This is a genomic window from Brachybacterium ginsengisoli, assembly GCF_002407065.1.
Taxonomy (GTDB): Bacteria; Actinomycetota; Actinomycetes; order Actinomycetales; family Dermabacteraceae; genus Brachybacterium; species Brachybacterium ginsengisoli.
The window spans coordinates 109188-165768 of the sequence record NZ_CP023564.1; the positions used below are offsets into that span (position 1 = coordinate 109188).

The following is a 56581-nucleotide window of genomic DNA, read 5'->3' on the forward strand; positions in this document are numbered from 1 at the left end:
CCTCATCGGGGTCCCTTCCAAAAAACAGACTGTTCGGTCTGTTGGACAGTAGCGCCCCGGAGGGTCGAAGTAAACCAACCGGTCTGTTCGGTTACCATGAGCCCATGCCCCAGAAGCAGCTGACCCCGCGCGGAGCCGCCACCCGCGCACGGATCATCGAGGCGGCGACGGCCGAGTTCGCCGCGCACGGCCTCGCCGGCGCCCGCGTGGAGCGGATCGTCGACGCCGCACGGACGAACAAGGCTCAGCTCTACACGTACTTCGGGAGCAAGGAGAAGCTGTTCGACGCGATCTTCGGGGCCTCGCTCGACCGGATCGTCGAGGTGGTCCCCATCGACTCCTCGGACCTCGCGGACTGGGCGGTGCGCCTGTACGACGAGTACCTCGAGCGCCCCGATCTGATCCGCCTCGCCACCTGGACCCGCCTCGAGCGACGGCCCACGGGGCATCTCGTCGAGGATGCGGAGCGCCGTGACGACGCCAAGCTGCGCTTCATCGCGCAGGGGCAGGTCGAGGGGCGGATCCGCGACGGGGACCCCTTCGACCTCATGGCGCTGGTGATCGCCATGTCGATGGCCTGGTCGCCGGTCAGCAACGTCTACGCGGCCACCGGCGAGGAGACCGAGGATGTCCACCGGGCGCGCCGAGAGCTGCTGCGCGGGGCGGTCGCAGCGGCGGTGTCCCCCGCGTGAGCACCCCGGGGGCGCGGATGAGACGTGTCCCCCGATCTCGCGGCCGAGCACCCCGTCTGCCGACGGACTCCCCGTAGGGTGGAGCGTTCTGCGCCCGGGCCCCATCGCGCCCCGTCGGTCCGCCGACCGTCGCAGACCCCCTCCTCCGCTGCCCGCCACCGCGCTCTCCTGCCCGGATCGCACGTCAGCGCCCTACGGAACGGACCGCTCCATGCCCATGGACGACCCTGCCGACCACCCTCCTTCAGCGCCCCGCCCCGTGGCGCCCCGCTCCGCCCCGCGCAGCGCCCGGCGCGAGGCCGAGCGCTTCCCGGCGACGCCCCATCTGCCCGGCAGCTCCCGGAACGTGGTCCTGTGGATCTCGGTGGCGCTCATCCTCGCCCTCCTGCTCGTCGCCGGGCTCGCGCCCGAACGGATGAACACCGCGGCCGACGCGGCGATGCAGTGGGTGACCGCCACGAGCGGCTGGTCCCTCCTGGTCATCCCCCTCGGGCTGATCGCGCTGCTGCTCGTCCTGGCGCTCACCCGGGTGGGCGGCATCCGGCTCGGTCCGGACGACTCGCGCCCGGAGTACCCCACCTATGCGTGGATCGCGATGCTGCTCGGCGCCGTGATGGGGATCGGCATGATCACCTACGGCGTCGCCGAGCCCGTCTCGCACCTGGTCGCCCCGCCGCACGGCCTCGCCGAGCCCGGCAGCCCGGACGCGGTCGTGGACGCCCTGCGCTTCACCTTCCTGGACTGGGGCCTGCACGCCTGGGCGGTGTTCGCCGTCTTCGGCCTGGCGATCGGCTACTCCACCCACCGGCTGGGCAACAAGGGGCTGGTCTCGCCGATCCTGCGGCCGCTGATCGGGCGCCACGCCGACGGAGCGCTGGGTCGGGCGGTCGACGTGCTGGTGATCCTGTCCACGCTGTTCGGGACCACCACCTCGCTGGGGCTGGGGGCGGCCCAGATCAGCCAGGGCCTGGCCCAGATCACCGGGCTCGAGCTCACCACCACCGGCGTGCAGCTCGTGGTGATCGCGCTGGTGACGGTGCTGTTCACCGCCTCGGCCATGAGCGGCATCGGGCGCGGCATCCGCTACCTGAGCGAGGCCACGATGGTGATCGCCGCCGCCCTGCTGCTCTTCGTGCTGGTCACCGGCCCCACGAGCTGGCTGATCAACGTCCTCCTGCGCTCGCTGGGAGGGTATGTGGGCGACTTCGTCGAGATCAGCCTGCTGCTGCCCACCGACGGCGAGGACCTCGCCTGGATGCAGGGCTGGACCTACTTCATGATGGCCTGGTGGATCTCCTGGGGCGCCTTCGTGGGGATCTTCCTGGCGCGCATCTCCCGCGGCCGCACCATCCGGCAGTTCGTCCTGGTGGTCCTGGGGCTGCCCACGCTGGTCTTCTCCGTCTGGTTCTCCGTGTTCGGCGGCTCGGCGATGTTCATGGACCTCGAGCGCGGCACCTCGATCGGCGACGCCGCGGCGGAGGACGTCAACACCGCGTTCTTCGGCCTCCTGGACCAGCTGCCGCTGACCACGCTGACCTCGGTCGTCGCCGTGGGTCTGGTGGTCCTCTACTTCATCACCGGGGCGGACTCGAACACCTATGTCCTCGCCGTGCTCTCCTCGGACGGCCACCTCGAGCCGGGACGCTGGGTGACCTGCCTGTGGGGGCTGCTCACCGGTGCGACCGCCGCCGTGCTGCTGTACGCCGGGGGCCTGGAGGCGCTGCAGACCGCCGTGATGCTCTCGGCGGCGCCGTTCATCCTCGTCATCCTGGCGCTCGCGATCTCGCTGGTGATGATGCTGCGGCGCGATCCTCTGCTCGCCGGCACACCGGTCGAGCCGGCGCCCGTCCCGGAGACCGCCGACCGGAGCTGACGGGCCCGGACACGACGGAGGCCGGTCCGCGCCGCAGCGCGGACCGGCCTCCGTCGGTCCTGATCCCGGCCGTGGCGTCGCAGACGCGCCGCCGCACGGGATCGGTCAGGCGAGGATCAGTCCTCGGCGGCCTCGGTGGACTGGGTGGGGCGCGCGCCCAGCTCGGAGTCGAGCCGGAGCAGGCCGGAGCCGTCGTCGCCGATCAGCTTCAGGCGGCCGATGATCTCCGAGGCGGTGGCCTCCTCCTCGATCTGCTCGTCCACGAACCAGTTCAGCAGCGGGCGGGAGTCGTAGTCGCCCTCCTTGTCGGCGCTGCGGTACAGCTCGCGGATCGCCTCGGAGACCTTCTCCTCATGGGCGAGGGCGGCCTCGAAGATCTCCAGCACGGTCAGGCCGGGTGCCACGCCGGGCTCGGTGATGGTGCCGATCGCCGCGTGGTTGCCGCGGTCCGAGACGTGCTGGATGAACTTGTTGGCGTGGACGATCTCCTCATCGGCCTGGTGGCGCAGCCACGCGGCGATGCCGGGGAGGTCCTGCTCGTCCGCCTCGATGGCGAGCTGCCGGTAGGTGATCGACGCGGCGAACTCGAGGGTGATCTGGTCCTGGAACTTCTTCTCAAGGTCATGGCTCATCTTCATGATGCCGACGGTAGTCCTCTGCGGCGCACTTGTCACCCATGGAAAGGCTTGCCTGACCTGCGCTGATGAGGTTCGGCGAGGCTTACCTGCCCGCGCGGGACGGGGTGCGGACCGCCGTGGTCAGCTCCGTGGCCGTTCGGGTGCCGGCCCCAGCGTGCGCCCGGGCAGCAGGCGCCCGGGGATCGCGGTGTGGCGCACGGCCGGTCGGCGGTCCGCGGCGGCCGACGGGCCGGCGGAGTCCGGGGGAGCCGACGGATCCGCGGGCTCCTCCCGGGCGTCGGCCAGCAGCTCCTCCATCCGCGCCACGGCGCTGCGGGCCACCTCCTCCACGGGGAGGCGGATCGTGGCCAGGCCGATGAGGTCCAGCCCGTCGCCCATCCCGTCGAAGCCGACGGTGGAGACCTCCTCCGGGACGCGCACCCCGCGGGCGGCGGCGGCGCGCAGAAGATCCAGAGCCACGTAGTCCACCGGGCAGACGATGCAGGTCAGAGCCTGCTCGGCGGCGAGGTCGAGCGCCCGCACCACGCCCTGCTCGACCGGCAGCAGGTCGACGGGCACCGTGGCGAGGCCCAGCTCGTGGTAGCGGTCGACGAGGCTCCGCATGCGCAGGTCGAACACCCGCGAGTAGAGCAGCGGGGCGGTCAGCACCGCGATTCGGCGGTGGCCGGCCGCGGCGATCTCCTCGGCCATGAGGCGCCCGTGGGCGCGCTCGTCGTAGCTGACCGACTCGATCTGCGGGTGCTCGTTCGGGCGGCCCACGATCATCATCGGGGTGGCGGTGACGGTCTCGACGAGGTCCTCCGCCGCGGTGACGCCGGTGCCCACGAACACTCCCGCGACCCGCTGGCCGATGAGCCGGTTCAGGCCCTCCACCTCCGCGGTGCCGTAGTCGTGGCGGGAGGCCGTGACCGAGATGAGGGTGCGGCCGCCGGCCTCCACGGCCCTGTTCAGCTCGGTGTGGAGGTGGCCGTAGGCCGGGTTCGTGGCGTCGCGGATCAGCAGTCCCAGCTGCCGGCCCTGCCGCATCGCCAGCCCGCTGGCCACGAGGTTGTGCACGTAGCCCAGCCGCTTCGCGGCCTCGTGGATCCTGATCATCGCATCCGGGGAGACGCGCTCCCCGCCGTTCTGGAACACCCGCGAGACCGTGGAGCGGGAGACGCCCGCGGCGCGCGCGACATCCTCCATCGTCGGTGGTCGAGCCATGATCCGTCCCTCCTCCGGGGTCGGCGCGGACCAGCCGCGCGGCGGGAGCCCGTGCCGCCGCTCCGCGACCGGGTGTCGGCGCAGAATAGCCCGCCCGATGACGTCCACCAGGGCCGACGGGTGACCGTCGGGTGAAGTCCGCGTTCGTGGACTCCTGTCTCGAACCGGCCGACGGGGAACTCTTCCGGGCGATGGGGTGAACAGTGGGTGGACCGGGGCCCCGGAGAGCCGCCGTCAGGCAGGGGGAAGGGCCGACGGACTCGACGTGGGAGCGCTCCCACCAGCGGTGACAGGCCCCGTTCATATGCGGTTCACCTGCGCGGATGCTCCGTTGGCGAGTGCCCGGACGGTTCTCTACGGTGAGGGCGTCGACGAGGCCGGGAGGCGTCGCCGAGCCGCCCTCGTCCGCACCGTCGTCACGGCCTCGCCGTGGCACGGAGCGGCGGGCTCCGCCCCGACCGGCAGCCGCCCTCGGGCGTGCAGCCGCCACCGACAGCCCTCGATGACCCCGGTCATCGACCGACCAGGAATCCGGGAGCGCTCCCATGTCGATCTCCGTCCGCAGCCCCCGCACGGACCCCGCGGTCCCGTCTGGGGCCGCGCAGGCCGAGGCGCCCGTCGGCCCCTCCGGCGACAGCTCCCGCGGGGCGACCGCCACCGGGCCCCGGGGCCGCAGCGAGGAGCGCCGGCGCTCGCCGCAGCGCCGCCGCCGCGCCCGCCGCGACGCCCTCCTCTTCGGCCTGCTCATCGCGCCGAACCTGCTGGCGATCATCGTCTTCTCGTACTACCCGGCGCTCTACAACATCGGGCTGAGCTTCTTCGACTGGGACTTCGTGGCCCCGAGCCCGGACTTCGTGGGCCTGGAGAACTACACCGACCTGTTCACGAACCCCAACTTCGGCCAGGTCATGCTGAACACGCTGATCTTCACCGGCGTGAGCGTGGTGGGCTCGCTCGCGCTGGGCCTGGTGCTGGGGAGCCTGCTGGCCACCAAGGTGCCGCTGACCGGCTTCGCGCAGACCATGGCCTTCGCCCCGCACATGCTCCCCGGGGCCGCCGTGGGCATCCTGTGGCTGTTCATGTTCGACCCGAACTACGGTCTCTCCCGCTGGGCGTTCTCCCTGTTCGGGGCCGACTCGCCGGCCTGGACCACCACCTCGGACTGGTCGCTGTGGGCGATCACCATCGCCTACACCTGGCAGCGCCTCGGCTTCGTCACCGTCATCTGCTACACCGCGATCCTCGATCTGCCGAAGGACCTCTACGAGGCCGCCGCCCTCGACGGCGCGCACGGCTGGAAGCTGTTCCGCCACCTCACGCTGCCGCTGCTGAGCCCGATCACGTTCTTCCTCTCGATCACCGGCATCATCTCGGCCGCCCAGGCCTTCGACATCATCTCGATCATGACCAACGGCGGGCCCGGGATCTCCTCGAGCACGCTGAGCTGGATGGTCTACGAGGAGGCCTTCCAGAAGTTCGACATCGGCAAGGCATCGGCCGGCGCCACCGTGCTGCTGGTGCTGCTGCTGGCCATCACGTACGTGCAGGTCCGCTACGGCGAGAAGAAGGTGAACTACGACTCATGAGCGCTCTGACCCTCGACCCGGGCTCGCTCGAGACCCCCTCCGCGCCCGCCGCGCGCAACCGCGGCCGTGATCGCGGCCCCCGCCGCCCCCTCTGGAGGACCGGGCTGCTGATCGCCGGCGTCGTCGCCACCATCGTGGTGTTCACGCTCCCGCTGTACTGGCTGTTCTCCTCGGCCCTGAAGCCCCACCAGGACATCTACACCTGGCCGCTGCAGTGGATCCCCGGCGAGCTGACCCTCGCGAACTTCACGCAGGCCTGGAACAGCGCCCCGTTCGACCGCTTCTTCGTCAACTCGATCATCACCACGGGCGTGGGCACCTTCCTCGAGATCACCCTCGCGATCCTGTGCGCGTACGCCTTCGTGTTCGTGGAGTTCCGGTTCAAGAAGATCGCCTTCGCCCTGATCATCGCCTCGATGATGCTGCCGGGCCACGTGACGCTGATCGTCAACTACATCACCATCGCGAACCTGGGCTGGCTGAACTCCTACGCCGGCATCATCCTTCCCGGCATCGCCAGCGCCTTCGCGATGTTCCTGCTCTACCAGTACATGCGGACCATCGACAAGGACATCCTGCAGGCCGCGGAGATCGACGGCGCGGGCCACCTCCGCCGGATGCTCACCATCGTGGTGCCGCTGTCCAGCCCGATGATCCTCACCGCGACCCTGATCGTGATGGTCGGGAAGTGGAACGAGTACGTGTGGCCGCTCATCGTCACCTCCACCGCGGACATGCGCACCCTGCCCATCGGCCTGCTCTTCCTGCGCAGCCAGGAGGGCTACAGCAACTGGGGCGTGATCATGGCCGGCGCCGTGTTCGTCTCCCTGCCGATGCTGATCCTCTTCTTCCTCGCACAGAAGCGCATCATCGGCGGCCTGGCCGCCGGCGCGATGAAGTGATGGCCGCAGCGATCACGTGAGCCCCGGACCGAACAGGTCCTGACCGTTCGCGCCGCTCGCACCCCGGATCCGTCGGCCCGCCCACCGGATCCCCACCAGCCCCCGGGCCCTGCCCGGGCGGGCACCCGCGTGCCCCGCACGCCGCCCGCACCGCGTCCTGCAGGACGCCCCGCCCCAGACCGCATGCCCCGACCGACCCCTTCCAAGGAGCGATCCCCATGTCCCGCACCCCCTTCAACGTCTCCCGCCGCAGCATGCTCGCGGCCCTGGGCCTCGGCACCGGCGCGGCCGGCCTCGCCGCCTGCGGCGCTCCCGGAGGAGGTGGCGGCGGCGAGGACGGCACCGTGCGTGACGGCTTCTCCCAGGCCGACCTCACCGTCCCCAAGGAGTACGAGGGCCGCACCCCGATCCTGTTCTGGGCGCCCTTCACCGACACCAACTACGAGGTGCTCTCGAAGCAGTTCGCCGAGTTCAACGAGTCGCAGGACGAGATCGTCGCGATCGCGGAGTCCGTGGGCGGCTACGTCGACCTCAACCAGAAGTTCACCGCCGCGCTCCAGGCCCGCACCGTGCCGGACATCGTCTGCTTCCCCGAGATGCAGTGGCTCCAGTTCCACCAGTCCGGCGCCCTCGCGCCGCTGGACGGCTACTTCGACGACGAGTGGAACCTGGACAAGTACATCCAGAACTACGTCGCCGAGGGCAAGGCCGGCGGCGACACCTACGTGGTGCCCTTCGCCCGCTCGACCCCGCTCTTCTATTACAACAAGACCCGCTACATCGAGGCAGGTCTGCCCGAGGAGGGCCCCGAGACCTGGGAGGACCTCGCCGAGTTCGCTCCCGAGCTCGCCAAGATCCAGGTCGACGGCCGCCCGCTGTCCGCCATCACCCTCGCGGCCGACGCCTGGGGCGGCCAGGCCGACATCTGGGGCTTCGGCGGCGCGAACTCCGACCAGGACTTCGCGGTCTCGATCAACGACGAGCGCGGCGTCGAGTGGCTGGAGTGGATGCGGAAGTTCGTCCACGACGACGGCTACGGCTACCTCGCCCAGGACTCCGCCACCGACTTCGCCTCCGGCCTGGCCGCCGGCTGGCGCGGCTCGACCGCCTCGCTGACCGGTCAGACCCAGGCCACCGAGGGCGTCTTCGAGATCGGCACCGCCTTCATGCTGTCCAAGGAGGGCGAGGAGAAGCAGGTCCCCACCGGCGGCTCGGGACTCTCGATCGTCAAGACCGACTCCCAGGACCGCCAGGACGCGTGCGCGGAGCTGTTCCGCTTCCTCGGGCAGCCGGAGAAGTCCGCCGAGTGGCACGTGGGCACGGGCTACGTCCCGATCGTCGAGGCCGCGCGCGATACCCAGGTGGTCAAGGACCTCGTCGCGAAGAACCCCAACTACGGCGTCTCCCTGGCCCAGCTCGAGAACGCCCGCACCGCGGACTACACCAACTGGGACCAGGGCTCCATCACCGAGATCGGCGCCGCGATGGGCCAGGTCTTCGGTGACGGCGCCGATCCCCAGAAGGTGCTCGACACGCTCGCGGCCACCCTCCAGGAGACCCTGGACGACAACCGCGAGGATTATGAGGCAGTGGCCTTCGAGGGCTGGAACTGAGCCACCGCGCCCGACCGGCTCGCCCGGTCGTGCGCACCTGACGGGCTCGGCCTCACCGTCGAGACCGCGCGGCTCCGGGCGGCGGAACGCCCGGAGCCGCAGGCCCGCCGCCCGAGTCGGCGGGTCCCGCCCCGGATCCTTCGAGGAGATCGACCACATGACCTTCCAGCAGCCCGAGATCGTCGGGCACCGCGGCGCCGCCGCGCTCAGCCCCGAGAACACCGTCCAGTCCTTCCGTCGCGGTGTCGCCGAGGGCTCGACCTGGCTCGAGTGCGACGTGCACCTGAGCTCCGACGGCCAGGACGTGATCATCCACGACGCCACCCTGGACCGGACCGCACAGGCGGACTCCCCGCTGCGCACCGGCGCGGTCTCGGACCTCACCCGCACCCAGTTGGATCGCGTGCTGGTGGGGGAGGGACAGCACATCCCGACCCTCGCCCAGGTGCTCGAGGTGGCGGTGCGGGAGGACGGCAACCGGATCCCGGTGCTGGTGGAGATCAAGGCGGTCGACGCCGCGGAGCGGGTGGTGGCGATCCTCCAGGACTACTTCGTCCCCACCGCCTGGCAGGAGCCGGACGGTGCTCCGGCCTGGGTGATCTCCTTCCACGAGGAGCCGCTGCGGCGCACCCGCGAGCTCGCCCCGCAGATCCCGCTGATGCTCACCACCACGGCGACCTCGCCGCAGTGGTGGGAGGCCTGCCGGGATCTGGGGGTCGCGCAGGCGGGGGTGCGGATCGCCGATGCGCGTCAGGCCGACGTGGAGCGGGCCAAGGAGCTCGGCGTCGCGCTGAACCTGTGGACCGCGCGCTCCGAGGAGGAGCTCGAGCGGGCCCTCGAGCTCGGCTGCGACACGATCACCGTGGACGACCCCGCCTGGGCCGCCGTGGAGATCGAGCGCCGCACCGGCGTCTGAGCGACCTCGGCGCCGGTGTCCACCCCGTCGCCGCACTCGACCTCGAGGCGAAGCCGCATTCGTTGTGATGCAGGTCACGACGGCGGTCCAATGGATCGGAGTGCTCGTCGCCGGCATTCGTGGTGCGGTGGAGCAGTCTCGGTCGGCGCCGTCGACCGCAACACCCCTCTTCTCAGGAGAGTCATGACCAACCAGTCCAGCCCCGCACCCCAGCAGCGCCCCGCGATCGTCGGTCACCGCGGCGCCTCGGCCCACGCCCCCGAGAACACCCTCGCCGCGTTCCGACGGGCGCTCGAGGACGGCGCGCAGCTGCTCGAGTGCGATGTGCACCTGAGCGCCGACGGCGAGGTGGTCGTCATGCACGACGAGACGATCGACCGCACCGTCGCCTCCGACTCGCCCCTGCGCACCGGGGCGATCGGCGAGCTCACGCGGGCGCAGCTCGACACCGTGCTGCTCGAGGGCGGGGAGCGCGTGCCCTCCCTCGCCGAGCTGCTGGAGATGACCACCGCCCCGGTGTTCATCGAGGTCAAGGTCGCCGCCGCGGCCCAGGCCGTCGCCGAGATCCTCACCGCGCTGCCGAAGGGCTCCCCGGCCGCGGCCTCCACGGTCATCTCCTTCCATGTCGATGCGCTCGCCGAGATCCGCCGCACCACCGAGACGCCGGTCTCCTACCTGGTCGGCCAGGTCGACGAGCAGGCGATCGCGACTGCCCGCGAGCTCGGCGCGGCCGGGATCGGCCCCTCGATCAAGGGGCTCAGCCTGCAGGCGGCCGAGGCCGTGCATGAGGCCGGGCTCGCGGTGAACCCGTGGACGGTCAACACTGTTCCGCAGCTCGAGGTGGCGCTGGCCTGCGGCGTCGACACGATCACCACGGACGATCCGGCGTGGGTGCAGTGCGAGCTGGATGTGCGTCTGGGGTGAGCGTGCGGGCTGCGGTCGACGGGCGCCGCCCGCGCTCTGTCAGGTGTCCTTGACATTTTGTGTCAAGATCCCTTGACTTCGATGTCAAGCACGCCTTACTTTTGAGGGGAAGGCGATGCTGGTGCTCCGGCCGGGGCATCGCAACCGCATCGATCATCATCGAGTGAAGGAGTCGCCATGACCGCCGCCACCACCCCCCGCTCCCGCGTCAACCGGGTCTTCGCCGTCCGCTTCGTCGGCGGGGTCGTCCTCTACGTCGCGAGCCTCGCGCTGACCCAGGTCGCGCAGGCCGTCGGCGTCCCGGCCTGGCTGCCCGCGCTGCTCGTGCTCCCCGCCGTCGGCCTGATGGCCTGGGCGAACATCGACATGTACCGCAGCGGCGACGAGTTCGAGCGTCGCAAGATCGCCGAGGCGGTCATGGTCGCCTTCGTCGTCTCCGTGCCGCTGATCCTCGCCGTCGGCGTGCTGCAGTTCTCGCTGCTCCCGGCGATGAACTGGATCTTCGCCTTCTCGATCCTCATGCTCGCCTGGATCGCGGGGACCATCGTCTCCGCCGTCCGGTACCGCTGAGCGGGCCCGCGATGCGCAACGACCTCAAGGCCCGCCGCGCCGAGCGCCGCTGGTCCCAGGCCGAGCTCGGCACCGCCCTCGGCGTCTCCCGCCAGACCGTGATCGCCCTCGAGAACGACCGCTACGACCCCTCCCTCCCGCTGGCCTTCCGGATCGCCGCCCTGTTCGGGTGCTCCATCGAGGAGATCTTTCAGCCCGAGGCGGACGGCGCCGACGGCGCCGCCTGAATCGCCCGTCAGGGCGGGGCTCGCTTGGTAGGTTGGGGGCGGTCCTGTGGGGCCGATCACAGAAAGTGGTCGGGCCCGGTCCTGCCACCACCCCCACCCCCGCCCGCGCGCTGCGCGAGGCACCGGAAGGTGACTTCTGTGCATCGATCCACGTCCTCCTCCTCCGCTCCCTCAGCCCTCACCCGTCGGGCGGCCCTCGGGCTCGGCCTGGCCGCCGGCGGCGCCCTCGCCCTCCCGGGGACCTCCGCCCTCGCCGACGGCGGGACCCCGGGTCGTGTGCCGGAGATGCGTCCCGCCCCGCAGGCCGTCGGGACCGCGGCGGGCGAGGTGGTGCTCGGGGGATCGGTGACCGTGCACGTCGGGGAGGAGACGGACGCCGTCGCCCGGGCGGCGCTCACGGCCCTGCTCGAGAGCGTGGGCTGTACGGTGAGCGTGCAGGTGGGTGGGGAGGTCCGCCCTGGCGGGACCCGCGTGCACCTGGGCACCCCGGAGGACAACCCGACCCTCGCCGACGCGCTGGAGGTCGTGGGCGTCCAGGGCCCGGAGGATCTCGCCGCCGACGGCTACGTGCTCGCCGCCGCCCGCCATCGCGGCGCCACCCTCGTGCTCGCCGGGCACGACGCCCGCGGCACCTTCTATGCCGTCCAGACCCTGCGCCAGCTGCTCGCCGGCAGCACCCGGGTCCCCGCCGTGCAGGTGCGGGACGAGCCGCTCATGGAGATCCGCGGCGCGATCGAGGGCTTCTACGGGATCCCCTGGTCGCACCGCTCGCGCCTGGATCACTTCGTCTTCTACGGCGAGCACAAGCTGAACACCTACATCTACACCCCCAAGGACGACCTCCTGCTGCGCTCGAAGTGGCGCGAGCTCTACGAGGGCGACCAGCTCGCCGATCTCGCCGAGCTGGTCGAGACCGCGAACGCGAACCACGTGAGCTTCACCTTCGCCCTCTCGCCCGGCAACGACATCACCTACGGCAGCGACGAGGACTTCGAGGCCACGGTGACGAAGTTCGAGCAGCTCCGCGAACTGGGCGTGACCAGCTTCTACATCGCGCTGGACGACATCCCCACCGAGCTGGGCGAGGAGGATGCCGCCCAGTTCGGCTCCCTCGCCGAGGCGCAGGTGCACTATCTCAATCGTCTGCAGACGGACTACGTCGAGGCGCACGGCCTCGCCCCGCTCCAGACTGTCCCCACGCACTACTCGGGCTCCGAGCCCACCGCCTACAAGGCCGACTTCGGCAGCGGCGCGCACCCCGACATCCGCATCCAGTGGACCGGCGAAGGGGTCTTCTCGCCGACGATCACGGAGGAGTCCGTGCGCACGGCCGTGGCCTCCTACCGCACGGAGCACCTCTACATCTGGGACAACTTCCCGGTCAACGACGGACGACGCGACCGGCTGTTCCTCAACCCCCTCGAGGGTCGCGCGCCCACCCTGCACGAGCACCTCGCCGGCTTCACGGCGAACCCGATGATCCAGCCCTACGCCTCGCTGATCTCGCTCGCGAACTACGCCGACTACTGCTGGAACCCGCCGGTCTACGAGGCGGAGAGCTCCTGGGAGGCGGCGGTCGACGAGCTCGCCGGGACTGAGCCCGCGATCCGGGAGGCGCTGCGCGTCTTCACCGACCTGAACCAGCACTGGCCCTACCGCGCCGGCTCGCCGGCCGCGCCCGCGCTCTCCGCCGACGTCGAGGCCTTCTGGGCCGCGTACGCCGACGGCCGGGCCGAGGGCGGAGAGCTGGCCGCCCGGCTCGAGGCGATCGTCGGCCTCGAGGACTCCCTCGCGCCGATGGCGTCGGAGGGCTTCTACGCCGACACCCGGGCGTGGATGGTCGCGGCCGGCCACTGGTCGCGTGCCCTCCAGGCTCAGCTCGAGATGCTCCGGGCCATCGCCGAGGACCGCCTCGAGGACGCCTCCGCCGCGGCCGCCGAGGTGGCGCCGCATCTCGAGGCCGCCGGGGAGGCCACCGTGCCCGACCAGCGGGCCGACGGCGTGTACACGGAGAACCAGATCGTCCCGAGCGTGGGCGACGGCGTGTTCGACGCCTTCCTCGCCCGGGCCTGGGAAGAGCTGCGCGCGGTGCGGCCGACGGACCTCTCGCTGCCCTTCCGCGGTCTGCCCGCCGCGGCGACGACCACGTTGGGCACCTACCGGGACTACGAGATCGGGCGGATCGTCGACGGGGACCCCGCGAGCATGTTCTGGTCCAGCAGCGCCCCGACGGTGGGCGACGTGGTGCAGGTCGAGCTCGAGGAGAACCACCCGGTCCGCTACGTGCAGGTGCAGATGGCCAAGAGCGACGCGACCCCCGGTGACCAGATCTACCAGGGCGTCCTCGAGCTCTCGGCCGACGGCGAGACCTGGACCGAGATCGGCGCGACCGACGGCACCGCCGTGGCCCGGGCCCGCCTGGACGAGCCGGTCGACGCCCGCTTCTGCCGCCTCCGCGTGACCGCGAAGAACCCTGGCGGCCAGTGGGTGCAGATCCGCGAGTTCGGTGTGGGGGAGGTCCCGCCGGGGAGCTGAGGGCGCGGGGCGATCCGCCGCGATCCGAGGTGATCCGGGGTGATCCGGCCGAGGGCACGACCCGGCCCGTCGGCCGCGAGAGCACGGGATGCATGCATTCCGTGCGCCCTGCATGCCCACTCATCGAACACCCGGTGCCCGGATCTGAGGTCTCCGCGTACTCTGGGCCGCGCCCAGACCTTCGACCTCGGAGGCCCCGGATCCATCCTGGGTCCACCGGGCCCCTTGAAAGGACCGCGATGCTCGACTCGACGCTCCAGGCCACCTATGACCAGGTGCTCCGCCGCAATGCCGGCGAGCCGGAATTCCACCAGGCAGTCCGGGAGGTGTTCGAGTCCCTGGAGGTCATCCAGGACCGTCACCCGGAGTACCAGGACCACGGGATCCTCATGCGGCTCTGCGAGCCCGAGCGCCAGATCATCTTCCGGGTGCCCTGGGTCGACGACGACGGCATCGTCCAGGTCAACCGCGGCTTCCGCGTCGAGTACAACTCCGCGCTCGGCCCGTACAAGGGCGGCCTGCGGTTCCACCCCAGCGTGAACCTCGGCATCGTGAAGTTCCTCGGCTTCGAGCAGATCTTCAAGAACTCCCTCACCGGCCTGCCCATCGGCGGCGGCAAGGGCGGCTCGGACTTCGATCCGCACGGCCGCAGCGACGGCGAGGTCATGCGCTTCTGCCAGTCCTTCATGACCGAGCTGCACCGCCACATGGGCGAGTACACCGACGTCCCCGCCGGCGACATCGGCGTGGGCGCTCGGGAGATCGGCTACCTCTTCGGTCAGTACAAGCGCCTCACCAACCGCTACGAGGCCGGCGTGCTCACCGGCAAGGGCCTGGACTGGGGCGGCTCGCTCGTGCGCAAGGAGGCCACCGGCTACGGCGCGGCCATCTTCGCCGACGAGATGCTCAAGGCCCGTGGCTCCTCGGTGGACGGCCGCCGCGTCGCCGTCTCCGGCTCCGGCAACGTCGCCCTCTACGCGATCGAGAAGGTCCGTCAGCTCGGCGGCATCGCGGTCACCGCCTCGGACTCCTCCGGCTACGTGGTGGACGAGAACGGCATCGACCTCGAGCTGCTCCAGCAGATCAAGGAGGTCGAGCGCGGCCGCATCACCGAGTACGCCGAGCGCCGCGGCAACGGGGCGCGCTTCGTCAAGGGCGGCAGCGTCTGGGACGTCCCGGTGGACATCGCCGTGCCCAGCGCCACTCAGAACGAGCTCGACGCCGACGCCGCGCGCACCCTCGTCAAGAACGGCGTCAAGGCCGTCTCCGAGGGCGCGAACATGCCCTGCACCCCGGACGCGGTCGCCGTGCTCCGCGAGGCCGGCGTCGCCTTCGGTCCCGGCAAGGCCGCGAACGCCGGCGGCGTCGCGACCAGCGCGCTCGAGATGCAGCAGAACGCCAGCCGTGACGCGTGGAGCTTCGAGCACACCGAGAACCGCCTCACCGAGATCATGAAGAACATCCACACCACCTGCCTCGAGACCGCCGAGGAGGTGGGTCGCCCCGGCGACTACGCCGTGGGCGCGAACGTGGCTGGCTTCCGCAAGGTGGCCGACGCGATGATCGCCTTCGGCGTGATCTGAGCCGACCTCGATCTGATCAGGGAGGGCCCGGCCGGGAACGGTCGGGCCCTTCTTGTGTGTGGGCGGCCCGGGGGGTGGGTCTCGACGTTGTGCGCTGTGCTTCCAGCAGTGGAAGCACAGCGCACAACGTCGTTCGAGGCGCCGGTGCGTGCGTGTGCGCCGGCCCGGCTCCTGGGCCCGGCGGCCGCGGCACCCGTCGGCCCTGCTGCCGGGGTCCGCGTCGTCGCGGGCCATGCTCGGGAACCGCCGACGGCAGATGTGACCCGGAGCACCCCTCGTCGACATGAGAACGATTGTCGGCAACTGCTAGTCTCGCCTCATGAATCCCATGAGAACCATTATCGCTAAGCCGCGCCTCGCCGCCCTCCTCGGCGCGAGCCTGCTCGCGCTCTCCGCCTGCGGCGGCGCGTCCGACGGCGGCACCGGAGCCTCCGACAGGGGCGCGCAGGCCTCCGACGGCGGCGGCGCCGAGGCCGCACCCTCCTCCGACCGCACCGAGGTCGGCGCGCTGTCCCCGCGCATCGTGCTCGCCCACGACGGCGGAGTGACCACGATCGACTCGACCGACGGCGCCACGCTCGGCACCTCCGAGATCGAGGGGTACGTGCGCCTGAACCCCGCCGGCGACGGCCGGCACGTCGCCGTCAGCGCCTCCGATGCGATCACGATGTACGACACGGGACTGCTCGCCCAGGGCCACGGCGACCACTTCCACTACTACGTGCAGGAGCCCGCGCTCACCGACCTCTCCGTGAACGCCCCGCACCCCGGCCACGTGGTCCCGCACGGCGACCGCACCGCCCTGTTCTCCGACGGCACCGGCGCCATCACCATCATCGACCCCACCACGCTCGCCGACGGCGACCTCGGCGTGCTCGAGGAGACCGCCACCGACGATCCGCATCACGGCGTCGCCGTGCCGCTCGAGGACGGCGGGCTGCTCACCACCCAGGGCACCGAGGAATCCCGCAGCACCGTCCAGGTGCTCGACGCCGACGGCAAGGTCACGGCCGAGACCACCGACTGCCCGGGCGTGCACGGCGAGGCGTCCGCGCAGCCCACCGAGTCCGGTGACGTGATCAGCCTGGGCTGCGAGAACGGCTCCGTGATCTACCGCGACGGCGCGTTCCACAAGGTCGAGATCGAGGGCGACTTCCAGCGCTCCGGCAACCAGAAGGGTCATGAGGACTCGCCGATCGTGCTCGCCGACCTCAAGGTCGAGGCCGAGCCCGAGGACGGTATCGAGCGCCCCACCGAGATCGCGCTGATCGACACCCGCGACGAGACCCAGCAGGTCGTGGACCTGGGCTCGCCCTACTGGTTCCGCTCCCTGGACCGCGGTCCCGACGGCGAGGCGCTGGTGCTCACCTACGACGGCGAGCTGAACATCCTCGATCCCGAGACCGGGGAGATGCTGCACGAGGTGCCGGTCACGGGGGAGTGGACCGAGCCCGATCAGTGGCAGCAGGCCGCTCCGATGATGGCCGTCGCCGACGGCACCGCCTTCGTGGTGGACCCGCAGGCCAAGAAGCTCACCATGGTCGACGTGGCCAGCGGTGAGATCTACCGCGAGCTCGATCTGCCCGTCGTGCCGCATGAGATCCAGGTGACCACCGGCACCGCGTCCGGCGAGTACGAGATCACGCCCGGCGCCGGGGACTCGGAGGGTGGCGACGCCCACGACCACGGCGGCGAGGGGGATGACCACGAGGATCACGACCACGAGGGCCACGACCACGAGGGCACTGCGGACGAGGCGTCGGACGCCGGCGGCGACCACGAGGGCCACGACCACTGATCCGGAGCCGACGACGGAGGTCGTCGGTCCGGTCGGGGGTCAGAACCCCAGCTCGTCCGCCCGGGTGATGATCGCCCGGGCGGTGGCGATGGTCTGGTCCACGTAGGCCTCGCCGAACACCCGCACGTGGCCGAGCAGGCCGAAGAGCTGGTGGGCGGGAAGGTCCTGCTCCCAGCCCTCGGGCAGGGGGTGCTCGGCCTCGTAGCCCTCGAGGATCTCGTCGAGGAAGGGCGCTCCGAACAGGGAGAGCATCGCGAGGTCCTCGAGGCGGTGGCCACCGTGGGCGGCGGGATCGATCAGGGTCGCGCCGTCCGCGGTCCACAGCACGTTGCCGGACCACAGGTCGCCGTGCACGCGGGCCGGCTCCTCCTCGCCCTCACCGCTGACGCCGTCGAAGGCGCCGTCGGCGATGATGTCGATCGCCTCGTCCACGGTGTCGTGGCCGTCGGCGCCGAGGGTGCGGGTGACGGTATCGGCGAGCGGGCGCAGCCGATCGTCGGCCCAGTAGCCGGCGAAGTCCGTGCTCGGGGCGGCCGTGACGGCGAAGGGGCTCTCCAGCGGGCCGAAGAAGGCGTCATCAGCCGGGGTCCAGCCGAAGGAAGGTGCGCCGGCGTCGTGCAGACGCGCCAGGCCGCGGCCCAGCTCCCGGGCGGCCCCGGCCGTCGGCTCCACGGACTCCAGCCGCGCCAGGCGCAGCTCCTTCTTCTCCTCCGCGATCACCTCCACCACGGGCACGACCTGCGGTTCCGCGAGCCAGCGGAGTCCGGCGGCCTCTGCCGCGACGTACCCGCCCGGGGCGTTGTCGGCGTTCTTCACGAAGTCACTCATGGGCCCACCGTACGCAGAGCCGGTGGCGGCCGCGCCAGTCGCGGTGGTGCGAGGCACGTGCGGGGGAGGGGCCGACGGGTGCGGAGCCGTCGTGCTCAGACGTCGACGCCCAGCGTCACGGCGAGGGTGCCGCGCAGCGCCGGGAGGACCCGGCGGTGGGCGGCGCTGGTCGCGGCGCGGGAGGCGACGTGCACGAGCATCGCGCTGCGCTCGTAGGCGGTCCAGGCCCGCATCCGGTCGCGGAGCGAGGCGGTGTCGGCGACGGAGTCCGGCACCTCGCCCAGCTCGCCGCGGGCGCGCACGTAGGCGTCGACGAAGGCGCTCACCTGCTCGTCGGTCAGCGGCACGTACCAGGGGCCGCCGTGCACCGAGCCGCCCAGGATCGCCAGGTCACGGGCGGGATCATCGCCCTGGGCCCACTCGAAGTCGATGTACTGCACCGCGGGCGGGCCGCCGGCCGGATCGGCCCCGTCCCACAGGATGTTCGTGGCGCACAGGTCCCCGTGGCAGAGCACGAAGCCGTCCAGCTGCGCGAACTGCGCCTCGGTCGCGGCGACCACCTCGAGGGCCGCCTCGAGCAGAGGGGCCAGACGATGCTCGGCGATCGCCGCGCCGTGCGCCACCTGCGCGGCGCGCAGCTCGCCCTCCACCTCGGGCAGGAGGTGCTGCGGCCCGGGGGCGATCGCCGACCAGGGATCGGGCCCCGTCGAGACCGGGCCGCGGCCCGGGGCGGAGACCGCGTGGAGGCGGGCGAGATGCGCGGCATGGGCCCGCAGATGCGCGGCCGACCAGGCGGTCGGCGCGGCGACCTCGCCCGGGATCGCGGTGGTCACCACGAACGGGCGCCCGAGGGGACTGGTGGCGGGGTCGTCGTGCACGGCGACCGGGTCGGGACCCACTCCCGAGGGCAGCAGGGAGAGGGCCGCGATCTCGTGGGCGAGGTCCTGGTGCAGCTCGTCGGGGGCGACGTGCGGGATCCGCACGATCAGCGCGGCGCCTCCCGGCGGGATCACGCGCCAGGCGGCGAAGCGCTCGCCGACGCCCGCGAGCGCGACCTGCAGGCTCCCGGACTGCGCGGCGGTGGGGGCCGACGGGGTGCGGGGCGACGGAGCGGGGGCCGACGGGAGCATCAGCGTCCCGGCGCGCCAGGATCTGCGTAGCAGCTCGCCCATCGCGGGCGAGGCGGGGTCCAACGGCGCCGGTGCCTGCTCGGGCCGGTGCGGGGCCATCGTCGCTCCTGTCGTGGGGCCTTCGATCCTATCCAGCGCGAGGTTCGCCACGGCGCCCGGGGCGCCGGACGGAACCGACTCCCTCGGCAGAAAGTTCGGACATATGCTCACCCTGCTGCGCACCCATCGCCCCCGAGGGAGGACCCCGCTCCATGGAACTCGTCCTGCTCGCGATCGGGGTGGGCCTCTGCGTCGGCGTGGTGGTCGGCGCCCTGGGAGCCGGCGGCGGCATCCTCGCCGTGCCTGTGCTGGTGTTCGGGCTCGGCATGCCCGCGCACTCCGCGACCGCCTCGAGCCTGATCATCGTGCTGATCACGGCGCTGGCGAGCCTGCCGCACCACGCCCGCAACCGGAACGTGGACTGGCGCAACGGCCTGGTGTTCGCGGGGGTCTCGGTGGTCGGCGCGGTGCTCGGCTCGCGACTGTCAGCCCTGGTCCCCGAGCACCTGCTGCTCACCCTGTTCGGCGCGATGCTGGTGGCGGTCGCGATCGCGATGCTGCGCCGCGCCCTGCGCACCCGCCGCGAGGAGCGCGCGGAGGCCGCCGCCCACGGCCGCGCGGTCGACGCGGACTGCGCCGAGACCGTGGCCACGCACGATGATCCGGTGCTCGACCAGCCCGGCCCCGACACCGTCGAGGCGGCCGACGGCATGCTCCGCCACCACGGCGAGCCCGAGCTGCCGACCACCCCGGCACGTCCCTCCTCCCCGCGCCTGCCGCTGGTGATCGCCGCGGCCACCCTCACCGGCTTCCTCACCGGGTTCTTCGGCGTGGGCGGCGGGTTCATCGTGGTGCCGATGCTGGTGATCGCGCTGGGCCTCGCCATGCGCCGCGCCTCCGGCACCAGCCTGCTGGTCATGATCATCGCGACGATCACGAGCCTGCTGGCGCGCCTGGGCACCGACGTCCAGATCGACTGGGTGACCACCCTCGTCTTCGCCGCAGGCTCCGCGGTGGGCGGCATCCTCGGCGGGCCGCTGTCCTCGAAGGCCCGCCCCTCCACGCTCGCCCTGCTGTTCTCCGTGCTGCTGGGCGGTGTGGCCGCGGTGACCCTGGTCCAGACGCTGCTCTGACCCGTCGGGCTTGCCGGGCGGAGACCGGGGCCGCCGGTCGGTTTCCCGCCCGGAGCGCTGCCGCCCGCCCGCCCGCGCGCCCACGGCCGCGACCTCTTCCCTCTCGCGCGCCCTGAGCCCACGGCCGCGACCTCTTCCCTCTCGCGCGTCCGGAGCCCACGGCCACGCCCTCTTCCCTCTCGCCATGGTCGGGTACTGGCGCCATGGCGAGGACTATGCCGATATCGCCGCAGTCATCGCTCCTGCGCCAGTAGTCGACCGTCCCGGGGCGCGCGGCGAGGGTGCTGGCAGTTGCTCGGGCCGCCTGGCCTGTCTGTCGTGCTCCCAGTTCTGCCCGTCCCCCCGCCTGCCCGTCCCCCCGCCTGCCCGTCCCGTCGCCTGCACGCCCGCCTGCCCGCCGGCTCGCCCCTCTGCGTCCTCCCCCTCTGACCGCCCACCCCGTCGGCGCACCGGAATCCGCTCGCCGCCCGGGCCTCCGCGTGCCAGAGTGCTCCCATGACCTCCCCGGATCCCCGCTCCTCCGCCCGCCCCGACACCCGCGTCGAACCGTCGATGATGGCCGGTGAGCGGGAGTCGCTCGACGGCTGGCTCGAGTACTACCGGGAGACGGTGCTGCTCAAGATCGACGGGCTGGACGGCGAGCAGCTGGCCCGCCGCTCCGTGCCGCCCTCAGCGCTGAGCCCCGCGGGCATCCTCCGCCACCTCGCCGATGTCGAGGCCTACTGGCTCCTCGAGGTGCTGCACGGCGAGGAGCAGCCGGACCCGCACTGCAGCGACGACAACCCGGACGGGGACTTCCTCGACGCGACGGCCGAGACCGCCCTGGCCGACGTCGCCGCCTACCGCGAGCAGGTCGAGGCGTCCCGTGCCGCACAGGCGCGCTGGCCGGATCTGGACGCCCCGGTGCTCGGCTGGCGCCGGGGCCAGGAGCTGAACCTCCGGTGGATCCTCAGCCATCTGCTCGAGGAGTACGCCCGCCACCAGGGACATCTCGACCTGCTGTGCGAGGCCGTCGACGGTCGGACCGGCGAGTGAGCGCGGCGACGTCCCGGCCGGGGGAGGTGACGGTGCCCGTGCCGTCCGCCGGTGCGCCGGTGTCTCCCGAGCAGGTCACCCTGCGCCTGCTCACCGCCGCCGACGCCCCCGCGCTGCTCGACCTCGAGCTGCGCAATCGCGAGGCCCTGCTGGTCGGCGCGCCAGCGCGCGAAGAGGCATGGTTCACCGAGGAGGGCCAGCGCGCCGCCCTCGCCCACGGCATCGCCGAGCGCGAGGCCGGTCGCAGCCTGGGCCTCGGGATCTGGCTCGAGGAGGCTGCCGGCTCCAGCGCGGGCACCGAAGGCACCGCGCGCCTGGTGGGGCGCATGACCCTGGCCGGCATCACCCGCGGGGCCTTCCAGTCGGCGTCGCTGGGCTACTGGGTCGATGCCGAGGTGGCCGGTCGCGGCATCGCCACCCATGCGTCGCGCGCGGCGATCGCGGTCGCGTTCGGCGGGCTCGGGCTGCATCGTCTGCAGGCGGAGGTGCAGGTGGGCAACGATGCCTCCGCCCGGGTGCTCGAGAAGTGCGGCTTCGCGGAGTACGGGCTGGCCCCGGACTACCTCCGCCTCGGCGACGACTGGGCGGACTGCCGCCTGTTCCAGCTCGTGGACTCCCGCTGGCTGCCGACGGACCCCGCCCTCGCGCCGCCCGCGGGCGAGCTCGTGATCGCTGCAGAGGTCCCGTCGCTGGGCGAGATGCTCGAGCTGTACTCCGCGGTGGGATGGAGCGCGTACACCGAGGACCCGGCCACCCTCGAGCGCTCGGTCCTCGGCAGCGAGCACGTGGTCACCGCACGGCGCGACGGCGAGCTCCTGGGGATGGCACGGGTGGTGGGCGACGGCGCGACCCTCGCGTACCTGCAGGACGTGCTGGTGCGGCCGGACGCCCACCGGACCGGCATCGGCCGTTCGCTGGTGGAGGCGGCCTTCGCCCCCTTCGCGGCAGTGCGCCAAAAGGTGCTGCTCACCGATGCCGAACCGAGCCAGCGCGCCTTCTACGAATCGCTCGGCTTCGTCGAGGCCCATGACCACGACCCGGGCCTGCGCGCCTTCGTCCGCCTGCGCTGACGGGGGCGGGCGACGCGGCCTCGACCCGCGTGCCGCCGCTCCGTGCGGCCTGCGCCCCGTCCGGCCTGCGTCCCGTCCGGCCTGCGTCCCGTGCGGACAGCGCCCGGTGCGGCCTGCGTCCCGTGAGGACAGCGCCCGGTGCGTCTGGTGCCCACGCTGGCGTCGCCCCGCGCCATGGTCGGGTACTGGCGATATGGCGAGGGGTATGCCGATATCGCCGTAGTCCTCGCTCCTGCGCCAGTAGTCGACCATCGCGCAGCATGCCCGGCCGCTGCGGGACGGTCGGCTCAGGGCTCCGAGCCGGTGACCAGGCGCACCGCGTCGTCGATGAGGCGGGCGGCGGCGCGGGCGGTGCGGCCGTCGACATCCAGGGAGGGGTTCAGCTCCACCACGTCCAGCAGGGTGAGCTTCCCGCTCGCGGCCGCGGCGCGGACGGCCGCGGCGATCAGCGGCAGCGGGACTCCGTAGGCGGCCGGGGCCGAGACCCCGGGAGCGGTCGCGGCCGGCAGCACGTCCAGGTCGATGGTGAGGTAGAGGAGGTCCAGCTCCGCGGTGAACTCCTCGACGAAGCGGGTGATCCCCTCCGCGCCGGCTTCGAGGCACTGCTCGTCGGTCCACCAGCGCACGCCGAGGTCGCGGGCCCGGTCGAACAGCGCTCCGGTGTTGGAGGGCTCGGCGATGCCCAGCACCGCGTAGTGCAGGTCGCGGCCCGCGCGCTGCTCGGCGGCGGCCATCTGGGCGAAGGGGGTGCCGGAGGTGGGCCGCGGCTCCTCGCGCAGGTCGAAGTGGGCATCGAGGTTCAGCACGCCCCAGCGCTGCCGGGCGCGCGGCCCGAGCCCGGAGCCCATCAGCCCCTGGTACGAGGACCACGCCGTCTCGTGCCCGCCGCCGAGCACCACGCTCAGCTGCGCCCCGGCACGGTCGAGCGCCGCCGAGGTGAGCGCCGCGGCGGCCGCCTGCCCGCCCTCGAGGTCCTCGCCCTCGGTCACGGCGTCGCCGAGATCGTGCAGGGCCACCTCGCCGCGGGCGAGCGGACCGTGCAGGGCCATCGGGGCGAGCGCCCGGCGCAGCGCGTCGGGACCGTCGGCCGCACCGACCCGGCCGCGGTTGCGCCGCACGCCCTCGTCGGAGCGGAAGCCCAGCAGGGCGACATGATCGGCGGCGGGGTCCGGGGCCGCGCCGACGGCGCCCTGCAGCACCCGCTGATGCCACCGGGCGTGCTCGGGGCCGTCGCCGTCGTACCGACCGGTCCAGGGGGTCCCGGCCTCGGGGGAGGTGGTCATCACCTGCTCCTCATCGCCTCATCGGGGGTAGGTTCGCCCATCATGGCACCCGTCGTGCACCCTCGAAGCGGGGGAGGCGACTCCGCGTCCGGTCCACCGGACGACCCCGAGAGAGGGAGGGACGATGGACCAGCACGACCAGCACGACCAGCACGACCAGCACGACCAGCACCGGCGCCACGACCAGGCCGCCGAGCGTCGGCAGCTGGGCAGCAGCGACCAGCCCGTCGAGGACGTGCTCGTCCAGGAGTTCGAGAGCACCGTCGCCGAGGGCGCGAACCGGCTGAACCGCACCTGGCGGGCGTTGATCATCACCGGTCTGTTCGGCGGGATCGACGTGGGCCTGGGGCTGCTGGCCATGCTCGCGGTGCTCGACGCGACCGGGTCGAAGCTGCTGGGAGGGCTGGCCTTCGGCATCGGCCTGTACGCGCTGCGCCTGGCGCACTCGGAGCTGTTCACCGAGGACTTCCTCGTCCCCATCAACGCGATCGTGGCCGGGCACGGCACCTGGGGGCAGCTGCTGCGGCTGTGGGTGACCACGCTGGTGACGAACCTGGTGGGCGGCTGGTCCTTCACCTGGGTGGTGGTCGCGGCCTTCCCCCGCTTCGACGACGTGCTGATGGAGTCGACCTCGAGCTACATGGACAAGGGCCTCACGCTCGAGACCGCGGCCCTCGCCGTGCTCGCCGGCTTCACGATCACCCTGGTCACCCGTATGAACCAGGGCTCCAAGGAGGGCATCGCCACCCTCGCCAACTCCCTCATCTCCGGCCTGCTGGTGGTGGGCCTGGGGATGCTCCACGGCGCGCTGAGCTCCGCGGTGATCTTCGGGGCGATGCACGCCGGCGCCGAGACCACCTACCTCCAGTGGCTGGTCTGGTTCGCGTGGGTGATCCCCCTGAACATGGCCGGCGGCCTGGTGATGCTCACGCTGCCGCGCCTGGTGCGCACCTGGGAGCTGGCGACGAAGGAGCGGGCGGCCCAGCGCGGGCGGGGCCGCATGTCGGCGTCCGACGAGCCCGCCGCCGGCTGACCGACCCCGCCGCCCATCGCTCAACCCAGCCCAGCTCAGCCCGTCACGATGGCATCCTTGGTCCCCATGACCACCCCGAAGGTCCCGGCGGCCGACGCGACGCTGCGCCTGCTCACCCTGCTCGCCTCGCGCCGCTCCCCGGTGCCCGCCGCGCGCCTCGCCGAGGAGCTGGGCCTGCCCCGCTCGCGCACCTACGACCTGCTCACCACCCTCGTCGAGCACGGCTACGTCCTGCACCTGGACCAGGAGCGGCTGTACGGCCTGGGCCCCGCCGCGCACGAGCTCTCCGGCGCCTACCTGCGCCAGGAGCCGCTGGCCCGCATCGGCCGGCGCGTCATCGAGGCGATGGTTGACGAGGTGGGGGAGTCCGGACATCTCGCGGTGCTCCACGGCCGCGACGTGCTGTACGTGATCGAGGAGCGCGCTCGGAACCGCCCGAGCCTGGTCTCCGACGTGGGCGTGCGCATCCCCTCGCACCTCACCGCGAGCGGTCGTGCGATCCTCGCCGAGCTGCCCCCGGCCCAGCTGCGCGCGCTCTACGGCCACGCCGCGGACTTCACCGCCCGCACCGAGGCCACCGGCCCCTCCCGCCCCAAGGAGCTTCGCGAGCTGCTGGTGCGGGTGCGGGCCGAGGGCATCGCCCGCGAGCAGGGCGAGGTCACCGAGGAGCTCGCCTCCGTGGCGGCTGTGGTGCGGGACCACGCGGGCTGGCCTGCGGCGGCGGTGGCGCTGACCTTCGTGGAGCGGGACGCGGACGAGGAGCGCCGGGAGCGCTGTGCCGAGGCGGTGCGGCGCGCGGCCGACGAGATCACCCGCCGCCTGCGCGGACGGCCGACGGACGAGCGCACCGGGGAGCGGCGATGACGGAGCAGGAGTCCAGGGAGTTCGTGACGATGAGCGATGGCGCGCGGCTGGCGACGGTCACCGTGCCCGGTCCCGCCGGGGCGCCTGCGGTGATCATCGTGCACGGCGGGCCGGGGCTGTGGGACCACCTCGAGGCGCTCGGGGACCTGCTGGACGGCAGGGCGACGGTGCATCGCTACGACCAGCGCCGCTGCGGCCGCTCGACCGGGCCCGACGGCAGGCCCGCGATCGAGGATCCACAGGGTCCGACGCCCGCGGACCTCACCATCGAGCGCTCCGTGGCCGACATCGAGGAGCTGCGCAGGGCGTTCGGCCACGAGCACGTGGTCCTCGTGGGCCACTCCTTCGGCGCGACCCTGGCCCTCGCCTATGCGGGGACCCATCCTGAGCGGGTCTCCGCGCTCGCCTACGTGGACGGCGTCGGGATCGGCGACTGGCGCACGCCCTACCGGGCCGAGCGGGCGCGTCGGATGGCGCCGTGGGCGGAGTCCCTGGCCGCGCTCGATGGTCGCGAGCGCACCCGCGACGAGGAGACCGAGTGGCGCCGTCTGCAGTGGACGAGCGACTACGCGGATCCGTCGGCCGGGTACGACCTCGCCCTGGAGATGGCCTGCTCGCCCCATGCGATCAACCACCAGGCGAACCGGGCGCTCGGCGCCGCCGGCGCCATCGCCGACATCGACCAGATCACCTGGATCACCGCCGTGCGCTGCCCGGTCACCGTCGTCCACGGCACAGAGGATCCCCGCCCCGTCCGTCCCGTTCTCGCGCTCGCCGCCCACGCCCGCGCGCCGCGGAAGCGTGCCGTCGCAGGAGCAGGGCACCTGCCGTGGGTCGAGCAGCCGGAGCAGCTGCGGGAGATCCTCGCCGAGCTCGTGCTCTCGGCCGGGCACCGGTTCGGCTGAGAGCACGAGCACATCGCCCCGTCCGCCGCGACGTCGCCGCCCGCTCACCGCCGCACCGGCCCGCCGCGACCTGCCGACGGGGGCTGTCGCCTGCGGCCCCGCTCTGGAAGGATCGCGGCATGAACCCCACCGTCGTCTCGGTCCATGTCAGCGCTGAGCATGGCTTCAGCAAGCCCCGTGCGGACTCGATCGAGCTCCTGGAGGGGATCGGCGTGCGCGGGGATGCGCATGCGGGGGTCACGGTGAAGCACCGCAGCCGCGTGGCGCGGAACCCCGATCAGCCCAACCTCCGCCAGGTCCACCTGATCCACCAGGAGCTCTTCGCGCACCTCGCCGAGCAGGGGCACGAGGTCGCCCCGGGAGAGCTGGGGGAGAACATCACCACCGCCGGCGTGGACCTGCTCGCCCTGCCGGTGGGGACGCGCCTGCGGATCGGGGAGGCGGTCGTGGTGGTGACGGGGCTGCGGAACCCGTGCCAGCAGATCGAGGACTTCCGGCCCGGTCTGCTGCGCAGCGTCCTGCCGCGGGACGACGCGGGCACGGTCCACCGGCTCACCGGGGTCATGGGGATCGTCGCCCGGGGCGGGACGGTCCGTGCGACCGATGAGATCTCCGTCGACCTGCCGCCGGAGCCGCATCACCCCCTCACCCAGGTGTAGCGCCGGGCCCGGGCGGGTTCTGTCGGCCCGCCGGAGCGGAGCCCCCTGTCCGGGATGCCGGACAGCATGGGCCGGGACCCCCTCGACCCGCGGTCGCGGGGGTGGTGTCCTGGCAGGACGCCAGCAGCCCCCGACCCCAGGAGCCAGTGATGTCCCTCCCCGGAGCCCGCCCCGTCCGCGCCGACCGCGGCACCGACCTCAGCGCCAAGTCCTGGCAGACCGAGGCCCCGCTGCGCATGCTCATGAACAACCTCGACCCCGAGGTCGCCGAGCGTCCCGACGACCTCGTCGTCTACGGCGGCACCGGCCGCGCCGCGCGCTCCTGGGAGGCGTTCGACGCGATCGTCGAGACCCTGAAGGGCCTCGAGGACGACGAGACCCTGCTGGTCCAGTCCGGCAAGCCCGTCGGCGTGCTGCGCACCCACGAGTGGGCCCCGCGCGTGCTGCTCGCGAACTCCAACCTCGTGGGCGACTGGGCGACCTGGCCCGAGTTCCGCCGGCTCGAGGCCGAGGGCCTCATGATGTACGGCCAGATGACCGCCGGGTCCTGGATCTACATCGCCACCCAGGGCATCCTCCAGGGCACCTACGAGACCTTCGCGGCCGTGGCCCAGAAGCGCTTCGGCGGCACCCTCGCCGGCACCATCACCCTCACCGGCGGCTGCGGCGGCATGGGCGGCGCGCAGCCGCTCGCCGTCACCCTCAACGACGGCGTGTGCCTGGTCGTGGACGTGGACCGCGCCCGCCTCGAGCGCCGCGTCGCCAAGCGCTACTGCCACGAGATCGCCGACGACCTCCACGACGCGATCGCCCGCGCCAACGCCGCGAAGGCCGAGAAGCGCGGCCTCTCGATCGGGATCGTCGGCAACGCCGCCGACGTCTTCCCCGCGCTGCTCGAGCGCCATAAGGCCGGTGACCTGCACATCGACGTGGTCACCGACCAGACCTCCGCCCACGACCCGCTGAGCTACCTGCCCACCGAGATCACCGTCGAGGACTGGCAGCGCGAGGCCGCGGCCGACGAGGAGGGCTTCACCAAGAAGGCCCGCGAGTCGATGGCTCGCCAAGTCCAGGCCATGGTCGAGTTCCAGGACGCCGGCGCCGAGGTGTTCGACTACGGCAACTCGATCCGCGACGAGGCCCGCCACGCCGGCTACGACCGCGCCTTCGAGTTCCCCGGCTTCGTCCCCGCCTACATCCGCCCGCTCTTCTGCGAGGGCCTCGGCCCGTTCCGGTGGGTGGCGCTCTCCGGCGACCCCGAGGACATCGCCGTCACCGACGCGGCGCTCAAGGAGCTCTTCCCCGAGAACGAGCACCTGCACCGCTGGCTCGACGCGGCGGACGAGTTCGTCGAGTTCGAGGGCCTGCCCGCCCGCATCTGCTGGCTCGGCTACGGCGAGCGGCACCAGGCCGGGATGCTCTTCAACCAGCTGGTGGCCGACGGGAAGGTCAAGGCACCGATCGTCATCGGCCGCGACCACCTCGACTCCGGCTCCGTCGCCTCCCCGTATCGCGAGACCGAGTCCATGCTCGACGGCTCCGACGCGATCGCCGACTGGCCGCTGCTGAACGCCCTGACCTCGACGTCCTCGGGCGCCACCTGGGTCTCGATCCACCACGGCGGCGGCGTGGGCATCGGCCGCTCGATCCACGCCGGCCAGGTGGGCGTCGCCGACGGCACCGACCTCGCGCGCCAGAAGCTCGAGCGCCTGCTCACCAACGACCCCGCCATGGGCGTGATCCGCCACGTCGACGCCGGCTACTCGCGCGCCGACCAGGTGGCCCATGAGCGCGGCGTGCGGGTGCCCATGACCCCCACGCACCGCGACTGACCCGTCCCCGCCCTCACCCCGTAGGAGGCCCTGGCATGACGAGCACCCTGATCACCGGCATCTCGGAGCTGTGGACCCTCGACCCGGCGCTGGACGACCCCGCCCGCCCGGGCGAGGTCACGGGCGCCCAGGTGCTCCGCGACGCCGCCCTGGTCATCGAGGACGGACGCATCGCCTGGACCGGCTCCGCCGCGCAGGCGCCGGCCGCCGATGACGCGGAGGACCTCGGCGGCCGGGCCGTGCTGCCCGGCTGGGTCGACTCCCACTCCCACCTCGTCTTCGACGGCGACCGCGCCGCCGAGTTCGAGGCCCGGATGGCGGGGGAGTCGTACTCCGCCGGCGGCATCGGCGTCACCACCGACGCCACCCGCTCCGCAACCGACGAGCGCCTGGACGCCCTGGTCCGGGGGCGGATCGCCGAGGCCGTCGCGGGCGGTACCACCTGCCTGGAGACCAAGACCGGGTACGGGCTGACCGTCCAGGACGAGCTGCGGGCCGCCCGCCTGCTCTCGGCCCTGATCGCCGAGGGCGAGCTCGACGAGGCCACCTTCCTCGGCGCCCACCTCGTGCCGCGCGAGTACTCGGGCAGGGCTGAGGAGTACGTCGACCTGGTCATCGGCGAGATGCTCGCCGCCGTCGCCCCGCACGTGCGCTGGATCGACGTGTTCTGCGAGGCCGGCGCCTTCGATCCCGAGCAGTCCGAGCGGGTGCTGCGCGCCGGCGCCGCGGCGGGCCTGGGCCTGCGCGTGCACGGCAACCAGCTGGGCCGCTCGGGCGGCGTCGCGCTCGCCGCCGAGCTCGGGGCCGCGAGCGTGGACCACGTCAACCACCTCGGAGCGGCCGACGTCGAGGCCCTCGCCGTGACCGCCGCCCGCCCCACCGCCCCCGGGGACGGCCCCGGCCGCCTCGCCGTCGACGCGGGGCCGACGGTCGCGACCGTCCTTCCGGCCTGCGATCTCTCCACCCGCGCCCCGCTCGCCCCCGCTCGCGAGCTGCTCGACGCGGGCGCCTCCGTCGCGCTCGCCAGCAACTGCAACCCCGGCACGAGCTACACCAGCTCGATGAGCTTCTGCGTCACCATCGCGGTGCTGCAGATGCACCTCTCGCTCGCCGAAGCGCTCCGCGCCGCCACCCGCGGCGGGGCGCTCGCCCTGCGGCGCGCGGACGTCGGCCACCTCGGGATCGGCGCGCGCGCCGACCTGCACGTGCTCGACGCCCCCGCCGCGATCCACCTGGCCTACCGGCCCGGCATGCCCCTCACCCATCAGGTGTGGCGGGCCGGGAGGCGGCGCGCCTGACCCCGGGGCCCGCCTCTCCCGTCGCTCCCGGCCGTCGCCCGGCAGTCCCCCCGCACCCCTCCCTCCCCTCACGAAAGGACGATCTCGATGATGACGACGTCCGACGCAGTCCCGGCTCCCGACCGCCAGGGCCGCCGTCCCGCCGACGGCCACCAGCTCTTCGAGAGCTCCGCCGCGGGCCGTGCCCGCTCCGTGATCGGCGTCGACGGCACCGAACGCCCCGTCCCGCCCCGCCGCTGGCGGTTCTTCGTCTACAGCGCCATCGGCCTGGCGATGTTCTTCGTCTCGGTCGAGATCGGCGGGAAGTCCACGATCCTCGTGGACCACGCTCTGACACTCGTGATGTGGGTGCTCGGTGCCGCACTGCCGTGGGTGGTGGTCGCCCTGGTCGCCCTCGGCACCCTCCGTCCCTTCGTCACCGGCTCCTGGCGTCACGGCGCCCTGCGCACGATCTTCGCCCTGGCGAACATCGTGGGCCTCGCGGTCGCGGTGTGCGCGGCGCTCGGCTACTACCCGGGGCCGCTCGGGAATCCGGACATCGGCCCGTTCCTGTGGGAGAAGCTCGGCATCCCCGTGGGCCTCATCGTGCCCGTCGGCGCCGTGTTCCTCGCCCTGCTGATCAACTATGGGCTGATGGAGTTCATCGGCGTGCTCGTCCAGCCGATCATGCGGCCCGTGTGGAAGGTGCCGGGCCGCGCGGCGGTCGACGCCGTCGCCTCCTTCGTCGGCTCCTACTCGCTGGCCCTGCTGATCACCGACCGCGTCTACCGCGAGGGGCGGTACACCGGCAAGGAGGCCGCGATCATCGCGACCGGCTTCTCCACGGTCTCCGCGACCTTCATGGTCATCGTGGCCAGCACGCTGGACCTCATGGAGCACTGGACGCTCTACTTCCTCCTCACCTTCGCCGTGACCTTCGCGGTCACCGCGATCACGGTGCGGATCCCGCCGCTCAGCCGCGTGGCGGACGACCCCTTCGAGGGCGTGGAGCACCTGGCCGAGCCCGTCTCCCGGGGACATCGCCTGCGCCAGGCCTGGGACGAGGCGATGCGCGCCCTCGCCGGTGCCCCCGGTGTGGTCGCCGGCAGCTGGGCGACCTTCAAGGACGGCGTGCTGATGGCTGCCGCGATCGTCCCCTCGATCCTCTCGATCGGGCTGGCGGGCCTGCTCCTGGCCACCTACACCCCGGTGTTCGATCTGATCGGCTGGCTCTTCGTGCCCATCGCCTGGCTGGTGCAGCTGCCGGATCCGGCGCTCGCCGGCAAGGCCGTCGCGGTGGGCATCGCCGAGATGTTCCTCCCGGCCACCGTGGTCGCCGGGCACGAGTCCGAGGTGCTGCGCTTCACCGTGGGCGTCACCGCCGTCTCCCAGATCGTGTTCTTCTCCGCGCTGGTGCCCTCCGTCCTGGCCACGCGGATCCCGGTGAACGTGGGCCAGCTGGTGGTGCTGTGGTTCGTGCGCGTGGTGCTCACGATCCTGATCACCGCACCGCTCGCGCACCTTCTGCTCTGACCCACCTGCGCACCTTCTCCTCCGACCCTCCCGCCACCCCGCTCCCGAAAGGACCCCCATGACCAGCCCCGTCGTCCTCGCCTCCTCCGGTCTCACCGCCGCCGACGTCCTCGCCGTCGCCCGCGGCCGGGCCCGCGTCGACCTCGACCCCGCAGCCCGAGCGCAGGTCGACGCGGTGCGCGAGCACATCGATGCCCTCGCCGCCCCCGGTCATGCCCCGGTGTACGGGGTCTCCACCGGCTTCGGCGCCCTCGCCGACACCGCGATCGAGCCGTCCATGCGCCACGCCCTGCAGCGCTCCCTGATCCGCTCCCACGCCGCGGGCGCCGGCCCCGAGGTCGAGACCGAGGTGGTGCGCGCCCTCATGCTGCTGCGCGCCCGCACCCTCGCCTCCGGCCGCACCGGCGTGCGCCCCGTGGTGGTCGAGACCATGCTCGCGCTGCTGAACGCGCAGATCACCCCGATCGTCCACGAGTACGGCTCCCTGGGCTGCTCCGGCGACCTCGCCCCGCTGTCCCACTGCGCGATCGTGCTCATGGGGGAGGGGCGGGCCCGCGACCGCGACGGCGTGGAGCGCCCCGTGCCCGAGCTGCTGGCCGAGGCCGGGATCGCTCCCGTCCTGCTCGAGGAGAAGGAGGGCCTGGCCCTCATCAACGGCACCGACGGCATGCTCGGCATGCTGCTGATGGCGATCGCCGACCTCGACGACCTGGTGCGCACCGCGGACCTCACCACGGCCCTGTCCGTGCAGGGGCTGCGCGGTCGTGACAGCGTGTTCAAGCCCGAGCTGCACTTCCCGCTGCGGCCCCATCCCGGTCAGGAGGCGTCGGCCGCGAACATCCTCGCCCTGCTCGAGGACTCGCCGATCATCGCCGATGTCGCCGCCGAGGGCTCTCGCGTGCAGGACGCCTACTCGCTGCGCTGCGCCCCGCAGGTCGCCGGCGGCGTGCGCGACACGATCGAGCACGCGCGCACCGTCGCGCTGCGCGAGCTCGACGCCGCGATCGACAACCCCGTCGTGCTCCCGGACGGCACCGTCACCTCGAACGGCAACTTCCACGGCGCGCCCGTGGCCTACGTGCTCGACTTCCTGGCCGTGGTCAGCGCCGATCTCGCCTCCATCGCCGAGCGGCGCACCGATCGGATGCTCGACACGTCCCGCTCCCACGGCCTGCCGCCGTTCCTGGCCGACGACCCCGGCGTGGACTCCGGCTTCATGATCGCCCAGTACACCCAGGCCGGGCTGGTCTCGGACATGAAGCGCCTCGCGGTGCCCGCGAGCGTGGACTCGATCCCGTCCTCCGCGATGCAGGAGGACCACGTCTCGATGGGCTGGCACGCCGCCCGCAAGCTGCGCACGAGCGTCGAGAACCTGCGCCGCGTGCTCGCGATCGAGCTGCTCACCGCCGCCCGTGCTATCGACCTGCGCCCCCTGGGGCCGTCGCCCGCCTCCGCCGCCGCGATGGCCGTGCTGCGCCGCACCGTCGAGGGCCCCGGCCCGGACCGCTTCCTCGCCCCCGACATCGCCGAGGCCGAGGCGCGGCTGCTCGACGGCAGCGTGCTCGCGGCCGTCGAGGAGGTCGTCGGGCGTCTGCGATGAGCGGGACCTCACCGCACGAGACGGGGTGCGCGGGCGGGTCGGCAGAGTAGCCTGGCACGCGCAGCCCGCTGTCGGCCCGGTCATCGCACCGGGTCCGGCCCCGGACCTCCGGACGCCGACCCGGCGGGCTGCCATCCCGTCCCCACCCCGAAGACGCTGAAAGTAGACCCATGGGAGAACTCCACCTCGGATTCGAGATCACGGCCCTCGTCGTGCTCTGCGTCATCCTCGTGGCCGATCTGCTGATCGTCCTCAAGCGCCCCCACCTGCCCTCCATGAAGGAGTGCGCGGCCTGGATCGGCTTCTACGTGGGCCTCGCCCTGGTCTTCGCCCTGGTGCTGCTCTTCGTGGGCGGCATGAAGCCCGCCTCCGAGTTCGTCACCGGCTGGCTGCTCGAGTACTCCCTGAGCATCGACAACCTCTTCGTCTTCATCATCATCATGGCGAAGTTCGGTGTGCCGAGGAAGTACCAGCAGGAAGCGCTGATGGTGGGCATCATCATCGCCCTCATCGCCCGCGGCCTGTTCATCCTCGCGGGCTCGGTGATCATCGAGCACTTCACCGCGGTCTTCTACGTCTTCGGCATCTTCCTGCTGTGGACGGCGTGGAAGCAGGCCTTCGAGGAGGAGGACGACGGCTCGGACTCCTTCATCATGCGCACGGTGCGGAAGGTCTTCCCGGTCTCCGACGAGTACGAGGGCAACAAGCTCCGCACCGTCGTCGACGGCAAGAAGGTCTTCACCCCGATGCTGCTGGTGTTCATCACCCTCGGCATCACCGATGTCATGTTCGCGCTGGACTCGATCCCGGCGATCTTCGGCGTGACGCGCAACCCGTTCCTGGTCTTCACCGCGAACATCTTCGCCCTGATGGGCCTGCGCCAGCTGTACTTCCTGCTCGGCGGTCTGCTGGAGCGCCTGGCCTACCTGCACTACGGCATCGCCGCGATCCTCGGCTTCATCGGCGTGAAGCTGCTGATCCATGCGATCCACGAGGCGCCGCTGGACTTCATCCCCGGCTTCGACCTCCTGAAGAAGATCCCCGAGGTGCCGATCTGGCTCTCGCTGGCCTTCATCGTGGTCGCGATGGGCACCGCGGTGCTGGTCTCGATCGTCGCCGCGAACAGGGCGGAGACGCGCGAGGTCGACGAGGGCGCGCCCACCGAGCGCTGAGCGGGGCGCAGGAGCGCGACCCGACTGCACGTCCGGCGGCCGACGCACGGGATCTCCCGTCCGTCGGCCGCCGGGTGGCCCGCGGCCGGGAGGTCCGGGCGGGTGCTGGGCCGCGACACCGCCGCGGCGGGGTGAACCGGCGCTCGTGAGCCCGCTCGCAGGTGCTTCCCAGGGGCCCGGAGCCCCCGGGTAGACTGGGCGACGGCAACGGGGGAGTATCCGCCGCGCTGTGCCCGTCATCACGGGGACCGTCATCGGTCCTCCGGGCGCAGCGGCCCGTCGGAACGCGCGACGGGTGGAGAGACCCGGGTCCTTCACGCGACCCAGGAAAGCAGAACCATGACCGTCTCCCCTCTGGTCTGGATCGTCACCATCGTGGCGGTTCTCGGACTCCTCGCCTTCGACTACATCTTCCATGTGCGCAAGGCGCACATCCCCACGATCCGCGAAGCGGCCGTCTGGTCCGCCATCTACGTGGGCATCGCGCTGCTGTTCGGCGCGGGCGTGTTCCTGTTCGGCGGCAGCACGATGGGCACCGAGTACTTCGCCGGCTACGTCACCGAGAAGGCGCTCTCGGTGGACAACCTCTTCGTCTTCCTCGTGATCATCGGTGCCTTCGCGGTGCCCCGCGAGGACCAGCAGAAGGTGCTGCTGTTCGGCATCACCTTCGCGATCATCGCCCGCTCCGGCATGATCGCGATCGGCGCGGCCGCGATCGACGCCTTCGCCGCGGTCTTCTACCTCTTCGGTGCGATCCTGCTGGTCACCGCCGGGAAGATGATCCTCGACGAGCTGAAGGGTGAGGACCACGAGGAGGAGAAGGACAGCTTCTTCGTCCGCGTCATCAAGAAGTACCTGCCGGCGACCGACGAGTACGACGGCGACAAGTTCTTCACCATCGAGAACGGCAAGCGGGTCCTCACCCCGATGCTGCTGGTCATGATCGCCATCGGTGCGACCGACATCCTGTTCGCGCTCGACTCGATCCCCGCGATCTTCGGCCTCACCCAGAACACCTACATCGTGTTCACCGCGACCGTGTTCTCGCTGCTGGGCCTGCGCCAGCTGTACTTCCTCATCGACGGACTGCTGGACCGACTGGTCTACCTCTCCTACGGCCTCTCGATCATCCTCGCCTTCATCGGCGTGAAGCTCGTCGTCCACGCCCTGCACGAGAACGAGCTGAGCTTCATCAACGACGGCGAGGCGGTGCACGCGATCCCGGAGATCACCACTTCCCTCTCGCTCTCCGTCATCGTGGGCGTCCTGGTCATCACGATCCTCGCCTCCCTGCTCTCGCCCAAGGGCCGGGCCCAGGCGGCCGTGAACGACGCGCATCGGGAGGCGCAGGCGTACATCGAGATGACCTACGCCTCCTTCGAGAAGAAGCGCGATGCGATGTACGACCGCATGATCGCGCACGAGAAGATCATCGACGCCCTGCCGGCGAAGTACGAGGACATGGTCGTCGCGGAGAAGAACGTGCGCGAGCTGCTCACGGATGCACACCGCCTCCACGACCAGCGCCTCGCGTTCAACGACCGGGCAGAGCGCTCCGATGAGCAGCCCGAGGGGCTCGTGGTCACCCGCGCCGACGGCACGGTCGCGACCGATCCCAGCGGCAATGTCGTCACGGTCGCCGCCGAGGAGGAGCTGCTCGCGAAGAAGGCGGCCAAGCGCCGCGAGCGCGAGCAGGCCCGCGCCGACCACGCCGCGAACCGCGGCCGCTGACCCCACCCTTCCCTGCCCGCGGCGGCGCCTCCTGCACGAGCAGGAGGCGCCGCCCCGCGGCGTACGCTCGGGAGCATGCAGGTCGTCGAGCGGGGCGCTGGTCCGTCCCGCCGAGGAGCCTGCGACAGGAGCTCGAGGGAGGAGTCCGCGGTGGACGAGGAGACCGAGGCCGCCGGTGAGGCGGCGTGCTGGCTGGGCCTGCTGTGCCCCCAGTGCGGGGCGATGCCCGAGGGTGACGGGCCCCTGGACCCGGAGAGACCCTGCTGGCGCTGCGGCGCCGTCCCGCCGCGGGGCTCCGCCGGCGATTCCGCCGGGGCGGGCTGAGGACCGGGCACCTCGGACCGCCCGGCAGGGCTGGGCGTCGGGCGGGCCCGACCACCAGCCTCGGGCGACCCTGCACCACGGACTCGGGCCGCTCCCCGACCCGGTAGGGGCTGCCTCGACGATCGCTCCGCGACCGGTGACAGCGGGCGCGTGCCGTCGCACCCTCGAACCATGACAGCTCCTCACACGCCCAGCGCTCCGGTCGCCTCTGCCGCGGCGACCCTCCCCGCCTCCGCCGTCGACCGCACCGACCGCCGTCGGGGCCTCCAGCTCGTGCTCGGGATCCTCCTGTTCCTCGGCGCCCAGGTCGTGATGGCGGGCGTGGCCCGTCTCGCGACCGCCGCCGCCGGCGCCCCGGCCGACGCGGGCCCTGCCCCGTGGGCGCTGCTGCTCAGCGCGGTCGTCGGTGCCGCCCTCGCGTTCGGCGGATACCTCCTCATCGTGGGCAGGGTCGGAGGCCGCCCCGGCCTCGCCCTGCGCGGACGCGGCAGGCTCGTCGAGCTCATGGCGGGACTCGCCCTGGGAGTGGGCCTGATCGCGCTCAGCGTGGGCGTGATCACCCTGCTGGGCGGCTACCGGGTCACCGGATTCTCCCCGTCCCCGCAGCTGCTGGTCCCGCTCGCGATCGGTCTCGGCGCCGGGGTGGTCGAGGAGATCGCGTTCCGCGGAGTCGTGCTGCGCGTGCTCGATGCCTGGCTGGGCAGCTGGGCTGCGCTCGCGATCAGCTCCCTCCTCTTCGGCCTGATCCACCTGACGAACCCCGGCGCGTCCCTGGTGACCGCTCTGGGCCTCGTGATCGAGGCGGGGGTCCTGCTGGGCGCCGCCTACCTGCTGACCCGCCGGCTGTGGCTCGCGATCGGGCTCCACATCGCCTGGAACACGGTGCAGGCCGGGGTCTTCTCCTCAGCGGTCTCCGGCACGGGGAAGCAGAACGGCCTCCTGGTCGCCGAGACCACCGGCCCCACGTGGCTGACCGGCGGCGCGATGGGCGTGGAGGGGTCCCTGGTCAGCGTGCTGCTGGGACTCGCGGTGGGCATCGTGATGCTGGTCCTCGCCGCCCGGCGCGGCCACCTGCTGCCCTCGGTGCGGGCGGAGCGCGCCGAGAGCTGAATCCTCGTCAGAGGGTCACAGGGTCACAGGGTCACAGGGTCACAGGGTCACAGGGTCACAGGGTCACAGGGTCACCGGGTCACCGCCGAGCACCCGCTGGTCGTGCGGGGCCCGGTGGCCCACGGCTCGACGGTCAGCCCGTCGGCGTGCTGAGCCCGAGGTCGTGCTCGGCGCTGCCCACGCCGCGGAGCAGGGTCTGCAGGACGAGGTTCGCCCGGTGGGCGGAGTCCTCGCCCTCGGGTCGTGCGGTGGCCGCCTCGTGGAGCAGGGCCATGTACACGTCGCGCGTCCACCGCAGGTCGGTCCCGGGGCGCAGGAGTCCGGCCTCGAGGGACCGCTGCAGGAGGGAGTCCAGCGCGGCGATGCTGTCAGGGTCGACCCCTCGGGCTCCCTCGCCGCCCTGGTCGACGAACTGCCAGGACGCCCGCCAGTCGACCTTGAGATCGAGCGTGGCGACGGTGAGCTGGTACAGGGCGGCCAGGGGCGGCGCCGTCCCGACGTTCGCGCCGGCGATGGCCTCGCGCAGCTTCGCATTGACCGCGTCGACGAGGGCATCCCGCAGCTCCTCCCTCGAGGAGAAGCGCCGATGCACCGTCGTGCGCGCGACGCCGGCCGCCGCGGCCACAGCGGCGAGGCTCGCCGTGGGGTCCGCGGCGAACACGCGCTCCGCGGCCTCGAGGATGCGGGCGATCGAGTTCTCCGCGTCGGCGCGGAGCGGCCGTGGTGAGCTCTGAGGATTCTCCGACATAAGGGAGATTGTACAGTCCTATATGTTGACCTAACTGTATCAGCTGTGTTGCAGTTAGGTCGTCGGCGTCCGGCCGACCTCACGGAAGGAAGACATCATGGATCTCCAGCTCTCGGGCAGAACCGCCCTCGTCACCGGTGCGAGCAGAGGAATGGGACTGGAGGTCGTGCGCGTCCTCCAGGAGGAGGGCGTCACGGTCGTCACCGCCTCGCGCTCGGTCACACCGGAGCTCGCCGGGACCGGAGCGACGCCTCTGCTCGGCGACCTCTCCCAGCCCGATGTCCCGGCGCGGATCGTGGCCGAGGCGCTCGAGGTCACGGGAACGCTGGACATCCTGGTCAACAACGTCGGCGGTGGCGACGCGGGCGCTCCTGGAACAGGCTTCCTCGGCTTCTCCGAGCAGGCATGGGCCTCCACCTTCGCGCTGAACCTCTTCGCGGCCGTGCGGACCACGCGCGCCGCTCTGCCCGCCCTGCTGGCGTCGCGCGGGGCCGTCGTGAACGTCTCGTCCGACAGCGCTCGTCGACCGCATACCGCACCGCTGCCGTACGGCGCGGCGAAGGCGGCGCTCAACGCGGTGACGAAGGGGCTGTCCGAGGAGTTCGGCCCCCAGGGGGTGCGGTTCAACACCGTGTCGCCGTCGTCGACCCGCACCGCTCTGTGGGAAGGGGAGCAGAGCTTCGGCGCCGACCTCGCGCAGTCGATGGACCTCACGCAGGAGGAGCTGATCGCCGCCCTCCCGTCGCAGATGGGGATGCTGACCGGTCGATTCATCGAGCCCCGCGAGATCGCGACGACGATCGTCCATCTGGTCTCGCCGCTCGCGGCCAGCGTGCACGGCGCCACCTGGGTCGTCGATGCCGGGGTCTCCAAGACCGTCGCGTAGAACGGCGACGCTCCGCCTGCTCCGTCCGCTCCTTCCGCTCCGCCTGCTCCGCGGCCTGAGCGCCCTGCGGCCTCAGAGCGCCGGCGTCGCGAACCCGCCGTTGGAGTACAGCAGCTGGCCGCGGATCCAGGCGCCCCGCTCGGAGACGAGGAAGCGCACCAGGTCCGCGACGGTGTCCGTGCCTCCGAGGTGCCCGGCGGGAGTGGCCGCCGCCCCGGAGGCGCGGATCTCGTCGTCCATCCATCCGGTGTCGATCGGCCCGGGGTTGATCACGTTGGTGCGGATCCCGCGGTCGGCGAGCTCGTGCGTGCCGGCCAGGACCAGCCGGTCCAGCGCCCCCTTGGTGGAGCCGTAGGGGAGGTTGTGCACGGTGTGGTCGCTGGTCAGGGAGATGACCGCGCCGCCCGGGGTGTCCGTGCCGGGCTCGACCTGCTCGGCGAAGGCCTTCATCAGCAGCCAGGTGGCGCGCACGTTGACGGCGTAGTGGCGGTCGAAGCTCTCCACGGTGGTGTCCAGGATCGAGGAGTCCACCGACTCGCAGTGGCAGGTCACGAGCGCTCCCAGCGGGCCCAGCGCCTCGCGGGCGGCGGTGACGAGCGCGGGCGGGACCGCGGGGTCCTCGAGGTCGCCGGGCAGCAGCTCCACCCGTCGGCCGAGAGCGCGCAGCTCCTCGGCGAGCAGCTCGACATCCGCGTCCTCGCCCAGCACGCGGCGGTCATAGGGTGCGTGATAGCTCAGGGCCAGGTCGACACCGTCGGCGGCGAGGCCTCGGGCGATCGCCGCGGCGATCCCGCGACGCCGGCCCACGCCGGTGAGCAGGGCGGTGCGGGGCAGGACGGCGGCGGGCGAGGCGGAGGAGTGCATGACGCCGACGCTAAGGTCGCCCGGCCGGTGGGGCAAGCGGATTTCTCGGCGTGCGCCAGGTCAGGCGGGCTCCGCGCCGTCCCACACCACGTGCCGGTCCTCGTCCAGGCGGGCGCCCTCGCTGGGTTCATGCGGCCGCTGCTGCCCGGAGTGCATCAGGTCGAGCACCTCGGCCCCGTGCTCGAGCAGCATGACATCGGCGATCAGCCGTCGGTGGCATCGCCACCACACGGCCTCCGAGCACATCACCGCCGTCCGGGCGCGGGAGACGTCGGCTCGCAGCTCCTCCAGGCCCGCGCGGAACTCCTCGCTGCGGGTCCATCCGGCGTAGGCGCGGAACTGGGCGACGCGCCACCAGGTGTCGGGGGAGGCGGCCTCCTCCTCCGCGGTGAGTCGGCGCCGCCCGCCGAGCCGTTCGTCCCAGCGGTGCTCGATGCCGGCCTCGGTGCAGATCTCCTCGATCGCTCCGCGTGCAGCGGCGTCGTTCGTCCGGGAGCCGGGGTGGCGGCGCACGTCCACGAGCCGCGCGATGCCGGCGCCGGTGAGGAGGGCGGCGAGCTCTTCCCGCTCGAGCCGGCCGTGCCCGAGGGTGAGCAATGTGCCGTGACCCCCGCTCACGCCGTGGCGCTGGAGAGGCGCAGCGCGCCCGGATCGAACAGCTCGATCTTCCCGCACGAGGTGCAGGAGAGCACCGTGGCCTCCGGGCTGAACGCGTCCACGCCGAACAGGGTCGCGGTGCCGCTGCTCAGCACGATGTTCCGGGACCAGAACCATCCCTGGCCGCAGTGGCCGCAGGTCACGGTGCGCTCGCCCGCGACCGCCCAGACGGGCTCATTCGTCGACATCGTCGGTCCTCCCGCAGATCGGCTCCGCGCCGCCGAGGAGGGCGGTGGTGGTCAGGTCCACCTGGGGCGGGAACAGCCCCAGGGTGTGCAGCGCGGCCGCGCCGTTCTCGGCGCTCGAGGGCGCGCAGGCGTCGGCGACCACGCTGACGCGGGCGCCGGCGTCGGCCGCGGCGAGCACGGTGGTGATCACGCAGCAGTCCGTGGAGACCCCGGCGACCAGCAGGTGGGGTGCGGGGCCGACGATCCCGGCGAGCTGCGGCCCCCACTTCCCGAAGCTCGGCTCGTCCACGGTGGCATGGGCGGTGAGCGCTGCGGCGCCGTCCACCAGCTCGTAGAGCGGATCGGTGGCGGGGACGTCCGCGAAGGGCCAGGCGCGGAAGTACTCGCCCCAGGCGGTGGAGCGGTCGGCGGTGGGCAGCCAGCGGCTGACCAGGGTGCGCTCGGGACCCACCTGCTCGGCGAGCTGCCGGATCCGGGGCCAGGCCTCCGCCCAGAACGGCGAGGCCCAGTCCGAGTCGGGGGCGGCGAAGATCCGCTGCGGGTCCACGATCAGCAGCCAGGGCGCCGGGTGCGGCTCAGGAGCAGGGGGCATGGGCGGGGTCCTCTCCGGGGTGGGCCTCGGGGCACGGCGGGGTCGACGTGGGCTCAGGGTAGTCCGCCCGGCGCCGGGAGCGGAGCGCGGCGATGATCGCCGGCCCCACGGCGGAACCCGCCCCGACCAGGCACAGGCAACCGCCCACGATCGCGAGCGGCGGCGGCACCTCCGCCAGGAGCAGCCAGGCCAGCAGCAGGGTGAGGGCCGGCACCAGCAGGGAGGAGGAGCTCAGCAGGCCCGCCCCGGTGTGGGTCAGGGCGTACCCCCACAGCAGGAACGCGAGGGCGGTGGGGAACACTCCGAGGTACAGCACTCCGAGCACCGCGTCGAGCGGGGCCGCCCGCAGCTCGGTCGCCAGGGCCGGGGCGAAGGGAACGGTCGCGAGCGCCCCGGCGAGCACGCCGATCACCGTCATCGAGGTGGAGTCGACGTGGGCCAGCAGCAGCTTCTGGGCGAGCACGCTGCCGGCATAGAACAGGGCCGCCAGCAGGCCCAGCACCACGCCCAGACCGGAGAGCCCGCCGGTGGAGGCCCCCACCGAGATCAGCACGATGCCGCTGAAGGCGACCAGCACCCCGGCGAGCAGCCGCACCGAGAGGCCCTCGCCGAGCAGCAGCCCGGAGACCACGGCGACGATCAGCGGGGCGAGGTTGACGAGCATCGCGGTGGTGGCGGCGTCGAGGAACAGCTCGGCGGCGCTGAGGACCACGAGGTAGGCCGCGAACCAGGCGACGCCCCAGCCCAGCACCGCCGCCCACAGCCGCAGGCTCCGCGGCATCCGGACCCTGCCCAGGGCCAGCAGGAGCAGCAGCACGATCGAGGCGGCGACCACGCGCAGCAGCGTCATCGCCCCGGGGGAGAAGTCGTTCCCGGCCACGCGGATCACGAGGAAGGACGAGGCCCACATGAGCAGCACCCCGCTCGCGGCGAGCCACGGCAGGGCGGGGTGGGAGGGGACGCGCATGGGTCCATCGTGGACCCTGCGACCCGGCCACGGCCAGCGCTGTTCAGGGTCGGCGGATCAGCCGTCGAGGGTCAGCGACCCTCCTGCGCCCGGATCCTCCCGCGACGCGCGAACCAGGTCACCCCGAAGCCGAGCACCAGCGCGAGCAGCACGCCGATGTTCGAGTACGCCCAGTTCCCGTCCCAGGAGGAGCCGGCCGGATCGTCCACGAAGGTGCCCAGGCCCAGCGGCTCGAGCAGATAGCCCTGCCAGTTGTTCCACGGCGCGGCGTCGGCGAAGGAGTTCACCACCAGGCCCCAGCCCAGGACCGAGGCGACCACCATGGTGAGGATCGAGGTCCAGTCGAAGGCGCCGTAGCGCCCGGCCGGGTCGAACAGGGCCTGTTCGTCGTAGTCCGCCCGGCGGCTGAGGATGTCGGCGATGAGGATGCCGGCCCACGCGGCGATCGGCACGCCGAGGGTGATGAGGAAGCTCTGGAAGGGGCCGATGAAGCTGGTCGCGAAGAACGCCACCCAGATGGTGCCGGCCGTGAGGATCACGCCGTCCACCGCGGCGGCGGCCGGGCGCGGGATCCGGATCCCGAGGCTGATCAGCGTGAGCCCCGAGGAGTAGATGCCCAGCACCGCGCCGGAGACGAGGGTCAGCACGGCGACGATCCAGAACGGGATCAGCGCCCACAGCGGCAGGATCGTCACCAGCGCACCGATCGGATCGCCCTCGATCGCCGCGTTCAGCGCCGGGTCGGAGCCGGCCAGCAGCAGGCCGAAGATCACCAGCACCACCGGGGCGGCCGCACCGCCCACGGTGTTCCACAGCACGATCGACCCGTCGGACGCCGTGCGCTTCTGGTACCGCGACCAGTCCGCCGCGATGTTGATCCAGCCCAGGCCGAAGCCGGTCATCACCATCACCAGCGCGCCGATCATCGCCTGCGGGGAGCCCGACGGGGCGGAGAGCACGGCGCCGAGGTCGATGTGCGGAATCGTGAGGACCATGAACAGGACGGTCATGGCGCCGGTCGCCCAGGTCAGGATCGACTGGAGCTTCATGATCGTGTGATAGCCGAGCACGCTCGCGCCCACGATCAGGGCCGCGATGAGGATCGCCGCGATGACGGTGACGGCCCGCCCCGAGGCGAGGCCCAGCACGTCGAACACGGTCGCGGTGGCGAGCACCGCGGAGATCGCGAGCGAGGTCTCCCAGCCGATCGAGGTCAGCCACGAGACGATGCCGGGGACCTTCTGGCCGTGCACGCCGAAGGCCGCGCGCGAGAGCACCATCGTCGGCGCGCTGCCGCGCTTGCCCGCGATCGCGATCAGTCCGCACAGCGCGAAGCTGATGATGATGCCGAGCACCGCGACGACCGTGGCCTGCAGGAAGCTGATGCCGAAGCCCAGCAGGTACGAGCCGTAGCTCATCCCGAACACGGAGACGTTCGCGGCGAACCACGGCCAGACCAGATCGCGGGGCTTCGCGGTCCGCTCGGACTCGGCGATGATCTCGATGCCGGCGGTCTCGATCACCCCGGCGCCGCCGACGGGGGCCGACGGGGCGGGGGCGGGCGTGCTGTCAGGGGATGTCATGACGGCTCCGGGGGAGGAGGCCCGGCCGGGGCCGGGCGACGGGATGCAGCGGGAACGGGATGCGGCGGGAATGGGATGCAGGACGAACGGGGTGCAGGACGAACTGGGTGGATTGTCCCACCTGCAGCCGGATCCCGGGGGCTCGGGAGCGGACCGGGCCCTACTCTGGAGGGTGCGCCCCTCGCGGCGCCCCGAGGACGCCCGCCCGTCCCCGTCGACCACCGCCACCAGCGCAGGGACGGTCCGCGGCCGGTGCCGCGGTGCCGCCTCGGAAGGAGCACCGTGCCCGCAGCACCCCCTCGGATCCAGGACTCGGTGCGGCGCCTGGTGAGCCTCGGCCCGAGCCGCGTGGACCATGTCCCGGCTCTGAGGATCTCGCTCGGGCTCGCCCTCCCGCTGACGGTGCTGCTGCTGACGGGGCGCATCGAGTGGGCGATGTACGTGGGCTTCGGCGCCTTCACCGGCATCTACTCCCGCTACGAGCCCACGGCCCTGCGGTTCCGTCGGCAGTCGACGGCCGGGGTGATGCTGGTGGTCTGCGTGACCCTCGGCGCCTCCCTCGCCCAGCTCGGCGAGGTGCTGCCGCCGGTCGCGGAGTCGTGGACCACGCTGATGGTCTCCGCGGTGGTGGCCGGGCTCGCCGCGACCCTCGTGATGGTCGCGGGGCTCAAGCCCGGCGGGGCGATCTTCCCGCTGTTCGCGATCGCCGCGATCGGCGCCGCCCCTCCCGCCGCCCCGATCTGGGTGGCCCTGCTGGTCTCGGCCTCCGCGGCGGCGCTGTGCGTGGGGCTGGGGCTGCTGGGCCACTGGGCGGGGGAGCGCCACCCGGGCGCGGGCACCGATCCGCCGCGCGAGCGGTGGACGCGGGGCCAGATGGTCTCCGAGTTCGCGCGCTTCGCGGCGGTCGCCGCCGTGGCGGGCGCCGTGGGCCTCGCCTCCGGGCTGCCCTACCCGTACTGGGCGCAGATCGCGGCGATCACGCTGCTCACCCCGCCCGGGCGGACCCTCCAGGTGGAGCGGGGGCTGCAGCGCGTGATCGGGACCGTCCTCGGCATCGGCACCACCGCGTTCCTGCTGTCCTTCCCCGCCGAGCCCTGGCAGCTGGTGGCATGGGTGGTGATCCTGCAGTTCCTCGCCGAGATGTACGTGCTGCGCAACTACGCCTTCGCGCTGCTGTTCATCACGCCGCTCGCCCTGCTCATGGTGCAGCTCGGCCACCCGCAGCCCGTGGGGCCGATGCTCGCCGCGCGCGTGCTGGAGACGGCGATCGGCGCCGTGGTGGGCATCGCCGGCGTGGTGCTGGTGGCGCTGTGGGACCGCCGGGCGACCGCCCGTGCCTCGGTCCCGGAGCGGGTCTGACCGGCGCCCGCTGACCCGGCGCCGCCTCTCGGAGGGCGAACATCGCTGGGAGCCGGGCCGGCGGGACCGTACCGTCGGCCCATGAGCGACCAGGATGCAGCGGCCGGCAGCCGCCCCACCTACACCCACGGCTACGGCGCCGCCGTGCTCGGCAGCCACCGCCACCGCACCGCCGAGAACTCCGCCGCGCACCTCCTGCCCCACCTGCGCCCGAGCCAGCGCCTGCTCGACGTGGGCAGCGGGGCCGGGACCATCACGGCGGGCCTGGCGCGGATCGTCGGCCCCGAGAACGTGACCGCGCTGGAGGTCTCGGAGGACGCCGCCGCCCTCACCCGCACGGAGCTCGCCTCCCAGGGGCTGGACGGCGTGGAGGTGGTGGTCGGGGACGCGCATGCGCTGGACCTCGCCGCGGACTCCTTCGACGTGGTCCACGCCCACCAGGTCCTCCAGCACGTGGCCGATCCGGTGCGCGCCCTCGCCGAGCTCCGCCGGATCACCCGCCCGGGCGGGATCGTCGCCGTGCGCGACAGCGACTACGAGGGCTTCCGCTGGTGGCCCGCCCTGCCGGAGCTGGACCGGTGGCTCGAGCTGTACCTGCGGGCCGCCCGGGCGAACGGCGGCACCCCGGACGCCGGCCGACGCCTGCTGGCGTGGGCGCACGAGGCCGGGTTCCGGGACGTCACCGCCACCGCCTCCACGCACCTGTACGCGGACGATGAGGGGCGGGAGAGCTGGGGCGCCACCTGGTCGGGTCGGATCGTGGCGGATCCGCTCGCCGCGCAGCTCGAGCGCGAGGGCTGGGCCGACGCCGCCGCCCGGGAGGAGATCGCGGAGGGGTTCCGCCGCTGGGCCGCGGACCCTGACGGCTGGTTCTGCCTGCTGCACGGCGAGATCATCGCCCGGGTGGACTGACCCGCCCGCCGCACGGCAGGCGCCCCGCGCCTCACACCGCGATGAGCACGATCCCGACCAGCACCACCGCGGCCCCCAGCAGGCGCCGCGCCGGATCGGGCTCCCGGAACAGCCACCACGCCAGCAGCGAGCCCACCACGATGCTCGACTCCCGGGCGGGGGCCACGAGCGAGACCGGCGCGGTGCGCATCGCCTCGAGCACCAGCACGTAGGCGAGCGGGGAGAGCAGCGCGACCACGACGATCTCGCGCTGGTGGGTGCGCAGCACGGTCCGCAGGTCCTCGCGGTGGCGGCGCAGCAGGGTGGGCGTCATCAGCAGCACCTGCCACAGGCAGCTGAGCAGGAAGTAGATCAGCGGCGGCTGCTCCAGCGCGGTCACGCTCCAGCTGTCCCACAGCGTGTAGGCCGCGATCGCCAGGCCCGTCGCCCCGCCCCAGAGCAGACCCGAGCGCACCCCGTGCCGCCCGGTGCTCGACCGACCGGTCGCCACCACCACGATCCCGGCGATCACCACGAGCGCCCCGAGCAGGGCCGCCCACCCGGGTCGCTCCCCGAGCACCAGGATCGCCACCGCCATGCTCAGCACCGGGCCCACCCCGCGGGCCACCGGGTAGACGACGCCGAGGTCGGCGCGGGCATAGCCCGTCTGGAGGGCGAGCTGGTAGGCGATGTGCAGCACCCCGGAGACCAGCGGCGAGAGGACCAGGGCGGGGGAGAGCTCCGCACCGCTCGCCCGCAGCGTGAGCAGCGCCAGCGGCGCCCACAGCAGCACCGAGGCGGCGTCGTAGCTCCACACGAAGGCGAAGCCGCCGGTGCGCACCCGCTTGGCGGCGATGTTCCACAGCGCATGGCAGAGTGCTGCCACGAGCACCATCGTCAGGGCGAGGGTGCTCACCGGGCGGTCCCGTGCCGGAAGCTCATCGCTCCAGTCTCCCGCGGAGTGCGGAGCGGGGCTCGACAGGTCCATGGCCCCCCGGTATCGTTGAAAACGAAATCAGATCACAGTCGAAAGGCTCTCTCATGTCCCTCAGCACTGCCGTCCTCCGCGCCGTCCCCGGCGCCTTCATCCTCAACTCCGGCATCGGCAAGCTCGGCCTGCCCGCAGAGGTGGCCGCCGGCCTGCAGGGAATGGCCGCCCAGGGCGTGCCGCCGCTGGGGAAGATGACCCCGGAGCAGTTCGCGAAGTTCCTCAGCTACGGCGAGATCGCCGTGGGCGCCTCCCTGCTGCTGCCCTTCGTGCCCACCCGCGTCGCGGGCCTCGGCCTGGCCGCCTTCTCCGGCTCCCTGGTGTCGATGTACCTGCGCACCCCCGGGATGACCGAGTCCGACGGCGTGCGCCCCACCCAGGACGGCACCCCGATCGCCAAGGACACCTGGCTGCTCGCGATCGCCGCGGCGCTGCTGCTTGTCGGCGGCGGCAAGGCCTCCGCCGACCGCTGAGCCGGGCGCGCCACCGCTTCGACGAGGGCCGGCGGCGCGATGATGGGCCGGTGCATCGTGGGCCCAGCAGCAGTCGGTTCGGCGTCGCGCTCCTCCGCCCCCTGCTGTGGGCCGTGGTCGCGGCGCTGCTCGCCGTGGCCTTCGCCTGGTCGATGCAGTCGCTGCCCCAGATCCGCACGGCGGACCTCTCCCTCGTGCTCGCAGCACGCCGGGCCTCGGGCCCCGTCGGCGACGCCCTCGCGCTCGGGATCGACATCGTCTTCGGCCCTCGGGCCGCGGTGGCCCTGGTGGCCCTGGTCGCGCTCGTCCACGGGCTGGCCCGCCGCAGCACGACCGCCGGGCTGCGCCTGGCCCTGATCGTCGCGGTGCCCTGGGCGACCGCCGCCCTGCTCAAGGCGATCGTGGCCCGCCCTCGCCCCGACCTGACGCTGCTGCCCCCGGGGCCGGTGGACGTGCCGGGGTCGTTCAGCTTCCCGAGCGGGCACCCCGCCGTCGCTGCCGCCCTGTGCTGCGCGATCCTGCTGACCCTGCGGCCCGGGCGGTCCCGCGCGGCGGCGACGGTGCTCGCCGCCGTGGTCGTGGGCCTGACGGCCTGGTCACGGGTGGCGCTCGGGGTGCACCACCCCAGCGACGTGCTCGCCTCCGCCGTTCTCGTCCCCGTCCTCGCCCGGCAGGCGCGCGCGGTGCTCGACCTCGTGCTGCCGATTCCCAGGGAACAGGCGGAGCATCACCGCCGACGTCGGCCCCCGACGATCCCTCCGGACACCGACCGTCGGACGGCCGAGGTCCCTCGGCCGTCATGACCCGGTGCCCGCGCACCGAGAGAAGGAACCCGCCATGGACCTCCTCCATCTGCTGATGGACCCCGCGAGCCTGCTCGAGCGCTTCGGCGACGCCTTCTGGTGGCTCTCCCACCTGATCGTGTTCGTGGAGTGCGGGCTGTTCTTCCCGATCCTGCCGGGGGACTCGCTGCTCTTCGCGATCGGCATGTTCAGCCACGAGGGGCTGCTGGCCGTGCCTGTCCTGCTCTCCGTGCTCACGCTGTTCGTCGCGGCGTTCGCCGGCAACGTGGTGGGGTACGAGATCGGGCGCGCCGTCGGCGACCGGCTCTACCGGCGCGACGGGCGCTTCCTCAAGCGGGCCTACTTCGACCACACGATCGAGTTCTTCGAGAAGTACGGCCGCCGCGCCCTCGTGCTGGGGCGCTTCGTGCCCATCGTGAGGACCTTCGTGACCGTGGTGGCCGGGGTGGGCCACATGCCGCGGCGCGTGTTCCTCACCTGGTCCGCGATCGGCGCGGCCGTGTGGGTGTCGCTCATCGTGGGCCTCGGGTACGCCCTGGGCGGCGTGCCGCTGATCCGGGACCACCTCGAGGCCGTCGTGCTGGGGATGGTGCTGATCTCGGTGCTGCCCATGGTCATCGCGGCCCTGCGCAAGCGGTCCGCGCGCACGGCGGCCGACGCCGGACCTCGCACCGTGTGACCAGGGACACGGCACCGAGCTCGGAATAACGCAACTTCCAAGTGGCGAAAACGGATCAGGTGAGGCTAGCCTCAGTAGCATCCTTCCTGGTCGTCGCCCGGCGACCGGCCACGCCGAGAGAAAGTCCTCCCCTCATGGCCCACCTGACCCGCCGCGCCGTCGGCGCACTCACCGCCGCCGGAACCCTCGGCCTGGCCCTGACCGCCTGCGGAGCCGGCTCCGTCGCGACCGATGCCGCGGACGCGGCCGACGGGTCCGCCGGGGCCGCCGCCGAGGTCGAGGACAACAACGGCACGCACACCGTGCCCACCCCGCCCGCCTCCGTGGTCGCCACCGACAACCGCACCTTCGAGACCCTCGCGGACTGGGGCGTCACCCTCACTGCGGCGGCCCGCACCCTGATGCCGTCCACGAACCCGCTCAAGGACGACGACTCGATCATCGACCTCGGCAACCACCGCGAGCCGGACCTCGAGGCCGTGGTCGCCGCCGAGCCCACCCTGATCCTGAACGGCCAGCGCTTCGCCGACTATCACGACGACTTCGTCAAGCTCGCCCCCGAGGCCGTGATCCTCGAGCTGGATCCGCGCGACGGCGAGCCCTTCGCCGACGAGCTCAAGCGCCAGGTCGACGTGCTCGGCACGATCTTCGGCAAGGAGGAGGAGGCCGCGAAACTCGGCACCGACCTCGACGCCGCGATGGAGCGGATCGTCGCCGCCTACGACGGCACCTCCACGGTCATGGCCGTCACCACCTCCGGCGGCGAGATCGGCTTCATCGCCCCCGGCCAGGGCCGCACCCTCGGCTGGGCGTTCGAGGCGCTCGGCCTCGTCCCCGCGCTCGAGGTCCAGGGTGCGAGCGATGACCATCAGGGCGACGACATCTCCGTCGAGGCGATCGCGGAGGCGAACCCCGACTGGATCCTCGTGATGGACCGGGACGCCGCGATCTCCGCCGACGACCCCGAGTTCACCCCCGCCAACGAGGTCCTCGCCGCCTCCGAGGCGCTCGCCGGGGTCACCGCGGTCACCGAGGGCAACGTGCTCTACATGCCGGCCGACACGTACACCAACGAGTCGATCCAGACCTACACCGAGTACTTCACCGCGCTCGCCGACGCCTTCGAGGCCTCGGCCTGAGCCGTCGGACCCGTTGCTGAGCCGCGGGACCCGTCGCTGAACCGCGCACCCCGTCGCTGACCTCGCGGCGGGCAGAGCCGCCCCGGCCCCGCCCGCCGCGCGGCGCGTCGGCCCCCGACCGGCGACCGAGCCGCCCTGTCCGCGCCGCCGTGACCGAGCAGCCGTGACCGAGCAGCCGTCGGCCGCTTCCCCAGGAGACCTGATGCCCCACCCCGCCCCCGTCGCCGAACCGGCGACGCCCTCGCGCCACCGGCGCGAGCGACTGGTCGACGGCAGGCTGGTGATCGGCATCGCGGTGGTCGCGCTGCTGCTGGTCGCCTCGCTGCTGACCGGCGTGTACGACGTCTTCGGCGCCGAGGACGGCTCGCAGATGTTCGCGATCACCCGCATCCCGCGCACCATCGCCCTGGTCCTGGCCGGAGCGGCGATGGCGATGTCCGGACTGATCATGCAGCTCATGACCCAGAACCGCTTCGTGGAGCCGACCACCACCGGCACCACCGAATGGGCCGGGCTCGGGCTGATCCTCGTGATGGTGCTGATGCCCGGCGCGGGGCTGCTGACCCGCATGACCGTCGCGATCGTGTTCTCCTTCGTGGGCACAGTGGTGTTCTTCCTGTTCCTGCGGAAGGTCACCCTGCGCAGCTCGCTCATCGTGCCGATCATCGGCATCATGCTCGGCGCCGTCGTCGGCTCGATCTCCACCTTCGTCGCGCTTGAGTTCGACGCCCTGCAGAACCTGGGGGTCTGGTTCGCCGGCTCCTTCACCTCGGTGCTGCGCGGCAGCTACGAGGTCCTGTGGATCGTGCTGCTGGTGGGGATCGCCGTGTTCGTCGTCGCCGACCGGCTCACCGTCATCGGGCTCGGCGAGGACATCGCCACCAACGTGGGCGTGAACTACCAGCGGGTGCTGCTGCTGGGCACCGGCCTGGTCGCGATCGCCACCGGCGTGGTCACCGTGGTGGTCGGCAACCTGCCGTTCCTGGGGCTCATCGTGCCGAACGTGGTCTCCATGGTGCGCGGCGACGATCTGCGCTCGAACCTGCCCTGGGTGTGCCTGCTGGGCATCGCGATCGTGACCGTCTGCGACCTCATCGGGCGCACCATCGTCATGCCCTTCGAGGTACCGGTCTCCCTGATCCTCGGGATCGTGGGCGCCGTCGTGTTCATCGCCCTGCTCATGAGGCAGCGTCGTCATGGCTGAGCGCACCACGGCTCCTGTCGGCACCGCTCCCGTCGGCACCACTCCTGTCAGCACCGTCCCCGTCAGCACCGCCCCGTCGGACCTCGCCGCGGACCTCGAGGTGCTCGGCGCGCCCCATCGGCTGCGCAGCAGCTCGGGCGCCTTCCCGGACGACCGCTCCCGCCGCCGCTACCGGGTCATGCTGGCCGTGCTCGGTGCGCTCGCCGTGCTCTTCGCGCTGGGCCTGCTGGCCGTGGACAACCCCATGCCCGTCGGCTCCCGCGGCTTCTGGCTGATCGCGGAGATGCGCGCGACCTCGCTGGTGGTGATGGCGGTGGTGGCCTTCTGCCAGTCGATCGCCACGATCACCTTCATGACCGTCACCAACAACCGCATCATCACGCCCTCGATCATGGGCTTCGAATCGCTGTACACGGTCATCCAGACCACCGCCGTCTACGTGCTGGGCGTGGCCGGGGTCGTCGCGCTGCAGGGGACCGTCCAGTTCCTGGTGCAGGTCGCGCTCATGGTGGGGCTGTCGGTGCTGCTGTACGGCTGGCTGCTGCGCGGGAAGTACGCCAACATCCAGGTGATGCTGCTGGTGGGCATCATCATCGGCGGCGGCATGGGCGCGATCTCCACGTTCATGCAGCGCCTGCTCACCCCGAGCGAGTTCGACGTGCTCAGCGCGCGGCTGTTCGGGTCCGTGACCAACGCGAGCGCCGAGTACCTGCCCTTCGCGATCCCGATGGTGCTCATCGCGGGCGCGCTCATCTGGGTGGGCGCCCACCGGCTGAACGTCATCTCGCTGGGCCGCGACGTGTGCATCAACGTGGGCGTGGACCACGGCCGCCAGACCATCTTCATGCTCGTCCTGGTCTCCGTGCTGATGGCGGTCTCCACCGCCCTCGTCGGCCCCATGACGTTCTTCGGGTTCCTCGTCGCGACGCTGACCTTCCAGCTCGCGGGCACCCACGACCACCGACGACTGCTGCCGGTCGGCGCGCTGACCGGCTTCGTGGTCCTCGCCGGCGCCTACCTGGTGATGAACCACGTGTTCTCCGCGCAGGGCGTCGTCTCCATCATCATCGAACTCGTCGGCGGGACCGTGTTCCTCGTCGTCATCCTGCGGAAGGGGCGCCTGTGATCAGCATCGACGCAGTGCGGAAGCAGTACACCTCCACGACCGGGACGGTCGAGATCGGACCGGTCACCGTCGACATCCCCTCCGGCGGGGTGACCGCCCTGGTGGGGCCGAACGGCGCCGGGAAGTCCACCCTGCTCACGATGGTGGGGCGTCTGCTGGGGATCGATGAGGGCGTCATCGAGGTGGCGGGCTACGACGTCTCCTCCACGGCCTCGAAGGACCTCGCCAAGGTCCTCTCGGTGCTGCGTCAGGAGAACCACTTCATCACCCGCCTCACGGTGCGCCAGCTGGTGGGCTTCGGCCGCTTCCCCTACTCCCAGGGGCGCCTGACCCGGCTCGACGAGCAGAAGATCTCCGAGGCCATCGACTTCCTGGACCTCGACGAGCTCGAGGACCGCTACCTCGACCAGCTCTCGGGCGGCCAGCGCCAGCGCGCCTATGTCGCCATGGTGCTCGCCCAGGACACCGAGTACGTGCTGCTCGACGAGCCGCTGAACAACCTCGACATGCGCCACAGCGTGCAGATGATGGGTCGCCTGCGCGACGCGGCCCGGCAGCTGGACCGCACCATCGTGGTGGTCCTGCACGACATCAACTTCGCCGCCCACTACGCCGACCACATCATCGCGATGAAGGACGGCGGCGTGGTCGAGTCCGGGCCTGTGGACCGGATCATGGACGGCGAGGTGCTCACCCGGGTGTTCGACACCCCGGTGCAGATCGTCGAGGGTCCGACGGGCCCGCTGGCCGTCTACTACTGAGCGGGCGGCCGGGCGGGGGCGGGTCTGGCCCCACCCGGCCCCCGGCCCTGCCTGGCCCCGGTCCTGCCTGGTCCCGCCCGGCCGATACCGGGCCCGGCTTCGCCCCCACCCGGTCCCCGGCCCCGCTCCGCCGGGCGCTGCCCGTGTCACGGAATGGACTATACGAGCGCGAGGTGGCTATATAGCCACCTTCCGTTCATATAGACCACCCCGCGACACCGTCACCCGCCGATCTCGCCGATCCCGCTGATCTCGCCGATCCCGCCGCGGGGACGGCCGCTCTCAGGCGGTCTTGGTCGACGGGTCCGCGCCGCCGCGGCCGTCGGGGCGGTCCAGCGCATCGATCGCCGCGACCTCGTCGGCGGTGAGCTCGATCTCCGCGGCCGCGAGGTTCTCGACGATGCGCGAGGGCGTGACCGACTTCGGGATGGTCACGATGCCGCTCGCGAGATGCCAGGCCAGCACCGCCTGCGCGGGGGAGACGCCGTGCGCCTCGGCGACGCCGGTCACCGCGGGGTTCTCGAGCAGGTCGGACTTGCCCTGGCCCAGCGGGCCCCAGGCCTCGGTGAGGATGCCGTGCTTCTCGTGGAGCTCCCGCAGCTCGCGCTGCTGGAAGTAGGGGTGCAGCTCGATCTGGTGAATCGCGGGGGCCACGCCGGTGGCCTCGATGATCTCCTCGAGCTGGGGCAGGGGGTAGTTGGAGACGCCGATGGTGCGCACCAGGCCGCGCTTCTGCAGCTCGATCAGCGCCTTCCACGCCTCGACGTACTGTCCCTGCTCGGGCACCGCCCAGTGCACGAGGTACAGGTCCACGTAGTCCAGGCCGAGCCGCTCGAGGGAGGCCTCGCAGGCGGCGATCGCGTCATCGAAGGAGTGCGCGTCGTTCCACAGCTTGGTGGTCACGAAGAGCTCCTCGCGGGGCACGTCGGAGGCGGCGATGGCACGGCCCACGCCCTCCTCGTTGCCGTAGATCCGCGCGGTGTCGATGTGGCGGTAGCCGGCCTCGAGGGCCTGGGCGGTGACGTCGGCCGCGATGTCGGGGTCGACCTTGAACACTCCGTAGCCGAGCTGGGGGATGGTGCCGCCGGTCGAGAACGGGAGCTGGGGGACCGCGGGTGATGCTGCAGACATGGAAGTCCTTCCTCAGGGGTGGATGCCTCCACCCTAGGCCGGACCCCGGACGACCTGCGACCCGCGCCGACGGCCGTCCAGGCGCGACGCCTACGATTGCCCCATGAGAACCCGGAGCACGGAGCGGGCACGGTGACCCCGACGCGCGAGGTGCACCTGGTGCCGCTGGACCGACCCCTTCCGCAGCAGTCCCCGGTCTACGACCACGAGCGCGGCCACACCGTCGGCGGGCCGCGCGTCGAGCTGTACGCGCTGCTGGACAACCTGTTCATCGCCGTGGGCGTGGTGGTCTCGATCTGGCTGGCCCTGCTGTACCTGGTCGAGGGCTTCTCGCTCACGCCGGTGCGACTGCTGTACCTGCTGGGGTTCTGGGTGCTGCTCACCTACATCACGCTGCCCCGCCTGCACCAGCTGATGACCTGGATCTATCTCCCGGACTACTTCTTCGGCCGCACCCGCACCACCGAGGGCGTGCTCTCGGACCCCATCAACCTCGCCGTCGACGGCTCCGAGCGGGACCTGCACGTGGCGATGCGCCGGGCGGGCTGGGTGCTCGCCGAGGAGCGGACCGTCTCCTCCGCCTGGTCGATGGTGCGTTCGACGCTGCTGGGCCGCTCGTATCCCGCCGCGCCCGTCTCGGACCTCTACCTGATGGGCCGACGCCACGACTTCACGTACCAGCAGGAGGTGGGCGGGACCACCACCAAGCGCCATCACGTGCGGTTCTGGCGGATGCCTCCGGACTTCGTGCTCCCGGGCGGGTACCGCGCGGACTGGCTGGCGGCCGGCACCTACGACCGTGCCGTCGGCTTCTCCTTCTTCACCCTGCAGATCACCCACCGGATCGACGAGAACATCGACGCGGAGCGGGACTTCGTCATCGACACCGTCCGCTTCGCCGACCCGGAGATCGAGGTCGAGGTGATCCGGGAGTTCTCCACCTCGTACCACCACCGCAACGGCCAGGGCGATCGGATCCGCACCGACGGCGACCTCCCGGTGATCGACGTGGCCGGGGCGACGGCCCGCTCCGACGGCGCCACCGCGGTGATGCTGCCGCGGCACCGCCCCACAGGGACCTCGGTGATGAAGTCCCGGGCCCGGGCGGCGCTCGCGGTCGCCCGGCGCAGCGGCGCCTCGCCCTCCCCCGCCGTGGTCGCGGACGAGCTGACCTCCCAGTGGCAGGGCACGGTCGACGACTTCCACCAGGTCCTCGCGCGCGCCGCGGACCACCACCTGCCGCCGCCCACGGTGATCTTCACCGGCGCGCTGGTGCTGCTCCAGGCCGCGGTGGTGATCGTGCGGTGGGTCGGTGAGCTGGCCGGGGTGGACCTCGCCTCCCTCGGCCCGGTGGGCGCGCTGATCGTGCCGGACGACGAGAGCCTGCTCGGGGCCACGGCCTTCGCGGCCGCCCTGCTCGTGCTGCAGATCGGGGTGCTGCGGCGCAGCCGGTGGTCGCGGATCGCGCTGATGGCTCTGTTCACGACGGACGCCCTGGCCGCCCTCACCCTGGCCACCACGATGTCCGGCATCGTCGCGCATTCGCTGCTGGTGGGGGCCGGAGCGTCCGCGCTCGGCGTGATGGCCATCAGCTCCGACGCGTCCCGCCAGTGGGTGCAGACCCTGCGCGTGGACCACCGCGACGCGGGGGCCGACGACGACGCGCCGCCCGTCGGCGAGGATCCGCGCCCGGCCGCCGAGGCTCCGGACGCTGTGAGGGCAGTCACCGGAGGGTAGAGTGCCCCCACCGTCATGCGGTGCAGGAACAGCCGGGGGCCTGGTCACCAGCCGCTCCGCCGCCGCCGACGGGTTCCCGTCCCCTTCCCTGGGAGGATCCCATGAGCGAATCCCCTGAAACCGCCCCCGCCGCCGACGCCGACCCGGCAGCGCCCGGCGGCGATCAGCCGGAGCTGAAGAAGGCGAT

Annotated in this window: 54 protein-coding genes (2 of these 54 only partly in view); 39 read left to right on the plus strand and 15 right to left on the minus strand. The window is 72.3% G+C overall.

Features of this window, described 5'->3' with window-relative positions:
- Positions 1-6, minus strand: the start of a protein-coding gene (locus CFK41_RS00545; RefSeq protein ID WP_096797908.1) for an NAD(P)-dependent alcohol dehydrogenase. The gene continues 1056 nt to the left of window position 1, outside the view; only the first 6 of its 1062 coding nucleotides appear in the window; its start codon is at positions 4-6; the stop codon falls past the left edge of the window.
- 98 nt (positions 7-104) lie between these two features.
- On the opposite strand from CFK41_RS00545, the gene CFK41_RS00550 reads away from it, so the two are divergent.
- Positions 105-692: a TetR family transcriptional regulator gene (locus tag CFK41_RS00550; protein ID WP_096797909.1), complete on the plus strand. Its 588-nt coding sequence runs from the start codon at positions 105-107 to the stop codon at positions 690-692.
- A 211-nt stretch (positions 693-903) separates the two neighbouring features.
- The gene (locus CFK41_RS00555) at positions 904-2565 is read left to right on the plus strand and encodes a BCCT family transporter (RefSeq protein WP_096797910.1); all 1662 of its coding nucleotides are present in this window, start codon (positions 904-906) and stop codon (positions 2563-2565) included.
- Between the two features lie 116 nt (positions 2566-2681).
- Here CFK41_RS00555 and CFK41_RS00560 read toward each other — a convergent pair whose 3' ends face one another.
- Both CFK41_RS00560 and CFK41_RS00565 read right to left on the minus strand, forming a co-directional pair.
- Positions 2682-3203 (minus strand): ferritin, encoded by a 522-nt coding sequence (locus CFK41_RS00560; RefSeq protein WP_096797911.1) that lies wholly within the window; start codon positions 3201-3203, stop codon positions 2682-2684.
- Between the two features lie 120 nt (positions 3204-3323).
- Positions 3324-4406 (minus strand): LacI family DNA-binding transcriptional regulator, encoded by a 1083-nt coding sequence (locus CFK41_RS00565; protein WP_096797912.1) that lies wholly within the window; start codon positions 4404-4406, stop codon positions 3324-3326.
- 545 nt (positions 4407-4951) lie between these two features.
- On the opposite strand from CFK41_RS00565, the gene CFK41_RS00570 reads away from it, so the two are divergent.
- The 10 genes from CFK41_RS00570 (at position 4952) to CFK41_RS00615 (ending at position 17060) form a co-directional block, all read left to right on the plus strand.
- Complete coding sequence (locus CFK41_RS00570; RefSeq protein ID WP_096797913.1) at positions 4952-5992, plus strand: carbohydrate ABC transporter permease; 1041 nt, start codon at positions 4952-4954, stop codon at positions 5990-5992.
- Positions 5989-6894, plus strand: coding sequence for a carbohydrate ABC transporter permease (locus CFK41_RS00575; protein WP_227873147.1), 906 nt, complete (start codon positions 5989-5991; stop codon positions 6892-6894). The genes CFK41_RS00570 and CFK41_RS00575 overlap by 4 nt, the downstream gene beginning before the upstream one ends.
- A 218-nt stretch (positions 6895-7112) precedes the next feature.
- Positions 7113-8507 carry an ABC transporter substrate-binding protein gene (locus tag CFK41_RS00580; RefSeq protein ID WP_096797914.1) on the plus strand — a complete coding sequence of 465 codons (1395 nt, stop codon included), beginning with the start codon at positions 7113-7115 and terminating at the stop codon, positions 8505-8507.
- 157 nt (positions 8508-8664) lie between these two features.
- Positions 8665-9423 carry a glycerophosphodiester phosphodiesterase gene (locus CFK41_RS00585; RefSeq protein WP_096797915.1) on the plus strand — a complete coding sequence of 253 codons (759 nt, stop codon included), beginning with the start codon at positions 8665-8667 and terminating at the stop codon, positions 9421-9423.
- A gap of 183 nt (positions 9424-9606) precedes the next feature.
- The gene (locus CFK41_RS00590; RefSeq protein ID WP_096797916.1) at positions 9607-10347 is read left to right on the plus strand and encodes a glycerophosphodiester phosphodiesterase; all 741 of its coding nucleotides are present in this window, start codon (positions 9607-9609) and stop codon (positions 10345-10347) included.
- A 177-nt stretch (positions 10348-10524) separates the two neighbouring features.
- The gene (locus CFK41_RS00595; RefSeq protein ID WP_096797917.1) at positions 10525-10917 is read left to right on the plus strand and encodes a hypothetical protein; all 393 of its coding nucleotides are present in this window, start codon (positions 10525-10527) and stop codon (positions 10915-10917) included.
- Between the two features lie 11 nt (positions 10918-10928).
- On the plus strand, positions 10929-11144 hold the full coding sequence (locus CFK41_RS00600) for a helix-turn-helix transcriptional regulator (RefSeq protein WP_096797918.1): 216 nt from the start codon (positions 10929-10931) through the stop codon (positions 11142-11144).
- 138 nt (positions 11145-11282) lie between these two features.
- Complete coding sequence (locus CFK41_RS00605; RefSeq protein ID WP_096797919.1) at positions 11283-13679, plus strand: beta-N-acetylglucosaminidase domain-containing protein; 2397 nt, start codon at positions 11283-11285, stop codon at positions 13677-13679.
- Positions 13680-13918: 239 nt separating this feature from the next.
- The gene (gene gdhA / locus CFK41_RS00610; RefSeq protein ID WP_096797920.1) at positions 13919-15262 is read left to right on the plus strand and encodes an NADP-specific glutamate dehydrogenase; all 1344 of its coding nucleotides are present in this window, start codon (positions 13919-13921) and stop codon (positions 15260-15262) included.
- A 328-nt stretch (positions 15263-15590) separates the two neighbouring features.
- The gene (locus tag CFK41_RS00615; RefSeq protein ID WP_096797921.1) at positions 15591-17060 is read left to right on the plus strand and encodes a hypothetical protein; all 1470 of its coding nucleotides are present in this window, start codon (positions 15591-15593) and stop codon (positions 17058-17060) included.
- 39 nt (positions 17061-17099) lie between these two features.
- On the opposite strand, the gene CFK41_RS00620 is transcribed toward CFK41_RS00615, so the two are convergent.
- Entirely contained in the window at positions 17100-17888 is a 789-nt protein-coding gene (locus CFK41_RS00620; RefSeq protein WP_096797922.1) for a fructosamine kinase family protein, read from the minus strand.
- Between the two features lie 95 nt (positions 17889-17983).
- Positions 17984-19117 carry an aminoglycoside phosphotransferase family protein gene (locus CFK41_RS00625; protein ID WP_096797923.1) on the minus strand — a complete coding sequence of 378 codons (1134 nt, stop codon included), beginning with the start codon at positions 19115-19117 and terminating at the stop codon, positions 17984-17986.
- A 152-nt stretch (positions 19118-19269) separates the two neighbouring features.
- On the opposite strand from CFK41_RS00625, the gene CFK41_RS00630 reads away from it, so the two are divergent.
- From CFK41_RS00630 to CFK41_RS18260, 3 genes are all read left to right on the plus strand, one after another.
- Complete coding sequence (locus CFK41_RS00630) at positions 19270-20190, plus strand: sulfite exporter TauE/SafE family protein (protein WP_096797924.1); 921 nt, start codon at positions 19270-19272, stop codon at positions 20188-20190.
- A 495-nt stretch (positions 20191-20685) separates the two neighbouring features.
- Complete coding sequence (locus CFK41_RS00635; protein WP_096797925.1) at positions 20686-21225, plus strand: DinB family protein; 540 nt, start codon at positions 20686-20688, stop codon at positions 21223-21225.
- A gap of 32 nt (positions 21226-21257) precedes the next feature.
- Positions 21258-22295, plus strand: a complete 1038-nt coding sequence (locus CFK41_RS18260) for a GNAT family N-acetyltransferase (protein ID WP_321169381.1) — start codon at positions 21258-21260, stop codon at positions 22293-22295.
- A gap of 287 nt (positions 22296-22582) precedes the next feature.
- On the opposite strand, the gene hutG is transcribed toward CFK41_RS18260, so the two are convergent.
- A complete protein-coding gene (hutG, locus tag CFK41_RS00650) occupies positions 22583-23578 on the minus strand; it encodes a formimidoylglutamase (RefSeq protein WP_096797926.1) in 996 nt (331 codons plus the stop codon).
- A 124-nt stretch (positions 23579-23702) separates the two neighbouring features.
- Here hutG and CFK41_RS00655 point away from each other — a divergent pair, with 124 nt between their 5' ends.
- From CFK41_RS00655 to CFK41_RS00710, 12 genes are all read left to right on the plus strand, one after another.
- Positions 23703-24611, plus strand: a complete 909-nt coding sequence (locus CFK41_RS00655; RefSeq protein WP_096797927.1) for a formate/nitrite transporter family protein — start codon at positions 23703-23705, stop codon at positions 24609-24611.
- A 66-nt stretch (positions 24612-24677) separates the two neighbouring features.
- Positions 24678-25475 (plus strand): IclR family transcriptional regulator, encoded by a 798-nt coding sequence (locus tag CFK41_RS00660; RefSeq protein ID WP_096797928.1) that lies wholly within the window; start codon positions 24678-24680, stop codon positions 25473-25475.
- Positions 25472-26380, plus strand: coding sequence for an alpha/beta fold hydrolase (locus CFK41_RS00665; protein ID WP_096797929.1), 909 nt, complete (start codon positions 25472-25474; stop codon positions 26378-26380). The genes CFK41_RS00660 and CFK41_RS00665 overlap by 4 nt, the downstream gene beginning before the upstream one ends.
- 119 nt (positions 26381-26499) lie before the next feature.
- Positions 26500-27039 carry an MOSC domain-containing protein gene (locus CFK41_RS00670; protein ID WP_096797930.1) on the plus strand — a complete coding sequence of 180 codons (540 nt, stop codon included), beginning with the start codon at positions 26500-26502 and terminating at the stop codon, positions 27037-27039.
- A gap of 149 nt (positions 27040-27188) precedes the next feature.
- The gene (hutU, locus tag CFK41_RS00675; protein WP_096797931.1) at positions 27189-28871 is read left to right on the plus strand and encodes a urocanate hydratase; all 1683 of its coding nucleotides are present in this window, start codon (positions 27189-27191) and stop codon (positions 28869-28871) included.
- Positions 28872-28906: 35 nt separating this feature from the next.
- Positions 28907-30169 (plus strand): amidohydrolase family protein, encoded by a 1263-nt coding sequence (locus CFK41_RS00680; RefSeq protein ID WP_096797932.1) that lies wholly within the window; start codon positions 28907-28909, stop codon positions 30167-30169.
- Between the two features lie 87 nt (positions 30170-30256).
- The gene (locus CFK41_RS00685) at positions 30257-31681 is read left to right on the plus strand and encodes a YjiH family protein (protein ID WP_096797933.1); all 1425 of its coding nucleotides are present in this window, start codon (positions 30257-30259) and stop codon (positions 31679-31681) included.
- A 58-nt stretch (positions 31682-31739) separates the two neighbouring features.
- Positions 31740-33281: a histidine ammonia-lyase gene (gene hutH / locus CFK41_RS00690; protein ID WP_096797934.1), complete on the plus strand. Its 1542-nt coding sequence runs from the start codon at positions 31740-31742 to the stop codon at positions 33279-33281.
- Between the two features lie 170 nt (positions 33282-33451).
- Positions 33452-34453: a TerC family protein gene (locus CFK41_RS00695; RefSeq protein WP_096797935.1), complete on the plus strand. Its 1002-nt coding sequence runs from the start codon at positions 33452-33454 to the stop codon at positions 34451-34453.
- A 339-nt stretch (positions 34454-34792) separates the two neighbouring features.
- On the plus strand, positions 34793-36184 hold the full coding sequence (locus CFK41_RS00700; RefSeq protein ID WP_096797936.1) for a TerC family protein: 1392 nt from the start codon (positions 34793-34795) through the stop codon (positions 36182-36184).
- A gap of 150 nt (positions 36185-36334) precedes the next feature.
- Entirely contained in the window at positions 36335-36508 is a 174-nt protein-coding gene (locus CFK41_RS17875; RefSeq protein ID WP_169928762.1) for a hypothetical protein, read from the plus strand.
- Positions 36509-36679: 171 nt separating this feature from the next.
- Positions 36680-37618, plus strand: coding sequence for a CPBP family intramembrane glutamic endopeptidase (locus tag CFK41_RS00710; RefSeq protein WP_096797938.1), 939 nt, complete (start codon positions 36680-36682; stop codon positions 37616-37618).
- A 133-nt stretch (positions 37619-37751) separates the two neighbouring features.
- Here the strand turns inward: CFK41_RS00710 and CFK41_RS00715 are convergent, their stop codons facing one another.
- Positions 37752-38366, minus strand: a complete 615-nt coding sequence (locus CFK41_RS00715; RefSeq protein WP_096797939.1) for a TetR/AcrR family transcriptional regulator — start codon at positions 38364-38366, stop codon at positions 37752-37754.
- A 97-nt stretch (positions 38367-38463) separates the two neighbouring features.
- On the opposite strand from CFK41_RS00715, the gene CFK41_RS00720 reads away from it, so the two are divergent.
- Positions 38464-39252, plus strand: a complete 789-nt coding sequence (locus tag CFK41_RS00720) for an SDR family oxidoreductase (protein WP_096797940.1) — start codon at positions 38464-38466, stop codon at positions 39250-39252.
- Positions 39253-39324: 72 nt separating this feature from the next.
- On the opposite strand, the gene CFK41_RS00725 is transcribed toward CFK41_RS00720, so the two are convergent.
- The 6 genes from CFK41_RS00725 to CFK41_RS00745 all read right to left on the minus strand — a co-directional run bounded on the left by CFK41_RS00725 (position 39325) and on the right by CFK41_RS00745 (position 44103).
- The gene (locus tag CFK41_RS00725; protein ID WP_096797941.1) at positions 39325-40116 is read right to left on the minus strand and encodes an SDR family oxidoreductase; all 792 of its coding nucleotides are present in this window, start codon (positions 40114-40116) and stop codon (positions 39325-39327) included.
- Positions 40117-40176: 60 nt separating this feature from the next.
- Positions 40177-40734 carry a DUF488 domain-containing protein gene (locus CFK41_RS00730; RefSeq protein ID WP_227873148.1) on the minus strand — a complete coding sequence of 186 codons (558 nt, stop codon included), beginning with the start codon at positions 40732-40734 and terminating at the stop codon, positions 40177-40179.
- On the minus strand, positions 40731-40961 hold the full coding sequence (locus CFK41_RS18085; RefSeq protein WP_227873149.1) for a hypothetical protein: 231 nt from the start codon (positions 40959-40961) through the stop codon (positions 40731-40733). Before CFK41_RS18085 ends, CFK41_RS00730 begins: the two co-directional genes overlap by 4 nt.
- Positions 40948-41553 (minus strand): cysteine hydrolase family protein, encoded by a 606-nt coding sequence (locus CFK41_RS00735; RefSeq protein ID WP_096797943.1) that lies wholly within the window; start codon positions 41551-41553, stop codon positions 40948-40950. The genes CFK41_RS18085 and CFK41_RS00735 overlap by 14 nt, the downstream gene beginning before the upstream one ends.
- Positions 41537-42520 (minus strand): DMT family transporter, encoded by a 984-nt coding sequence (locus tag CFK41_RS00740; protein WP_096797944.1) that lies wholly within the window; start codon positions 42518-42520, stop codon positions 41537-41539. Before CFK41_RS00740 ends, CFK41_RS00735 begins: the two co-directional genes overlap by 17 nt.
- A gap of 71 nt (positions 42521-42591) precedes the next feature.
- A complete protein-coding gene (locus CFK41_RS00745) occupies positions 42592-44103 on the minus strand; it encodes a purine-cytosine permease family protein (protein ID WP_096797945.1) in 1512 nt (503 codons plus the stop codon).
- Between the two features lie 282 nt (positions 44104-44385).
- Between CFK41_RS00745 and CFK41_RS00750 the strand changes: the two genes are divergently transcribed.
- Both CFK41_RS00750 and CFK41_RS00755 read left to right on the plus strand, forming a co-directional pair.
- Positions 44386-45462 (plus strand): FUSC family protein, encoded by a 1077-nt coding sequence (locus CFK41_RS00750; protein ID WP_227873150.1) that lies wholly within the window; start codon positions 44386-44388, stop codon positions 45460-45462.
- A gap of 81 nt (positions 45463-45543) precedes the next feature.
- Entirely contained in the window at positions 45544-46374 is an 831-nt protein-coding gene (locus tag CFK41_RS00755) for a methyltransferase domain-containing protein (protein ID WP_096797947.1), read from the plus strand.
- Between the two features lie 31 nt (positions 46375-46405).
- Here CFK41_RS00755 and CFK41_RS00760 read toward each other — a convergent pair whose 3' ends face one another.
- On the minus strand, positions 46406-47269 hold the full coding sequence (locus CFK41_RS00760; protein ID WP_096800871.1) for a DMT family transporter: 864 nt from the start codon (positions 47267-47269) through the stop codon (positions 46406-46408).
- Between the two features lie 125 nt (positions 47270-47394).
- Here CFK41_RS00760 and CFK41_RS00765 point away from each other — a divergent pair, with 125 nt between their 5' ends.
- From CFK41_RS00765 to CFK41_RS00795, 7 genes are all read left to right on the plus strand, one after another.
- A complete protein-coding gene (locus tag CFK41_RS00765) occupies positions 47395-47814 on the plus strand; it encodes a hypothetical protein (RefSeq protein WP_096797948.1) in 420 nt (139 codons plus the stop codon).
- 50 nt (positions 47815-47864) lie between these two features.
- Entirely contained in the window at positions 47865-48617 is a 753-nt protein-coding gene (locus tag CFK41_RS00770) for a phosphatase PAP2 family protein (RefSeq protein WP_096797949.1), read from the plus strand.
- A 34-nt stretch (positions 48618-48651) separates the two neighbouring features.
- Positions 48652-49296 (plus strand): DedA family protein, encoded by a 645-nt coding sequence (locus CFK41_RS00775; protein WP_096797950.1) that lies wholly within the window; start codon positions 48652-48654, stop codon positions 49294-49296.
- 134 nt (positions 49297-49430) lie between these two features.
- Positions 49431-50435 (plus strand): siderophore ABC transporter substrate-binding protein, encoded by a 1005-nt coding sequence (locus CFK41_RS00780; protein WP_096797951.1) that lies wholly within the window; start codon positions 49431-49433, stop codon positions 50433-50435.
- A gap of 202 nt (positions 50436-50637) precedes the next feature.
- On the plus strand, positions 50638-51639 hold the full coding sequence (locus CFK41_RS00785; protein WP_096797952.1) for an ABC transporter permease: 1002 nt from the start codon (positions 50638-50640) through the stop codon (positions 51637-51639).
- Positions 51632-52765, plus strand: coding sequence for an iron chelate uptake ABC transporter family permease subunit (locus CFK41_RS00790; protein ID WP_096797953.1), 1134 nt, complete (start codon positions 51632-51634; stop codon positions 52763-52765). The genes CFK41_RS00785 and CFK41_RS00790 overlap by 8 nt, the downstream gene beginning before the upstream one ends.
- Positions 52762-53526 carry an iron ABC transporter ATP-binding protein gene (locus CFK41_RS00795; protein WP_096797954.1) on the plus strand — a complete coding sequence of 255 codons (765 nt, stop codon included), beginning with the start codon at positions 52762-52764 and terminating at the stop codon, positions 53524-53526. The genes CFK41_RS00790 and CFK41_RS00795 overlap by 4 nt, the downstream gene beginning before the upstream one ends.
- Positions 53527-53808: 282 nt before the next feature.
- Here CFK41_RS00795 and CFK41_RS00800 read toward each other — a convergent pair whose 3' ends face one another.
- Positions 53809-54657, minus strand: coding sequence for an aldo/keto reductase (locus CFK41_RS00800; protein ID WP_096797955.1), 849 nt, complete (start codon positions 54655-54657; stop codon positions 53809-53811).
- Between the two features lie 132 nt (positions 54658-54789).
- Between CFK41_RS00800 and CFK41_RS00805 the strand changes: the two genes are divergently transcribed.
- Both CFK41_RS00805 and CFK41_RS00810 read left to right on the plus strand, forming a co-directional pair.
- Positions 54790-56394 (plus strand): LssY C-terminal domain-containing protein, encoded by a 1605-nt coding sequence (locus tag CFK41_RS00805; RefSeq protein WP_096797956.1) that lies wholly within the window; start codon positions 54790-54792, stop codon positions 56392-56394.
- Positions 56395-56495: 101 nt separating this feature from the next.
- Positions 56496-56581, plus strand: partial view of an APC family permease gene (locus tag CFK41_RS00810; RefSeq protein ID WP_096797957.1) — the start only. 1369 nt of this gene lie beyond the right edge of the window; only the first 86 of its 1455 coding nucleotides appear in the window; its start codon is at positions 56496-56498; its stop codon lies off the right edge, out of view.

Coding starts and splice junctions, on each gene's coding strand:
- CFK41_RS00660 (WP_096797928.1), top strand. CDS start 24,678: ATGACCACCCCGAAGGTCCCGGCGGCCGACGCGACGCTGCGCCTGCTC.
- CFK41_RS00790 (WP_096797953.1), top strand. CDS start 51,632: ATGGCTGAGCGCACCACGGCTCCTGTCGGCACCGCTCCCGTCGGCACC.
- CFK41_RS00585 (WP_096797915.1), top strand. CDS start 8,665: ATGACCTTCCAGCAGCCCGAGATCGTCGGGCACCGCGGCGCCGCCGCG.
- hutG (WP_096797926.1), bottom strand. CDS start 23,578: ATGACCACCTCCCCCGAGGCCGGGACCCCCTGGACCGGTCGGTACGAC.
- gdhA (WP_096797920.1), top strand. CDS start 13,919: ATGCTCGACTCGACGCTCCAGGCCACCTATGACCAGGTGCTCCGCCGC.
- CFK41_RS00575 (WP_227873147.1), top strand. CDS start 5,989: ATGAGCGCTCTGACCCTCGACCCGGGCTCGCTCGAGACCCCCTCCGCG.
- CFK41_RS00780 (WP_096797951.1), top strand. CDS start 49,431: ATGGCCCACCTGACCCGCCGCGCCGTCGGCGCACTCACCGCCGCCGGA.
- hutH (WP_096797934.1), top strand. CDS start 31,740: ATGACCAGCCCCGTCGTCCTCGCCTCCTCCGGTCTCACCGCCGCCGAC.
- CFK41_RS00565 (WP_096797912.1), bottom strand. CDS start 4,406: ATGGCTCGACCACCGACGATGGAGGATGTCGCGCGCGCCGCGGGCGTC.
- CFK41_RS00755 (WP_096797947.1), top strand. CDS start 45,544: ATGAGCGACCAGGATGCAGCGGCCGGCAGCCGCCCCACCTACACCCAC.
- CFK41_RS00720 (WP_096797940.1), top strand. CDS start 38,464: ATGGATCTCCAGCTCTCGGGCAGAACCGCCCTCGTCACCGGTGCGAGC.
- CFK41_RS00765 (WP_096797948.1), top strand. CDS start 47,395: ATGTCCCTCAGCACTGCCGTCCTCCGCGCCGTCCCCGGCGCCTTCATC.
- CFK41_RS00740 (WP_096797944.1), bottom strand. CDS start 42,520: ATGCGCGTCCCCTCCCACCCCGCCCTGCCGTGGCTCGCCGCGAGCGGG.
- CFK41_RS00580 (WP_096797914.1), top strand. CDS start 7,113: ATGTCCCGCACCCCCTTCAACGTCTCCCGCCGCAGCATGCTCGCGGCC.
- CFK41_RS00715 (WP_096797939.1), bottom strand. CDS start 38,366: ATGTCGGAGAATCCTCAGAGCTCACCACGGCCGCTCCGCGCCGACGCG.
- CFK41_RS00775 (WP_096797950.1), top strand. CDS start 48,652: ATGGACCTCCTCCATCTGCTGATGGACCCCGCGAGCCTGCTCGAGCGC.
- CFK41_RS00685 (WP_096797933.1), top strand. CDS start 30,257: ATGATGACGACGTCCGACGCAGTCCCGGCTCCCGACCGCCAGGGCCGC.
- CFK41_RS00630 (WP_096797924.1), top strand. CDS start 19,270: ATGGAACTCGTCCTGCTCGCGATCGGGGTGGGCCTCTGCGTCGGCGTG.
- CFK41_RS00550 (WP_096797909.1), top strand. CDS start 105: ATGCCCCAGAAGCAGCTGACCCCGCGCGGAGCCGCCACCCGCGCACGG.
- CFK41_RS00570 (WP_096797913.1), top strand. CDS start 4,952: ATGTCGATCTCCGTCCGCAGCCCCCGCACGGACCCCGCGGTCCCGTCT.
- CFK41_RS00615 (WP_096797921.1), top strand. CDS start 15,591: ATGAGAACCATTATCGCTAAGCCGCGCCTCGCCGCCCTCCTCGGCGCG.
- CFK41_RS00735 (WP_096797943.1), bottom strand. CDS start 41,553: ATGCCCCCTGCTCCTGAGCCGCACCCGGCGCCCTGGCTGCTGATCGTG.
- CFK41_RS00595 (WP_096797917.1), top strand. CDS start 10,525: ATGACCGCCGCCACCACCCCCCGCTCCCGCGTCAACCGGGTCTTCGCC.
- CFK41_RS00695 (WP_096797935.1), top strand. CDS start 33,452: ATGGGAGAACTCCACCTCGGATTCGAGATCACGGCCCTCGTCGTGCTC.
- CFK41_RS00680 (WP_096797932.1), top strand. CDS start 28,907: ATGACGAGCACCCTGATCACCGGCATCTCGGAGCTGTGGACCCTCGAC.
- CFK41_RS00560 (WP_096797911.1), bottom strand. CDS start 3,203: ATGAAGATGAGCCATGACCTTGAGAAGAAGTTCCAGGACCAGATCACC.
- CFK41_RS00710 (WP_096797938.1), top strand. CDS start 36,680: ATGACAGCTCCTCACACGCCCAGCGCTCCGGTCGCCTCTGCCGCGGCG.
- CFK41_RS00655 (WP_096797927.1), top strand. CDS start 23,703: ATGGACCAGCACGACCAGCACGACCAGCACGACCAGCACGACCAGCAC.
- CFK41_RS00700 (WP_096797936.1), top strand. CDS start 34,793: ATGACCGTCTCCCCTCTGGTCTGGATCGTCACCATCGTGGCGGTTCTC.
- CFK41_RS00785 (WP_096797952.1), top strand. CDS start 50,638: ATGCCCCACCCCGCCCCCGTCGCCGAACCGGCGACGCCCTCGCGCCAC.
- CFK41_RS00590 (WP_096797916.1), top strand. CDS start 9,607: ATGACCAACCAGTCCAGCCCCGCACCCCAGCAGCGCCCCGCGATCGTC.
- CFK41_RS00725 (WP_096797941.1), bottom strand. CDS start 40,116: ATGCACTCCTCCGCCTCGCCCGCCGCCGTCCTGCCCCGCACCGCCCTG.
- CFK41_RS00625 (WP_096797923.1), bottom strand. CDS start 19,117: ATGGCCCCGCACCGGCCCGAGCAGGCACCGGCGCCGTTGGACCCCGCC.
- CFK41_RS00555 (WP_096797910.1), top strand. CDS start 904: ATGCCCATGGACGACCCTGCCGACCACCCTCCTTCAGCGCCCCGCCCC.
- hutU (WP_096797931.1), top strand. CDS start 27,189: ATGTCCCTCCCCGGAGCCCGCCCCGTCCGCGCCGACCGCGGCACCGAC.
- CFK41_RS18085 (WP_227873149.1), bottom strand. CDS start 40,961: ATGTCGACGAATGAGCCCGTCTGGGCGGTCGCGGGCGAGCGCACCGTG.
- CFK41_RS00635 (WP_096797925.1), top strand. CDS start 20,686: ATGACCTCCCCGGATCCCCGCTCCTCCGCCCGCCCCGACACCCGCGTC.
- CFK41_RS00670 (WP_096797930.1), top strand. CDS start 26,500: ATGAACCCCACCGTCGTCTCGGTCCATGTCAGCGCTGAGCATGGCTTC.
- CFK41_RS00665 (WP_096797929.1), top strand. CDS start 25,472: ATGACGGAGCAGGAGTCCAGGGAGTTCGTGACGATGAGCGATGGCGCG.
- CFK41_RS00800 (WP_096797955.1), bottom strand. CDS start 54,657: ATGTCTGCAGCATCACCCGCGGTCCCCCAGCTCCCGTTCTCGACCGGC.
- CFK41_RS00600 (WP_096797918.1), top strand. CDS start 10,929: ATGCGCAACGACCTCAAGGCCCGCCGCGCCGAGCGCCGCTGGTCCCAG.
- CFK41_RS00745 (WP_096797945.1), bottom strand. CDS start 44,103: ATGACATCCCCTGACAGCACGCCCGCCCCCGCCCCGTCGGCCCCCGTC.
- CFK41_RS00620 (WP_096797922.1), bottom strand. CDS start 17,888: ATGAGTGACTTCGTGAAGAACGCCGACAACGCCCCGGGCGGGTACGTC.